This is a genomic window from Singulisphaera sp. GP187 (assembly GCF_900129635.1).
Classification (GTDB): domain Bacteria; phylum Planctomycetota; class Planctomycetia; order Isosphaerales; family Isosphaeraceae; genus Singulisphaera.
Map to the genome: position 1 here is coordinate 2,249,193 of NZ_FSRB01000002.1, position 57,671 is coordinate 2,306,863.

Below are 57,671 nucleotides of genomic sequence, written 5' to 3' on the forward strand. Positions count from 1 at the left end.
AAGGCAGCCCGGGCAATGCCCCATGTAATCGACATGTTCGCATTCCATGGCCCTGCAAGGGCGGCTTAATCCGAGCGGCAGCCTTGCGACGTAGTTCGTGCCAATGCAACCCTTTAAGTCGCCGTTTCGGGGCCGCTGATCCTCGTGACCGAATCCCCAAGGCGTTGCCTGGGCTACCTTGGGCCGCCCCGTTGGGGCTGAACCTGAACAGTCAAACCATAAACATGCTCACGATATACGTCCAGTTCGCGATAATTCGATCGCCATCCTACGGTAATCCGCTGTAGATTATCAACGAATCCTTCTCAACAAGCCCTGAAAGAGCGACCCACGGGATTGGGCCGCTCTTTCAGGGCTTCATTTTTTTCGCTTCATGAACCCTGGACCAGCCAACAATCCACCGGATTTCCCTGGTCTCCTGTGAGTCAGGTGCTCTGAAGTGGTCAAACTCCTTGGAGATCGTCCGGGTTCTTTTCCGACTCGCGAAGTGTGAGCCCCTATTGGTGACGAGCCCTTTCCGTGTACGATCACGGGGCTCCGCGTCCTGATTCGTACGCACGACCCAGACGCAGACGCGAGGATTGGTCGGGTCGTGAGCCAACTTTGGCTCGGCCCGCCACTGGCCGGGGACGTTCGACTGGTGAAGGCCGTCGAATCCGGGGTACGTGGCAAGAAGCCGCCGTGCCAACGCTCTCCGAGGGGTAAAGGTTCAAGATATGGACGATTCCGTCGGTCCCCGGCCACGCCGCGAGCACCGCTCCGCTGGTCCCTTCTTGCGCTGGCTGCTTGAGGGGCACCTCAAAAAGCTGGAGGGGCCATGGCTAAAGAAGCCGAATGAGCACGAGCATCCCTGGTGGCAGGTCATGTGCCTGACCGGGGTCGACTACTTCTCCACGCTGGGCTATCAGCCGGGGATTGCCGCACTGGCCGCAGGAGCGCTCTCGCCGATCGCCACGTTGATCCTAGTCCTGCTGACCCTGTTCGGGGCCCTGCCGATTTACGCTCGGGTTTCCCGTGAGAGCCCGCACGGCGAGGGCTCCATCGCCATGCTTGAACACCTGCTCTCGTGGTGGCAGGGCAAGCTGTTCATCTTGGCCCTGCTCGGGTTCGTGGCGACCGACTTCATTATTACGATCACCCTGTCAGCGGCTGATGCCACCGCCCACCTCGTTGAGAACCCGTTTTTGCACGACTTTCTGCACGGGCATGAAGTGGCCGTTGCGCTTGGACTGATCGCCGCGCTGGGGATCGTCTTTCTGAAGGGCTTCAAGGAAGCGATCGGGATTGCGGTGGCGCTTGTGGCCGTTTACCTGGTCTTGAATGCGGTCGTCATTGGCTACGGGCTCTACCGGGTCGTCCTTCATCCGAAAGTCATTGGCGATTGGAACCGGCGGCTCTTCGAGGCCCACGGCAACCCGATGGTCATGCTCGCGATCTCCTTGATGGTCTTTCCCAAGCTGGCGCTGGGCCTCTCCGGTTTCGAGACCGGTGTGGCGCTCATGCCGCTGGTCAAAGGGGGGCCGAAGGATACTCCTGAGAGTCCCGAAGGTCGCATTCGCAATACGCGAAAGCTTCTGGTCGTCGCGGCCCTGATCATGAGCGCCTACCTGATCAGTAGTAGCTTGGTGACGACTCTGCTGATCCCGGCCGAGGAGTTTCGCCCGGCGAGCAACGGATACCCGGCCGGCAAGGCCAACGGTCGCGCCTTATCCTATCTGGCGCATGGCTTCCTGGGCGAGATGTTTGGGAGCATCTACGATCTTTCGACGATCCTCATCCTCTGGTTCGCAGGCGCGTCGGCCATGGCCGGATTGTTGAATATCGTCCCGCGCTACCTGCCACGATTCGGCATGGCCCCGGAGTGGACCCGCGCGGCCCGTCCATTGGTCTTGATCTACACCGCGATCGCGTTCGCCGTCACCATCATCTTTCGGGCCAGCGTCGATGCGCAAGGAGGGGCATACGCCACCGGCGTCCTGGTCCTGATGACCTCGGCCTCGGTCGCCGTGACCCTCTCGGCCAAGCGTCGCGGTTCCAGGCGAGTGGCGGCAGGGTTCGGTGCCATTGCACTCGTGTTTGCCTACACGACCGTCGTCAACGTCCTTGAGCGACCGGATGGCGTAAAGATCGCTAGCTTCTTCATCACTGCGATCGTGGCGGTTTCATTCGTCTCGCGAATCTGGCGCACCCTGGAGTTGCGCGTCGAGGCGACCGAACTCGATGAGACAGCTCAAGCCTTCATCGACGACTTGGGTTCGGGCGGGATCCACATCATCGCGAACCAACCCGATGAACGCGACGTCCGGGAATACCAAGAGAAGGAGCGGGAGGCACGCGAGGATTTCCAGATCCCCCCCGACCATCCACTGTTGTTCTTCGAGGTCTACGTCCGAGACCCTTCCGACTTTTCCGAAGTGCTTCACGTGAGTGGGTCGGATGTGGGCGGTTATCGCGTGCTACGAGCGGAGGCCACGGCCGTCCCCAACGCGATCGCCGCGTTCTTGCTCCACCTGCGCGATATCACAGGACGGCGGCCGAATGCCTACTTCAACTGGGGCGAGGGAGATCCGCTTCTCTACCTGCTCAAGTATCTCCTGTCAGGTCAGGGGGATATCGCCCCAGTGACGCACGAGGTCCTGCGCCGGGCTGAGCCCGACCCGGCGCGGCGCCCCAAGATCCACGTCGGGGTCTGATCCGCCCGCAAGTTGTTGAATTCATCCCCTTCCACGGGGCCAGTTCTCAAGGAATGGGGCCCGTGGAAAGTGGAGGCTCTGATCGGGAAGGGTGGAATCCCGCGGCTCGTTGGCATTGGCGACTTCGCAGGGACCGCGCGCCACTCACTTACTGGCTCGCCGATTCCTTGGGTTCCGGGTCGTTCCGCAAATATGAAAGCAGGTCGAGTACCTGTTCTTTTCGGAGCACGTTCACGATGCCGAGAGGCATGTTCGAAAGCTCCGATCGGCGCCTTTGGAGGATGTTCGCCTTCTCGATCGCGACCAGATTCACCGCGCCGGGGGGGCGTAACACCACGAACCGATCATCCTCGCGTTCGACTCGGCCCGAGACCACCGCCCCGTCGGCCGTTTCGATCAAGATGCCCGCATATTCGTCGGGGATGACCTTCGACGGCAGCAGGATCGATTCGAGGAGGTCGTGGTTGTTCAGTCGGCGGCCAACGCCCGTCAGGTCAGGCCCGACACTCCCGCCCTCGCCCTCGAACCGATGGCACTGGATGCAGCCTGTGTCGCGGAACGCTTTCCGGCCTGCCTCCAGCGATCGCCCTGTCTTCAACTGGTCGAGCTCGGGCAGGAGGTCGGCCATCTCCCAGGCCTGGACGAACGTGTGCTCGGGCTTGAGCTGGGCGATCCAGTCCCGCAACAAAGTGACTGCCTGGTCGTCGACTCGGCTCGTCACCAGCGGTGGCATCTGGCCACGCCCGCGCACCGAGAGGCGACGCAGGAGCGCCGAGCGCTCGGGATCGCCGGGCGCAACCAGCATCGCGTTGCTGATGCCAAAGGTGTCATGCTGCGGCCGAGCGTCCAACAGCCCCATCTTGTCGCGTGGCGCTGCGAGGGTCAGGACCATCTTCGCGTTACCGCCGCCGGCCTCGATATGACAGACCGAGCAATTGACCTGCAAATATGTCCGCGCCCGCCGCTCGAGATCGTGACTGGAATCCCTCGGATCAATCAGTGTATCGAGATCTTTGGGTTCTTTGGGCAACGCCTTGGTGAAGAGACCGATATGGTCGAGCGTCCGGAGCTGGTTGTCGCGAACACCCCCGTAGTCATGATCTCGATTCAACTGCGCTCCGGTCACGCCCAGAACGAAACCGGCCGCTCGACTGTGACACGCCATGCACTCCGAGCGACTGGGAAAGCGCCATTTCTGACGGGCACCCGCCGGGCCGGCTATGGCGAATTCGCCGTCCTCGCCGTTCTTCGCCACCAGTGTTGCGTCGGTTTGCGCATCGTTCCAGCGGTACGAGTAGCCTGTCCACTCGCCTTGCTGACGGAGCATGACGCGGGTTTCCACCCGGAACCGCGACGCCTCGTTCCCAGGCTCACGTTCGAGCGTGAGCAATTGAACGAGCGCGGTGTTGTCGGGAAAGTCCCAGCCGCGGCCCGGGTCGAAACCGACTTTCAAATCACCCGGGACCGCGATGAAGTGCTCTGCACGCGCCCCGTCGGTCCAGCCTGGCGCATTCACAGAATAGGGAATGATTGCGGGATCAAGTTTATGTTCGGACGTTGAAGTCAAGAGGCCGGTCTGGCTCAGGAGGGTCGGGAACGGCGCTCGCGTTTCGGATTCTGGTACGGGGACGAGCCGATCGATTCCACCGCCGTGATCGACGATGAGTAGTTCCCCGTGGTGGTCGACTCGAAACGAGGCGATTTGGAGGGGGGTATCGGCCAGTTCGCGGTGCCAGAGCACGCGCTGGCCGTCGTGCTTCATTCCCCAGATCCGCCCGCTCGAATAGTCGCCGTAGATGTAGGCCCCGTTGAGGTCCGGGAGCTTGTCCCCATAGTAGACCACGCCGCCGGTCAGGGAGCGGAACTCCGCATGGGAATGCTCGATCGTGGGGGGGACGTGCGGTGTTGGACCTCGTTTCCGTTCGAGATAGAACGGGTGGCTCCCTTCGTACACGCTCCAGCCGTAATTCTCACCGCGGCCGATGAGATGAGCCGTTTCCCATTGGTCCTGGCCGTTGGTTCCCACCCAGATTTGCCCGGTCTTGGCGTCGCAGCCCATCCGCCAAGGGTTTCGTAGCCCGTAGGCCCAGATTTCCGGGCGGGCGCCTGGTGTTTTGACGAACGGATTGTCCGGCGGGATCGCATAGTGCTGATTGCCGTCGCGCTTGTTGACGTCGATCCGGAGTACGCTGCCGAGCAGGTCGTTGAGGGTTTGGCCGGAAACGTAAGTGTCCGAGTCGCTACTTCCGTCGCCGGTCGTGAGATAGAGCATCTGGTCGGGCCCGAACGTCATGTCGCCGCCGTCGTGTCCGGAGGATTGCCACTCGAGGATCAGCGTTTCGGACTTCGGCACGATCTTATGCAGCGGCTGGCGCTCGACTGTGTACCGGAGGATCTGATTCATCCGCTCCGGGGCCGCCCTCGGACCGTTGCGGAACAGATAAACGTAGCCGTTCGAGGCGTAGTCGGGATGAAAGCAGACGGAGTAGACCAGATACTTCGGGAGGTCGAGAACCAACTCGGAGTCCGCGGTGTCGGGGTCATCCTTGATCCGCACGATCCGTGAGCCCTGTTCGGCGGCAATCCCCTCCTGGATCACCCAGAGCTGATCGGTTCCTGGTTCCTCAGCCAGGTAGATCGGGGTTTTCCAGGTCAACTTCGTGAACGTTTTTTCGACCGTGTAGGGCAAGGGCGGTTCCGGCGAACCGATCAGGCGAGACGCGTTCCAGGGGACACGTTTCGGCAGGCCGAACGGCGCTTCGGCATCGGCCGGGGCCGAGAGGCCGAACCCGACGAGAAAGGTCAGGGCGACCAACGCGCAACCCGAGACGTTCCGGGCGTAACTGGGACGCATCTCTGTGCCTCTTCGGATTTGTGGCGGTCAATTCCATTCCGCGCGTCGGCAATCCGTCCGAGGAGGCGCTTCGGCTTCCTCATTCGCGAGCCGCTGTTCAGTCGAAATGACGTTACATGGTGCTATTGATAATCGATTCGAGTCACCCTATCCACGAGAAAGTCGGAAAATAGGTCTCCATCGCATGCCTGAAGTGATGTTAGCAGGCGCCTGGGTTGCGGTCGCTACGGAGGTCCAGCCGACTGCGATTAGGCGACTGGCTGTCCTGTCCGGCTCATCGGCCGAAGTGCAATCGTGAAGGATGCGGTCGTTCTGAACGCAGGAACCGTGTTCAGGGAGAACGTGAAGCAAACCGAGAGCATTCTTTGCGTTTGACCCGATCGATCGGTATTGTAAGGTCACCAGGGAAATTCAACAATCGTTTTACGGAAAACCGGTTGGATTTGACGGCCGCTCGATCGGGGCCGTACTCAGGCCTCGACAAGGATGTTTGTCAGTTGATTGAAATATGCAGTATTGTGGGTTTGATGTGAGCTGAGACCCCGAAACCATCGATCCATCCGAAGTGCGGAGACCTGAGCTGATGACACGGCAAACGACTCGTCGGCGTTTTGTCCCGAGATCGACGCATGTTGCGTTGAGTCTGGCTGTCACCCTGGCGTTTGCTGGATTCTTCGCGGTCGCTTCGCGCGTTGGCCACGCCGCCGAGCCTGAGGCCACGCCCGCGACTTCCTGGAAAGCAGGGGTGGCAAAGGTCGTTGTGACGCCTGAGAAGAGTGTCTGGCTTGCGGGATACGGATCGAAACGACCGCCGGACGGCAAGCTGCACGACTTATGGGTCAAGGTCCTGGCACTTGAAGATGAAAAAGGGCGTCGCGCGGTGATGATCACCAGCGATTTCCAAGGTGTTCCCAAGACGATGAGCGACCGGGTGTTTGCTCGGCTCAAACAGAAGTACGCGCTGGAACGCGACCAGGTGATGCTGACGTTTTCGCATAACCACTGCGGTCCCAGGCTGGGGGATGACCTGGTCGACTACTATCCGGTGGAAGCCGAGCAGGTCAAGCTGGTCGACGAGTATACGGCGGCGATGGTCGAGAAATTGGTTGCGGTGGTCGGCGAATCGCTGTCGAGGCTCGCTCCCGCGCGGCTCGGGATCGGCGCGGGGAAGGCGACCTTTGCCGTGAATCGGCGCAACAATCCCGAGGCGAAGGTGCCGGAATTGCTCGCGAACGGGACGCCGCTGGTCGGGCCGGTGGATCACAGTGTACCGGTCTTGACCGTGATGGGGCCGGAAGGGAACCTGGTGGCCGTGCTGTTCGGTTATGCCTGTCACCCCACGACGCTCAGCTTTACGACCTGGTGTGGCGACTACCCGGGGTTCGCCCAGCTCGAGGTGGAGCAGAATCACCCGGGAGCGACGGCTTTGTTCGTCAATACGTGTGGAGGCGATCAGAATCCGCTGCCAAGGCGAAGCGTCGAGCTCTGCGAGCGTTACGGGCACTTGCTGGCGACGGCGGTCGAAGACGCATTGAAGCAACCGTTGAAGTCGATATCTTCGGGGCTTCGAACCGCGTTCGAATACGTCGAGCTCCCCTACTTGCAGGTGGTGACTCGCAAGGAATTGATCGCCGCGCAAGCGGATCAGAGCCCGATTCGCGCGCGATGGGCCACGCGGATGCTCCGAAAGCTCGACGCGGGCGAGACCTTTGCGCACTCCTATCCGTATCCGGTGCATGCGTGGCGGCTCGGCAAGGAGTCGCTCGTGATTGGTCTGGGGGCAGAGACGGTCGTGGATTATGCGCTTCGGTTCAAACGCGAGTTCGGTCCCGGGACCTGGGTCTGCGGTTACGTGGATGACATGATCTCGTACATCCCCTCGCGACGCGTTTGGGAGGAAGGGGGCTACGAGGGTGGTTCGAACCTGTTCGAGTACGGCCGCCCTGCCCTTCGATGGGCCGGTGATATCGAAGACCGGATCGCCGGGACCGTCCACAAACTCGTCAAGCAGGTTCAAGACTGAGCGGGGGCACCTGAGCGTCGAAAGCGTGTCTTGGGTTCGGAGAGTCTCGGGCTCGTGAAATCCCGGACCCTCGAAGTTACCCGCGCAAATGTGGCTTTCCCCGATCTTTTCGGCTCTTGCTTGCATCCCGGTTTTCAGCCTTCGACAATCGGGTCGAAGTTGACGTGTCGTTGTGTTTCTGACAGGGAGAATTGCTGGTGAGAACTCGAAAATGCTTGTGGATTCTCGCCGGCCTGATCGCGGCGGTGAGCGTCTCGGAGGCCGCGGAGCCAGCCCCCGCGACCGACCTGGGCCCGGTCACGGAGACGCACGTGATGGTGCCGATGCGTGACGGGGTTCGACTGTCGACCTATCTCTACATCCCGAAGGGGGATGGTCCCTGGCCAGTCTTGTATGAACAGCGGTATGCCGACCTGAAGGGCGCACGCAAGAGCCTCGCCCGCATGGCCGCGGCGGGCTACGTCGTCGCCGGCCAGAATTTCCGGGGCGCCCAGCTCTCGGAAGGGACCTGGGTCGGCTATCGTGACCTCGGCTGGGGTGAAAAACGGGACGGCTACGACACGGTGGAATGGCTCGCCAAACAGCCGTGGTCGACAGGCAAGGTGGGGACGTTCGGTGGCTCGCAAGCCGGCTTCGCGCAAAACTTCCTGGCTGTCACCCGTCCGCCCCACCTGACCTGCCAGTACATGATCGACACCGGCCTGAGCCTGTTCCACGAAGGCTACCGGATCGGAGGCGCCACTCGGCCGGAACGGTTCAAAACCATGGACGCCGTCTGCCGCGTGCCCGAGGACAACCGCCGCCTTCTCAAAGAGTGGTTCACGCACCCTATCTGCGACGCCTACTGGGCTGACGAGGATTGCACCCGGCACTTCGATGCGATGAACGTCCCCTGTTTTACCGTCGGAAGCTGGTTTGATTTTATGTGCATCGGCTCGGTTGAGAGCTTCATCGGCCGCCAGCACCGAGGGGGACCGAATTCTCAAGGGAAGCAACAACTTCTGATCGGACCCTGGCTCCACGGCGGGGTGAAGGAGTCGAACAAAGTTGGCGAGCTGACCTATCCCGAGAACGCCCGATTCGCGATGGACGCGCACATGATCCGCTGGTTCGACCACTACCTCAAAGGGGTCGACAACGGTGTCGAGCGTGAGCCCACGGTTCGCTACTATGTGATGGGGGCGGTCGGAGAAGAAGCGGCCCCGGGCAACGAGTGGCGCACGGCGACCGACTGGCCGCTGCCCGTGGATGAGGCGTCACTCTACCTCCAAGAGGGAGGGAAACTCACCGCCAAGGCCCCCGAAACCCCAACGTCGGCGACGACCTTCCTGGCTGACCCGGTCCACCCGAACGAGATTCCGGCCCGTGGCTTCCCCGGGGCGAAAGACGCGCGTGAGTTCGAGAGCCAGGCGCAAGTGCGGACGTTTACCACGGAGGTCCTGACTGAACCCGTCGAGTGGACGGGGAAGGTGAAGGCGGAGCTCTACGTCGCTTCCACGGCCCGAGACACCGACTTCATCGTCCGGGTCTCCGATGTTTACCCTGACGGCCGCTCGATCCTGCTCATGGACTACGTGCGCCGGGCTCGTTACCGCGACGGGTATGACCGAGAGGTCCTGCTCGAGCCCGGCAAAATCGCCAAGGTCGCGTTCGACGTCGGCTGGACGAGCCAGGTCTTTAACCGCGGTCATCGGATTCGGATCACCGTGGCCAGTACCGGGGCCCCGTTCTACGAGCCGAACCCGAACACGGGCGAGCCACTGACGCTCGACCCTCCGGCGAATCAGGTCGTGGCGACGAATACGGTCTACCACGACCGCCCGCATGCGTCGCGGATCCTCGCGCCCGTGCGACCGAGCGCCTCGGTCGTCGACAAGCGGGCGCGGCTCGAACAGGAACTTCACGACGTGAAGGGTCGACTTGAAAAACGACCTGCGCTCAATCCCGCCGATCGGGACCAACGTGCCGATGCCGAGGTGTTCGCCAAGGCGATCACCTGGGCCCTCCGCTACGAATCGAAGCTGGCGCCGGCCGACTTCTCCCTGCTCGAACGGGCGATGGAGCGTTGCCGGAACCGGGTCGCCGCGCTCGAGGCTGGCAAGCAACCTTGGGGCGAGAAACAGGGGCCGGTCGTCCGGGGCTTCGTTTCCGCGGTGGATGGCTCGGTGCAACCCTACGGCGTGATCGTCCCGGCGAATTACGACCGCGCCAAACCGATCCGGCTCGACGTCGTGTTGCACGGCAGCTCGTTGCCGACCGGAATGAGTGAGTCGCGGTTCATGCAACGGTTCGACGAAGATAATCATCCCGGCAAAAAAAATCCTGATCAAAACTATATCGAACTCCATCCGTTGGGTCGGGTCGAGAATGGGTATCGTTGGGCGGGCGAGACCGACGTTTTCGAGGCGATCGAGGCCGTCTGTCGGAACTACGCGATCGACCGAGACCGAATCGTGCTCCGAGGGATGTCGATGGGCGCCTCGGGGACGTGGCACCTCGGGCTCAAGCACCCGGATCGATTCGTCGCCCTCGGCCCTTACTGCGGCTATGTCGACACGCGTCAGTTTTCCTTGACTCCCGTCCCCCGCTTCGTCAAAGTCGGCGCGTTGCCCTCCTACCAGGATAAAGGGTTGCATATGCTCGACTCGGTCGACTACGCGGCCAATGCCGGGATTGTGCCGGCCATCGCCTGCATGGGGGAGAAGGACGAGAACTTCCAGGCCCACGAAATGATGGGTCGAGCGATGGCCGATGCGGGCCTGACGATGGTCAACCTGATCTCGCCGGGAACCGGACACGTGATCGACCCCGTGACCCATCGCGAGCAGATGCGGCGGATTCAGGAGCATGCGGACAAAGGGCTGAACCACGCCCCGAGCTCGATTCGCTTCGTCACCTGGACCTTGAAGTACAGTCGCTCCCACTGGGTGCAAATCCTCGGCATGACCGAGCACTACACCCGGGCCGAGATCGTTGCCCGAGTGAGCGACGACGGCTCGATCGAAGTGGCGGAGCCGACCAACGTGAGCTGTTTCGCTCTCCATCCGCCGATCGCGAAGGCTGGCATCACGCGGATCCGGGTCGGTTCGGAATGGACTTCGATCTCGGGGAATGGTGCCGATCAGGGCGACCATGCGATCGTCCTCGCCAAACGCGAGGGCCGATGGGTCGACGACGGTGCGCTCGACGACTCCCAACGGATCAGCAAACGCCCCGGATTACAGGGGCCGATCGATGATGCGTTCACGACTCCATTCCTCTGCGTCCGTGGCACCGGGACGCCCTGGAACCCGGCCGTTCAGGCGTGGTCGGAGGAGAGCTTGAAGCAGTTCGCCGCCGAGTGGAACCAGTATTTCCGCGGCGAACTGCCGATCAAGGATGATACGGCCGTGACCCCGGACGACTTGCGCCGCGCAAACCTCATCCTCTTCGGCGACCCCGGGAGCAACCGCTGGATCAGCCAGGTGCTTCCTCAACTTCCGGTCCGTTGGACGAAGGACGAATGCACGGTCGGCAATGCAACGTACCCGGCGGCGAATTATGCACCGTTGTTGATTCATCCCAATCCGCTCGCTCCCCATCGGTACGTGGTTCTCAATAGCGGCCACACCTTTCATGCGAAGGAATTGTCGACCCTCAACTACCTGCTCTTCCCCCGCCTGGGCGATTGGGCCGTCGTCAAGCTTGCCGAGAATCGTTCGGGACCGGCAAACGATGAGGTCATTCAGGCCGGGTTGTTCGACGAGCGTTGGCAAGTGCCCGGGGCCGCGGCAATCAACGATTGATGAGATCCTTGGATTGGTGTTTGAACTTGCCAGGTGACTTGGAGGCGACCTGATGGCGATCAGGCTGATGATTGGGTGGTCTGTCCTGGGGATGGCTCAAGTTGCCTCGGCCGCAGCGCCGGTGGACTATGGTCGTGAGATCAAGCCGATTCTGGCCGCGCGGTGTACGAGCTGTCATGGGGCGATCCGGCAGAAGGCGGGCTTACGTCTGGACACGGCGGAATTCCTCCGCCGCGGGGGCGATGGCGGGCCTGCGATTGAGCCGGGCAAGAGCGCCGAGAGCCTGATCCTCGAGCGGGTGGCCGAGGCGGCCGGCGCCGAGCGAATGCCGCCCGAGAGCGAGGGTGTGCCACTAACCGCCGTAGAGGTCGAGACACTCCGGGCCTGGATCGACCAGGGGGCCAACGCACCGCCGGAGCCGACCCCTGAGGATCCCCGCCGGCACTGGGCCTATCAGCCACCGGTTCGACTCGCGGTCCCGCGCCCCAACGACCCAGCCTGGGCGAACAACTCGATCGACGCCTTTCTCGCCGCCGGCTATCAATCCCGAGGCCTGAAGCCGAGTCCGCCGGTGGCCGGCGACCTTTGGCTCCGCCGCGTTTCGCTCGACCTGATCGGTCTGCCACCGACCCGTGCGGAACGGCAACGGTTTCTTGCCGACCGATCGGCCGACGCGGCGAGTGGCGTTGTCGACCGCCTTCTCGCCGACCCGCGCCATGGCGAGCGCTGGGGACGGCATTGGATGGATGTCTGGCGCTATAGTGACTGGTACGGACTCGGCGAGGAGATTCGCTACAGTCATCCTCATATCTGGCAATGGCGTGACTGGATCGTCGAGGCGCTGAACTCCGACAAGGGTTACAACCGGATGGTCGAGGAGATGCTCGCCGGCGACGAGCTCGCCCCCGACGACCCGGAGACAATCAGAGCGACCGGATTTCTGGTGCGGAACTGGAATATTTTCAATCGGAACGCCTGGCTCGATCACACCGTCGAGCACACCGCCCGCGCCTTCCTCGGCCTGACGATCCAGTGTGCCCGTTGCCACGACCACAAATTCGATCCGGTCTCCCAGGTCGACTATTACCGCCTTCGTGCCTTCTTCGAGCCTCACCACGTCCGGGTCGACCGAGTCCCGGGTCAGCCCGATCGCACCAAGGCGGGCTTGCCGCGGGTCTTCGATGACTTTCTGGAAACGTCGACGTACTTGTTCATTCGCGGTGATGAGACCACTCCCGATAAGACCCGACCGCTCCAGCCGGCGACTCCCAACGTCCTGGGGGGTGAGATCAAGATTGTCCCCGTTTCCCTCTCCGACGTTGCCGCCAGTCCCGACAAACGCGCGTTTGTCGCTCGCGAAGCACTCGAGGCCGTTCAGCAAGCCGTCGCGCAGGCCGGTTCCGTCGTCGCTGATGCTCGGAAGCGGTTCGAGCAGGCGGACAAAGCCCTCGCCGCCGCGACCGAATCCAACAATCAGGCCGAAACTCAAGTCAATGCCACCGCCGACAAGCCTGCCGAGCTCACGGCGGCGTTAGCCGCGGCTGCTTTGGTTATCGAGACGGTTGTCCGTGCGGATCGGGCCGCTCGCGACGCCCAGGTCGACCTCGATCTTGCAACGTCGCGTCTGGCCTTGGCCGAGGCCAGGCAGACGGCCTTGAAGGCGGTCCTGAGCGCCGAGGAACTTGAAGATCAGGGGGCCAAGGCCGACGGCTCCGAGGCGTGGGCCGAGGCCGCTCGAGCGGCGGTGACGGCTCAACGTCGACTCGCCTGGATCGAATCCAAGACCAACCGCCTGATCGCTCAGAGAGACCTGAGCCGCGCGCGACGCACCCTCGATGGCTTCCTCAACACGATTGGCGTTGACCCGAAGGCTGATCCCAACCAAGCGGCGCGCTCCAAGGTCGCCGGAGAGCTCGTCGAGGCACGCGGTCGACTCTCCCGTGCGGAATCGCAATTCGCCCGCGCAGAGAAATCCATCGGTGCACCCGTCACGACGGAATACACCCCGCGTGCGCTCGAATTTCCACGCGCCAAGACCACCTTTCGCGACATCCCGAGCAACGCCCCCTACGCCAAGACGAGTACGGGCCGCCGACTCGCGCTGGCGCGTTGGCTCGTCGACCGCCGCAATCCCCTGACGGCCCGCGTCGCGGTGAATCATGTCTGGGCCCGTCACTTTGGCGAACCCTTGGTCGGTTCCTTCGACGACTTCGGTCTGAGAACGCCTCGGCCCGATCACCACGAGCTGCTCGATTGGTTGGCCGTCGAGTTCATCGAATCCGGCTGGAGTTTCAAGCATCTGCATCGGTTGATCGTGACCTCGCAAGCGTACCGCATGCGCTCGACTGACGCGGGCGCCGCGGATTCGAACGTGGCCATCGACCCTGACAATCATTACGTCTGGCGGATGAATGTTCAGCGTATGGAGGGAGAGGTGGTCCGAGACAGCGTCCTGTTCCTTGCCGGTCTCCTCGACCCCAAGCTCGGTGGGCCTGACTTGCCCGTCGCCTCGGCCGAGACCGGCACCCGTCGGACCCTCTACTACCGCTATGCGAGCGGAGAGAACATCCCGTTCCTCTCGGTCTTTGATGCCGCGAGCGTGACCGATTGTTACCGCCGCCCCACCACGATCGTGCCTCAGCAGGCACTCGCCTTGAGTAATAGTGGGATGATTCTGACGCGAGCGGGGGACATCGCCTCGGTGATCGACCATGAAGTCGGTGCGGAGCCCGCGGTCCGGGGAGCGTTCATTGACTCCGCCTACGAGCGACTCCTGGGCCGGTCGCCGACCGTCGCGGAGCGGCTTGAGTGCGCGTCGGGCCTCGAGCGGCTCGCATCGGCGTTTGCCACGGAGAAGCAAGGCGCCTCACCGGAAGGTCGGGCGCGTGTGGCCCTGGTCCATGTGCTCTTGAATCATAACGATTTTATCACGATCCAATAATTGGGACGGACGCCATGGACGAACATCACGCAATGTGTGCCTGCCCTGGACCGACGCGTCGAGGGTTCCTGGCGGATGCCGGGATGGGGTTTGTCGGTCTGGCGCTGGGGGCGATGCTCCACCGTGATGGAGTGGTCCGCGCCAATTCCATTCCAGGCTGGGGTCCCCCCGACGGCCAGCCGCATTTTCCGCCACGGGCCAAACGGGTCATCTGGCTGATGATGCGCGGAGGTGTCAGCCACCTCGAGAGTTTCGACCCCAAGCCCGAATTGACGAAGAACGCGGGGAAGACGATCAACGAGAGTGCGTACAAGAATACGGTTTTCGGTTCGCCGTTCTTGAGGAACGTCCGCGAGCAGGTTGCCAACAACATCATCGATAAAACCAAGGTGAAGATCTATCCCACTCAGATTGGGTTCAAGAAGGGGGGGCAGAGCGGGATCGAGGTCAGCGACTGGTGGCCGCACGTCCGTGGCTGTGTGGACGACATTGCCGTGATTCGGTCGATGTACACGACCGACAACAACCACGGTGCCCAGATGGAATTCTTCACCGGGCGGCACCTGCTCGACGGCTGTTATCCGACGATTGGCGCGTGGGTCAACTACGGCCTCGGCGCGTTGAGCGATGACTTACCTCAGTTCATCTCGATGGGTCCGGCCCTCGAACACCAGTGCTTGGGGGCCACCGACGCCAACTACCTCGGCCCCGAGAACTCGGGCGTCACGCTCAAAATTGACCCGGCGGACCCCCTGCCCTTCGCCCGGCCGGGAGTGCCGCTCGGGGCGAACGAGGCGGCGATGAAGGCCGACTTGCTGGGGCGACTCAACGGCCTATCCGCGCTCGAGTACCCGAACGACCCCAAGCTCCGCGCCCGGATCAAGTCGTACGAACTGGCCTTTCGGATGCAGACGGCCGTCCCGGAAGTCCTCCGCTTTCAGGAGGAAAACGAAGCGACGCGTCGACTCTATGGACTCGACCAGGACGTGACCCGTCCGTTCGGTCAGCAGATGCTGGCGGCCCGCCGCCTGGCCGAGCGAGGCGTTCGCTTCATCCAGGTCTTCCACGGCGATGGCGCCGCGGGCGCCTGGGACGCTCACTCCGGCCTGGTTGCCAACCACTCGACCCTTTGCGCCCAGGTTGACAAGCCGATCGCCGGCCTGATCACCGACCTCAAACAACGGGGCTTGCTCGAAGACACCGTGGTTGTCTGGGCGACCGAGTTCGGCCGGACCCCTTGTGCCCAAGGGGCCGATGGCCGTGACCACCACAACTACGGCTTCTCAATCTGGATGGCCGGTGGTGGGATCCGGGGGGGCATCGTCCATGGCGCAACCGATGAGCTCGGGTTTCACGCGGTCGAGCATCGCCACTACGTCACCGACGTTCATGCGACTGTCCTCCACCTCCTCGGACTCGACTCGCGCCGGCTCGAAATCCCCGGCCGCAAACGACTCGAAGTCGATCACGGCAAGCGAATTCAAGAAATTCTTGTGTAGTGGCATATTGAATCGTAGGGTGGGCACGGCCCACCTCTTCGACTCGAGGACCGTGGCGGTGGTGATCTGCTTCGTTCCCAGGTAAGACCTGGTGGGCCGTGCCCACCCGACATGACGGCAAATGTCTTATCGGATTGGCACGACGCATCAACGTTCCCTTAAGGTGGATTAAGGCGAAATTATTCTTGCCAGGGCTGCTGGCGGAACCAATCGCGGAGGAGTTCCGCGGCAGGGCGGTCATCGCCGGGGGGACGGTCGATGAGGGGCAAATCCTGGGCTCGCACCAGTTGGCGGATCAAGTGGTCGTTTTCCCCCGAGGGATCGGCGGCGATAACCGACGGGTGAATGACGATGCAGTCCCAGCCCCCAAGGCCGAAGTTCAGAGACCAGTTCATAAGCCACGCGTAATCGTGGATGAACGCTTCCTGCACGCCTGGCTTGGCGGTACGCGGGACCGCGATCACGACGAGGTCGGGAGCCGCCGGACGAATTCGCGCCTTGGCATCTTGCTCCAGCTCCGCGAGCGTTTTCCCGTCCGTGGGCCAGGGAGTGACTTCGAGCTTGGCGTCGGGAGCCTCGGCCTTCAACGCTGCGCGGAGTAGGTCGTCGAAGGGGGGCATGGCGATGATCCGGATCGGTCGGCCCTCCTTGAGTTGGGCGGTCGTCCGCGCGAGCAAGGGAGTCGGTGGGGGGACGTCGGCCAGCGAGACGTCGGTTCCGGTGATCGCCTGGGCGATCGATTCCGCGATCCGCTTGTGGCCGTCCATGTTGGGGTGGATCTCGTCACTCATCCCGAGCCGCCAGGCGCGCCCGTCACGGTTGCGCTGGGACTCTCCCCGGGCATAAATGTCGCAGACCGGGACGTTCAGTCGCCGCCCAACTTCACGCACGACATCACAGTAGGCGAGCAATTTCGTGATTGGGCGATCCCCGGTGTCGATCACGTTGTTCGGCGTGCAGAGGAGCACCTCGACGCCCGCGGATTGGCACCGAGCGACGATCTCGTCGAGGTTCTTGCGGTACTCCTCGATCGGGATCCGGGCCACGTCGTTGAGGCCGAACATGACCGTGACGAGCGTGGGCTTGTGACTCAAGACATCGCGGTCGATCCGCGCCAGGGCGTCGCGCGTGGTATGACCGCTGATCCCGGCGTTGGTCATGGTGAGGTTGGCCGTGGGACAGGATCGTCGCAGGGCAAGCCTAAGCATATCGGTATAGGCTCGGCGCCCCCCGGTATGGTAATAGACCCCGGTCACACTGTCCCCGAAGCAGACGACTCGCACCGGCTTGCCCCCCTGAAGGGCTTCGCGGGTCGACTTGAGAACAGGCGGCTTCGGTTCCTCCCAGAGCACTCGAGCGACGAACAAGGCACCTTTCGCGCCGCGTTCTCGAGCCTTTTGGTCCCACAGACCCTCGGATACGGTGACCCAGGACTCGCGATCGCTGATCGCCGCCGCCCCGAAATTGCCGAGCTCCGCGCCGCGCTCGGGTACGAGCACTCGTTCCGTTTCCCGGATGACCGAGAGCCGTTGCGGATCGACCTGGGCGAGAAAGAGCGGGGCCCGGTGCCGCATGATGTGATCGTTGTTGGCGCCGCGACGGGTATAGATGAGGAAGAGGCAGTCGCCGTGAGCGAGCCAGTGTTGCTGCGTGTTGTAGCTCCCAAGTTCCTGGTCGTCGTCAAATGTCCAGGCCTTGACGGGTCGGTAGTGGAGCCCATCGTCGCCGGCGGTGACGTATCCCTTCAGGTCGTTGCGGATCGTCAGGAAATACCGGCCCCCCGCGCGAATCAGCGACGGCTCATAGAGACCGCGGGCGACGTCCAACGCCAGGACGTCGCCGTGCTCGCGGTAGGTCAGCTTGTCTCCGTCGAACCCGCAGCGAACTACCGTTACGGCATATGGCACCTCAGCCGATCGGCCGATGTAGAACGGGAGAAGGATCGATCCGTCGGGTTCGACGACGAACTGGGCGCACGCGCTTCGGGCAAAGTTGAACGACTCGCCGTCCGGCATCTCGAGTCGTCGCCAGGCCGTCCACCGACTCGACTTCGGGTCGAACACCGCGTACGCCGTCTGGTTGGAACGAGGCTGGTCCTCGAGTTGCTTCCCTTTTTTGCTGTACCGCACCTGGGCCCCGACCGCGAGAACCTTGCCCGTTGCCGGATGCCAACCGGGGGTGACGTCCGCGACCGCCACGTCAACATCACCGGGCTCATGGATCCAGTCCAGCTCCGCAACGGCGTCGGGCTCGGTCCAGGTCTGGCCGAGGTCTTTGCTCCGCATCATACTCAGACCCGAGTAGTGGTCGGACACGTTCAAATGCTTTTGCAAGGTCATCAACACCTCGGGAACTCCCGGCTCGTTGGGCGACGGGATCGCCGTCACGCGCGGGTGATACCAGAGAAACTTGCCGTCGTTGTGCTCGAGCACGGTGTCAAGCCGGGTCGTGAACGGGACGCGAGGAGTGTTGGGCCGGACGGCTTCGAGGAGTACCGGAATCATCGCGTTCGCGAGGTCTTGGTGCCCGGCAGGATTGGGGTGGTAGCCGTCGGTCGTCCAGTCCTTCAGGGACTGGCCCTTGGCCTCTGCATCGGTCCAGCGCGCGAAGTGGTCGACGAGCGGCACCTGGCACTCCTTGGCCACCTCGCGACAGGCCACCATGAATGGGGCAAGGCGGAGGTTTCGGTTCTCGCCGAGCCCATTGAGCGGAGCGTTCTCCGCCTCACGCGGGGCCGTCATCAAGACCGGATCGATCCCATGGAGCAGCAATCGTTCGACGATGGCGCGCAAGTTCTTCCGGAAGTCGTCCAGACTGACGCGCGGGCCTTCTTTGCCGGCATCCACATAGCTGTCGTTGGTGCCGTACATCACTGTGACGACTTGCGGCCGCGAATTGGTAATCGCGTCCAACCGCTTCAAGGCCTGGTCGGTCCGCTCGCCACCGATGCCCAGGTTGAGCACCCGGACATTGAGCCCCTTCGTCTTTAGTTCGCGTTCGCTGATCGCCGCGAACGTCTCTTCCGGTCGGACCCCCGCCCGGACACCGTGGGTGATTGAGTCGCCCAACGTCACGATGGTGAGAACGGGCGACGGTGAGGAAGGGGGAGCCGGGGGAGCGTCAGCCCTGGCAGTCGTGAACAGCAAGACCCAGGAGGCCAGGTACGCGGTGGTTCGTCGCATCGGTATCATCGATAGTCCGTCCCGTGTCGGAGGGTCGACTCGTTCAGGCCCCGACTCTATCACTGAAGATTGACAACTGCGAGTTTCCAACCGCTTCGGCGCGAAGGTAAACTGGGAAACCGACCGCTGCCCCCGCTCCTCATCCCAAATGCGATCGCACGAGTGCGACTCGCCGCGATTACCGCTTTGGATGAGCAGGCCGGTTGTGGTACAATTGTTTTTCAGTGTCATCAGAACAAAGCCCCTGGCCCTGATCGGACAACGTCATGATCGAGACATCGTGGCTGCGAGGTCAATGGACGCCTCGCCATCAGACGAACCGGACCAGGGGCGAAAGTCTGGGACGGATCGTTGCGGTTTCGATCGCACTCTTGGCCGTCGCCGCCGGGTCACCCGGGTCGGTTGCCGCCGCGGCGCCGGGCCAGGATGGCAATACGTTCTTCGAGAAGAACATTCGGCCCATCTTGGTTGAACGCTGCTACGAATGTCATTCCAAGCAGTCCAAGAAGATCCGAGGGGGGCTGAGCCTCGACCTCAAGGACGGCTGGGTGAAGGGGGGCGATCTTGGGCCGTCGATCGAGCCCGGCAAGCCGGACACGAGCCTCTTGATCCAGGCGGTGCGCTACGACGATGAAGACCTCAAAATGCCCCCCAAGGGCAAGCTGTCGGAGCGTGAGGTCGCCTTGCTGACGGAGTGGGTGGCGATGGGCGCTCCCGACCCGCGCTCCGGCGATGCTCCGACACCGGCCAAGACGCAAATCGATGCGGAGTCCGGGCGTTCGTTCTGGGCGTTTCGCGCTCCGGTCGACCCGCCAGTCCCGGTCGTCCGCAACACGGCCTGGCCTCGAACCGCGCTCGACCGCTTCCTCCTGGCTGCGCTCGAGGAGAAGGGGTTGCAGCCCGCGCCCGCGGCCGATAAACGAACGTTGATTCGTCGGGCGACCTTTGATCTGATTGGCCTGCCTCCCACGCCCGCCGAGATCGAGGCGTTCCTGGCCGATGAATCTCCCGACGCCTTCGCCCAGGTGGTGGACCGCTTGCTGGCCTCGCCCCACTACGGTGAGCGATGGGGGCGGCACTGGCTGGACGTGGCCCGTTACGCGGATTCCAACGGCCTTGATGAGAATGTCGCCTACGGCAACTCGTGGCGATATCGTGACTACGTCGTTCAGGCGTTCAACCAGGACAAGCCGTTTTCCCAGTTTCTCCGCGAGCAACTCGCGGGCGATTTGCTGCCGGCCGAGGGGGACGAAGCGACGACCCACGAGCGGTCGATCGCGACCGGATTCCTCTCGCTCGGCCCCAAGGTGTTGGCCGAGGTTGACGGCGTCAAGATGGAGATGGATATCGTCGACGAACAGGTCGACACCGTCGGCCGCGCGTTCATGGGGCTCACGATCGGTTGCGCCCGCTGTCACGACCACAAGTTCGACCCGATCGCCACGACCGACTACTACGCCTTGGCCGGGATCTTCCGCAGCACCAAGACCATGGAGACCTTCGAGAAGGTCGCCCGATGGTATGAGATCCCCCTGGCTACCGCGCAGGATCGGGCTCGACTGGCGGAACACGCCAAGCGGGTCAGCGATCAGAAAGCGGTGATCGACGCGCTGACCCGTCGTGCCAACGAGCAGCTTCAAGCGGCATCGGGCGCGGGATTCGTACTGCCGAAAGCCCCCGAGCCCCTCTACCCGCAAGCGACCAAAGATGAGCTCAAGCGATTGCGCGACGCCCTGAGCCAACTGGAAAAATCTGCCCCCGTGATGCCTGCGGCGATGGGGGTGACCGAGGGAACCGTCGCGGACGTCCCGGTGCACATTCGCGGTAGCCACCTGTCGCTCGGTGAGAAAGTCGCACGTCGGGTTCCGACGGTTCTGGCCTCCTCCGACGCGCCCAAGTTCAGTGCCTCCCAGAGCGGTCGGCTCGAATTCGCTCGCTGGCTGACCGATCCCGCGCATCCGCTCACCAGCCGGGTGATGGTCAATCGGCTCTGGCGCTGGCATTTCGGCAAGGGACTCGTCGCGACTCCCGACAACTTCGGAGCCCTGGGCGGACGCCCGACCAACCCGTTGCTCCTCGACTGGCTGGCCCAGCGATTCGTCGAATCGGGCTGGTCGATCAAGGCGATGCACCGAATCATCATGCTCTCAAGCACCTACAAGATGAGTGCGGCCTTCGACCCCAAAGGGGGGGAAGTCGACCCCGAAAATCTGCTTCACTGGCGGTTTAGCCCGCGCCGGCTCGAGGCGGAAGCGATTCGCGATGCGCTCCTGACCGTGAGCGGCACCTTGGATCCGACGATGGGGGGATCGCTCCTCAACGTCGAGAATCGCGGCTATTTCTTCGATCATACGTCGAAGGATGCCACCAACTATAACGTCCCGAGGCGGTCCGTCTACCTGCCGGTCGTGCGCAATCACATGTATGATGCGTTTGACCTGTTTGACTACTCTGAAGCCGGTGTCACCAACGGTGACCGGGCGACCACGACCGTCGCTCCGCAAGCTTTGTTCATGATGAACAGCACGCTAGTCGAGCAAGCGGCGCGGAGTTTGGCTTCCGACTTGCTGGCACCGAAGTTGGCCAGTGACGGCGACCGGATCGGCCGGCTCTACGTTCGCGCCTTCGGCCGGCCGCCGGAGCCGGCGGAAGTGGCCCGTGCCGGGGCGTTCCTCGACCGCTTCGCTCAAGGGATAGCGGCTTCGGTGCCCGACGCGCCGGAGCGAGTGCTCCGCACCTGGCAAGCGCTTTGCCAGGCGCTCCTGGCGTCCAACGAATTTGTTTATATCGAGTAACGAGGGCCAGACCGTGGACCAATTCAATTGGGAATTGACCTCGCGCCGTCGGATGCTGAAGGGTTGCGCCACGGGGTTTGGGGCCCTTGCCCTGGCCGCACTCATGGCCGAGGAATCCTCGGCCGGTGCGCCGGTCAAGAAGGCTGAGGGGCCGCCCGCACCACATTTTCCGGCACGGGCCAAGCGGGTCATTTTCCTGTTCATGAAGGGGGGGCCGTCGCACCTCGATACCTTCGACCCCAAGCCGCTCCTGCAACGCGATAACGGCAAGGACCTCCCTTTCCCCAAGCCGCGCGTCCAGTTCGCGCCGACTGGCAAACTGCTCGCCTCCCCTTGGAAATTCCAGAAGTACGGTCAGAGCGGGATCGAGGTCAGTTCGCTTTTCCCGAATGTGGCTCAATGCGTTGATGATCTGTGTATTATTAACTCGGTTCACGGCACCAACGCGGCCCACGGCGGAGCGTTGTTGAAGCTCCACACCGGCAGCGATAGCTTCGTGCGTCCGAGCATGGGGTCTTGGATCACCTACGGGCTGGGCACCGAGAACCAGGACCTGCCCGGGTTCATCACGATCTGCCCGACGCTGGCGCACGGCGGCGTGCTCAACTGGGGGTCGGCCTTCCTCCCCGCCCGCTACCAAGGGACTCCGCTCGGGAACGCGAGTGTGCCGTCCGATCGAGCCCGGGTTCGCTTCATCGAGAACGAGCAAACCCCTCGCGATCTTCAGCGCATGCAGCTCGACCTCTTGGCGGACCTGAATCGCGACCACCTCGCCGGTGTCGGCCCGAACCTCGACCTGGAAGGTCGGCTCGACTCGTTTGAGCTCGCGTTCCGGATGCAGTCGGCGATGCCGGAAATCCAGTCCCTGACGGGCGAGAACCCCGCGACCCTGAAGGCTTACGGCCTCGATGACCCGGTGACCGCGAACTTCGGCCGCCAGTGCCTGCTGGCCCGCCGGTTCGCCGAGCGTGGGGTCCGCTTCGTCCAGGTCACCCACAGCGACTCCTACGTGCAGTGGGATCAGCACTCCAAGCTCAAAGAGGGGCACGAGAAAAACGCACGCGAAGTCGACCTGCCAATCGCGGCGCTGCTCAGGGATCTCAAATCTCGCGGCTTGCTCGAGGACACGCTCGTCCTCTGGGGCGGCGAATTCGGCCGCACCCCGACCGCGCAAGGGACCGACGGCCGCGACCACAACCCCGAGGGGTTCACCCTCTGGATGGCCGGGGGGGGAGTCAAAGGCGGGTTCAAGTATGGCGCCACGGATGACTACGGCTATTATGCCGTTGAAAATAAGATGCACATCCATGACGTTCATGCCACGATCTTGCACCTGCTGGGGCTCAACCACGAGCGGCTCACCTACCAGTACGCGGGCCGCGACTTCCGCTTGACCGACGTTGCCGGCGAAGTGGCCCACGATCTCTTCGCTTGAGCTTCCCGTTCCACGCTGACCACGACTGAGGGCCATGGGTTCGACTGACTCCACCCGTGGCACCTCGGTTCTGGCTGCCTTGATGCGGGAAGAGGATTCCCACGGTTCCTCGACAAGGCGATCGGCCGGGATTGTGTTTCTCCTGGGGACGGATTCGCTCCTGCTTCGATCAACGTCCTGGCAAGTAACGCTTGTTGACTTTGGCGGCCACGGTGCCGATTCCGTAGTAGCCCACCGAGATCTGACCGACGTGAGTCAACAGGTCGTACGCCCGCCAGCGATCCCAGCCGTGCTCGGTCTCCATCCAGAGGCTCAGGAGGGCGTAGGCCTGGGCGATGGAGCGTTCCATCGGGGCGCCGCTCACGATCGTCATGATCTCGGTGGGGGTTTCGATTCGGGGCCATGTCAGCCGTTTCCCTTTGTGCAGGTCGACGGTGATCGTGGTCTCCGCGGGCATCTCCAGGCCGGTGGCCGATAATTCGCCGTGGCCCATCGCGGCGTGGGCGTCGCCCAGATAGAGGAATCCACCCGGGACGAAGACGGGTAAGTAGACAGTGCTTTCCGGGCCGGTCTCGATGATATCCATATTGCCGCCGTGCGGCCCGGCCGGCGCGGTCGTCGGGCAACCCCAGTCGGGGGCGGTGCCGATACAGCCGAGCATCGGCGTATAAGGGATTGTGACTGAGTCGCTCCAGTAAATCAGGCCGTCGCGAATCGGGCAGACGTGTGTGCCGTGGGGACAGTCGGTGCCGAGCCATTCGCAGAGTTGCTTCGGGTCGGCGGTTCGGGTCGCACATTCGCCGAGGGTCGGTCGGATCGCGTGGATCGTTACCGCCAGCGCATCACCGGGCTCGGCGCCTGCAACCACGATCGGTCCCGTGAGCGGGTTGCTATACGGCATCTTGATCTTGTCACGTCGATCGGCGTTGCTGCGAATCTGTCCCGAGAGCGCATCTTCGCTCGCGACCAAGAGGGTTTCGCCCGGCTCGATCCGCAGGCGGGGCTCGTGATGTCGGCTGAATTCATAGTAGAGCGGCCCGATGGGAAGGTGCTTCATCAGTGACCTCGTGGCGTCTCTCGATCCTGGCACGAACGATGAGTTTGCACGCTCGTGCCCAGGGTACCAGTACCGTCTCGCGGTTGCCGCAACGAACTCGTGGGAACTTGGCGGCGACGGCCCCGATAACATCGCCCAGCGGCTGAGCTATCATCCTCAGGCGGGACCTTCGCGATCGGCTCGGACGATGAAGTTTTCGTGCATTCATGCCCTGATCGACCGAATCCGCGTGTCTCTCCGCTCCCGGCTTCGCTACCTTAGGGGTTGCGGCCAGACGGCCACGATTGGCAAGTTCATGCGGACGGACGAGGACTTCATGCGACATCACGACGGACGAATGGGACGGGCGTACCCGGTCATTACGGCGATCCTCGCCGCGATGGCGCTCGGGGCCGATGACCCGGCTCGGAGCGATACGGATCAACGCGAAATTATGCTTCCGGGTCTGACTCGGTCCGGGGCCGTGCTCCTGCCGAATGGGTGGTCGTTGCAACCCGCGGGCAAGCAATCGCCGCTGGGCGACCTGCCCGTACTCCTGGTTGAGAACCCCAAGGCCCCGATCCTGGCGATCCTCCATGCCGGGTTCGGCGACCATGAGGTCTGGACCCTTGATGCCAAGTCCGGTCGGACCATCGCCCGCGCTGTCATTCCGGCAAGCTTCTCGGGCCTGACCTGGTCGGCGGACGGTCACCGACTCTATGTCGGAGGCGGGTTCGATGACCTGATCTACGGCTTTGACCACAAGGACGGGTTGCTCTCGAACCAATCGATCTATCAGTATCCCGACCGCGGCAAACCTCTGAACGGCCCCGGGGCAAGCCAAGCGGGCAAGAAACGCCAGCGCGTGACCGCGGGCCTGGCCGTCTCGGCCGACGGCAAAAGCCTCTGGGCCGCCAATGCCTTCGGCCACACGCTCGCGCGGTTTGACACCGAGTCGAAAGCCCTGGTATCCGAGGTCGAGCTCGGGCTCGACTCGTACCCCTACGGACTGGCACTCGACGAAAACACGGGGCGAATCTATGTGAGCCTATGGGGCGCGGCGAAGGTTGCGGTGATCGACATCAAGGCAAATGAGCTCCTCAGTCACTACGAGACGCAGGAGCACCCCAACGAGATGATCACCGCGAAGCAGGGGCAGTACCTCTTCGTCGCCAATGCGAACCGCAACACGGTGACGGTCCTCGACACCAAGATAGGGCAAGCGGTCGAGACGATCAACACCGCGATCGCCCCCGGCGCCCCGGCCGGATCGACACCCAGCTCGCTGTCGCTGACCCCCGACGAGTCGATCCTGCTCGTCGCCAACGCGAACACCAACGACGTGGCGGCGTTCAACGTCAAGGAGCCTGGCAAGAGTACTCCGCTCGGATTCATCCCGGTGGGCTGGTATCCCACGAGCGTCCGCGCCAGTCGCGACGGGAAAACGGTCTGGGTTACCAACGGCAAGGGGGCATCCTCCAAGGCGAACCGTGATGGCCCCCGCCCCGGCTTTGCAGGAGGAGGAGAGAACCGGATCCGCCAGTACATCGGCGGACTCCTTCAGGGCACCCTGTCCACGATCCCGATGCCCTCGCCCCGGCAGATGGCCGACTATTCCCGGACCGTTTACGCGTGCAGTCCGATCAGAAAGGATGACCCGGGCGGTGTAACCGGTCCCGAACTCGCCAAGGATAACCCCATTCCGCGCAAGGTCGGCGAACCCTCCCCGATCACCCATTGTATCTACATCATTAAAGAAAATCGCACCTACGACCAGGTCTTCGGCGACATGTCCGAGGGCAACGGCGAGCCTTCGCTCTGCCTCTTCCCCGAGAAGGTAACGCCCAATCATCATGCGTTGGCGCGTGAGTTCGTCCTCCTGGATAACTTCTACGTCGAGTCCGAGGTTTCGGCCGACGGCCACGAATGGACGATGGGAGCGTATGCGACCGACTTCGTGGAACGGACCTGGCCGCTGGGCTATCGGGGCGATGGTCGCGTCCCGTTCCCGGCCGAGGGGAATTTCGCGATCGCGACTCCGGCCGGCGGTTATCTCTGGGACCGCGCGGCGGCCAAGGGCGTTACGTATCGGAGCTACGGCGAATTCATCGAGAATGGCAAGACCCCCGCGGACCCGTCGCATACGAAGGTCAAGGCGCTCCAAGGCCATTTCGACCCGAAGTATCGTGGCTACGACCTCGACTACCCCGACCAGAAGCGGGCCGACCGGTTCCTCGAAGAGCTGGCCGAATTTGAGAAAACGGGGGAGATGCCCCGCCTGATCGTCTTGCGGCTCCCGAACGATCACACCTCGGGCACCGCGCCCGGGAAGCCGACGGTTACGGCGATGGTCGCCGACAACGACCTGGCGCTGGGCCGAGTCGTCGACGGTCTGTCACGGAGCAAGTTCTGGCCGAAGCTGGCGATCTTCGTGGTCGAGGATGATGCCCAGAACGGCTCGGACCACGTGGATGCCCATCGCACCGTGGCCTTGATGATCAGCCCGTATGCCAGGCGAAAGGTGGTCGATTCGACGATGTACTCCACCTCGTCGATGCTCCGCACCATCGAGCTCATCCTGGGGCTGGACCCGATGAGCCAGTTCGACGCTTCGTCGCGGCCGATGTCGCCGGCATTCACCGGAGCGGCCGATCCGTCGCCCTACACGGTCCGTCCGGCAAACGTGGACCTCAAGGAGGTGAACCTCCGTACGGCCCCGGGCGCTGCGGCGTCACTGAAGCTGGACCTCTCGAAGGAGGATCAGGCGGATGATCTCGTGTTCAACGAGATCATCTGGAAGGCCGTCAAAGGAGCGAACTCAACCATGCCGCCGCCGGTCCGCGCGGCCTTTGTGGTGCCGCGGCTGGAGAACGATGATGATGACGATTGATTAATACGACTGGAATCGAGACTGTCGCTACGTTACCGGATGATCCGCCTGGCCCCGGGTGGCCCGGACAACTTGCTTGTCCGGGCGGCGAAGCCGCATGAGGCGTCCGGTCGGCCGTGACTTTCCCTCGGGTCGGGCCAAACCCTGAGCCTCTTGTCGCTTCGCGACCCGGACAAGCAAGTTGTCCGGGCCACCCGGATCCGTCAACCCAGTGTCCTTGCTCCAGTGTCGAAAAGGGCGTCTAATTCCGCGTCGGGATTGCGGATTGGTCGCTTTACGCGGCGATACGCGGGCTTACGCTGGTTCGGAGGCCCGTCGCCGTTTGTCACGCAGCGTGAATTGTGGTGCTCGACACGATCGAAACGGCGCTGTGGTATCCTCTCTTCATTCTGCCCGCTTGGCTGGCGATCCGCCGTGTGAGAAGACTGGGGGTAGGGTCGTCGTTGATTCTACGGGCTCGCTTCAAGAATGAGGGTGTCAACGCGATGAACTCGGTAGGAAAGATCGCCATTGTCACGGGCGCGGGGTCGGGGATCGGGCGAGCGACCGCGCTGGCGCTGCTGCGGGACGGCTATTCGGTCGTGCTGGCCGGCCGCAGGTCGGAGGCGCTCGCCGAGACCGTGGCGCAGGCGGGACCGGCTGGGCCCCGCGCGCTTTCGGTTCCCACCGATGTGAGTGATCCGCTCTCCGTACAAGCACTCTTCGATGCGACGAAAGAGGCGTTTGGACGGCTCGATCTGCTGTTCAACAACGCCGGCACGGGCGCTCCGCCGGTCCCCTTGGAAGCGCTGACGTTCGAGCAGTGGCGGCGGGTCGTTGATATCAACCTCACCGGCGCTTTTCTCTGCACCCAGGCAGCCTTCCGGCTCATGAAGACGCAAGCCCCGAGGGGCGGCCGAATCATCAACAACGGCTCGATCTCGGCGACCACCCCCCGGCCCCACTCCGGGCCCTACACGGCGACCAAGCATGCGATTACCGGCTTGACCAAGTCGACCGCCCTCGACGGCCGCGAGTACGACATCGCCTGCGGTCAGATCGACATCGGCAACGCCGAGACCGAAATGACAGCCCGGATGAAAGGTGGGGTGCTCCAGGCGAACGGCGAGAAGGCCGTCGAGCCGACGATGGATGTGGACAACGTGGCGCGAACCGTGGTCTACATGGCAAGCCTGCCCCTTCAGGCCAACGCCCTCTTCATGACCTTGATGGCCACGAAGATGCCCTTCGTCGGCCGAGGCTGAGCGCCTTGCCGCCCCGGCCCTGCGCGGTTGCAAGCGGCGATCTCAACGATCGTGCAGCGTTCTCACTCCAAATCGTCCGGAGTCTCTTTCGACGCTTCGGGCATCCGCAACTTCGATCCCGGCTCCTCCCCCTCGGGGGCCTGCGCCAGAATTCGCAAGAGCAGCTCGTGCCCCTGGTAGGCTCCCTTGATCCAGACGAACGGACCGTTGCCGTCAGGCCAGCCGATCGTCGTCCAGCCGAAGTCCTCGATCCGCTCGAACGCGGATCGCAACGCCTCCAGATCCAGTGAGAACGCGGGAGAGACTACGGCTCCATCGTCCGCGCCGCCGATCAGTTCCACCGGAGTCGGATAGATATCGACCTCCCAATATCCATCCTTTTCCCCGTAGAGGATCCCCAGCGGCCCCATCAGGTTGTCGGCCGCCAGACTGGCCCCCACGGCCTCGATCAGGGAGTCGAGCCAGTTCGAGTCGTGGGTGTCGGTCAGGTCGCGCGGACCTTGGAACAGCTGGCGCCCCGCCTCGTTCCGCCGGTCGAACTCCTCGCGATTCGTTCGGAAGAGCGCCGCGATTTCGTGCTCGCCGTGTTCGTCGAGCAGGGCGGTGAAGATCGCGGACCAGGCGCGATGATACTCTTCGAGCAGGCGCTCGTGCTCGAAAGAGGTGGCACCCGATTCCGCGTCGTCTTCCTCGTTCAAAGTGGGGGCGGATTCAAGGGCCTCCAGCCGGTCGTCGAGTTCGCGAAGCGCGGTTTCCGCGTGTTTGCTGGCGAGGGCGTCAACTTGCCAGGCAATCAAGTGAAAGCCGGCGTCCGCCGGAAGCAGTTGGGAATCCCGGATCTCCTGATAGACCGAAAGCCGGTCGGTCTCCGAGGAATCGGGGCCCAGGCTCCGCCAACGGTCGTACCAGGACGGACGATCGGGCAGAGTTTCGAGGAGATTCGCGAGAGTGGCATCGATTGAGTTGTGGTGACTGTCGCTCTGGTCGGCGTCCATGATCGAGCCTCGACAGGAGAGAATCTCGGAGAGCCCGCGACTCGACTGAGTCCGTGGGTGCCTCTGACTTGGAGTCGCTCCAACTTCACTTGGCCCTGCTTGTTGGAGGAAACACATCCGATACCCTCCAAGATAATCCCTGACGGGTCGTAAGGCCACGACGCACTGACGATCCCGGATTCGGTTGGAGTGCCGGCTGCAAGGCTCGCCCCGAAATCTCCGAAGGGCGAGAGTTGACTCCTGAACCGTAAGTCAGGATCGACGACCTGAAATCCACCAACGGCAACAGCCGTCCGCGGGTTCGCTTCCTCGGTGACGTGCCCGGTCGGGTCGCGCGCCGGGCGCCGAAACGGAGCGGCCGACCCGCCAAAAGCGAACGCCTTCGGTCCCCTGGTGGCACGATCCCACAGTTCGCCACTTCAAAATAGTCCGGCCGATTCAAGCGAAACTGACTCGAATTGTTGAATTGATTGTTCCTTGGAGCGTTCGGACCGTGATCTTTTTCCTTCGATCGCTGCATGCCCCAACCGCGAGCCAACTCACGATCAGCAACGGTTCGATCCGTGGACGAATAGGACCGCCCCCGCGGGAATGCAAGTGCGGTTTTCGCGCAAGGACCGCCAGGTTCTATCCAGTGATCCGAGGTTTTGGTATGCTTTAGTTGGTACACTGACCGTCGTGGAATCGCTCGCGCTCTGGTTTCGGTCTCGATCCCTTATTTTTTCACACGCACGTTTCATGCCCGTTTGAATTTCAGCAAAAGTTGCTCGTTCACGACCCCGAAACGAACGCCCCGAGGGTCGATATGCGTCTGATGCTTTCTTCAAATTTGGATAAAATGCCGCACGTGGATTGCTTGACTCCAAACGGGTACGTGATTGGCGCGAACGGGCGACTCCCCGAATCGAGCGCCTTGGGGAATCCCCAAACGCGAGCGACCTTCCACGGGGACGCACGCGCACCCTGGAACGAAGGGATCGACTCTGGTTCCGCTCCGTTGAGGCGGGATCCGAACGGCGCACCGGCACGCTCAGGCCGGGTGACCTTGGCTCGATGATCCGGATTGCCAGTCGGCCGCCAACCGCTCCAGGAACGCCGCCGGATTGGCGGAGACTGTGAGCAACGATCCTCGTGATCGACCTTGAGCCCGGTTGCGAAGGATCTGGCGAATTCCACTCGTGATCGTCCGGACCCGATCGGTCCGTTCTGATCGTGTCTCAAGAAGCTGCGCCCGCCGTGCGATTGCTGACTGGAACTTTAACCCTTGGGCGGACCTCGATATGAACAGCTACCCAGCGAACGAACAGCGAATTTCCGAGATCGAGCGAGGCCGAAGTTGCGGGGCCGTGGTCCCGCTGCCCCCTGGCGGGTCGCTTGCGGTGGGGGACACCGTTCTCTTTGCTCTCTCCCAGTCGCGGGCGGGCCAGCAGCCGTCGTACGTCAAGGGAGGGGATTCGGTTCTCGTCTCGCTCACCGACGTCGTCGACCTCGGGACGACGGATCCGATCACCGGGCAAGCACTTGTCCAACTGAGTTGGAAGCCGCTGGGACAGGAAGCGGCCCCCGCTCCCGCCCCCAAGCGTAACGCGAAGGCCCGGAGCCCTCACAAGGCCGTATGATCGCTGGCCCACCGGTTCTTCCCGAGCCGTTCTCTGCCGTGGATACCTATCGAAACACTCCGTGAGCGCGGACCGATTTCCGAGGCCTCGGGTTGGAGGCTGGGAACTCGGGGGCGATCGCCTTGGCCTGTGGCGCACGGGTTCCGCGTACGGAACCCGTGGCACCCAGGTTCCCCTTGGGACTCGATTCCGATCGGGCCACGGAGAAAGATGGCCCGGTCATCGTCGCCGTCCTCGCTCGGAGGAGTGGGAAAAATAGGCACCGAGTGCGACGACACGGTGCGCTGCGGTGCACCCGTTCCTCACTCGTCCCCTGAGGGGCCATACATCCCCGGGACCGGGATGTCATTCAATCGCAGATAGACACAGAGCATTGCGCGGTGATGAATCGTATGGTTGATCACCAGGCTCCGAATGACCGTGGTGCGAGGCATGGTCAGGATGGGCTGACCTTGGGAGAGCAGCGACCATTCCTTCGCGAACGCGTCGTCCGTCGTGGCCGCGAGCGCTTTGCGAGCCGCCGCGACATTCGTGTCGAAAATCCCGAGAAGTTGCTCTCGGCTGGTCGCCTTGGTGGTCTTGTAGGGCTCGCCACCCACGGGGTTGATGTCCCAGGTCTCGTGCGCCAAGGTGCCCTCGACCCAACCCGGAATCTCCGCCAGGTGTGCCCCCACCCAGCCGATCGTGTTGGATTTGGGGTGAGCCTTCCAGTCGAGCTTGTCATCCGGGATGCGCTCGAGCACCTTGCGCGTGTTCGCCATCTCCTGGTCGAATTCGGGTAGGATCGATTGGCCGAAGCTCATGGTTCCCTCCTTTGAAGTCACAGTTACGGTCGATTGCCGCCAGCCATTTTTGTCACCCTACTGGCTCGCGGTACGTTTGTCCATAGCGATACAAATGGGCGCAGATTCAATCGCCATTTTCGGAAGCTTGGAACCCCATCATCCCGCCGCACTTTGAATGCAGGCGGGGCGTCCATGGTCCCAAAGCACGAAACCGATGCGGAAACCGCTCTCCTGCACAATCGGCAAACGCGGGTTGTTGGCGACTTGTTTAGCGAAACAGCAAGGGAAGCTGAGCGACCGAGGGGATGATCATCTGTGCGCCGAGCGAGCGGAAGTCCTGCTCGATCTGGGTGAGCCTGGCCTGGAGTTCCGGGGCAGGAAGCAGAGCGACTTCCTCGGCGGAGAGGCCGAGGGCGTTACCGGTTTGCGTCACCGCCACGGTCAAGGCGCCCGCGTTCAAGCCCGCTTCGATGCCGACGGCCGTATCATCCACCACCAAGACCGAGCTCATCGAGAGCACTCCCAGGAGTTCGGCGGCTCGTTGATTCATCCAGGGATCGGGTCGGCCGGCCGGTCCGTCGTCGGAGCAGACGATGACGTCGGGCGCGTAGCCGCCGCGGGCCGCGATCGGGGCAACGACTTCCATCAAGGCACGGGTATAGCCGGTCGTCGATCCAATTTTCAAGCCACGGTCGCGGAGTGCGGCAATGGCCTGAGGAATTCCCGGAATCACGTTCGATCCCTGGGCCAACGTTGCTTTTTGGAGCGGCAGGAAGTCGTCGTACATCGCCTGCACGTCGGCGTCCGTGGGTTCGTGCCCGAAGCGTTGCCGCCATTCCGCGGCGACGCGCGGTAACGAGGCCACGGCGGCGATGTGGTCGCGTTTCGCACGCCCCATCGGGCCTCGAGCTTCCGCAACAGTGATTTCAACGCCTCGTTGCTTGAAGATTTCAAGGAAGACTTGTGTTGGAGCACGGCTACCGTAGTCGATGGTCGTGCCCGCCCAGTCGAAAATCACGGCTTCGAGAGAACGCAAATCCAGACGGTTCATGACCAACGACTCCAATCGAGTTCGGCAAGGCCGAATGCCATCGTCATCCCCGCGCCTCCGGTTCCCGTACGGACGAAGACGCCGGGCAAGGGCTCGGCGGTAAACCAGGGGGCACTCGGATGCTTTGCGTAGATCCCGTGCCAGCGCTCCGAGATGGTCCAGTCGGGAAGCCGCACGATCGCCCGCAATTCTCGGAGGATGAGCTCGTCGATCAACGTTTTGTCGAACGGCTCGATCTCGGAGTCGTATTCATGGGAATCGCCGAGAATCAGGCAGCCTTCCGCATTTTGTGACACCATCACATGAATGCCATAGCGGTCAAGTTCCGGCGTTTCCATCGCGACCCGCGCCTTCACCGCGGCGAGACTCGGGCAGACCTCAAAGTTGCGGTAGTGCCGCAACGTGAGCCCACTCGCGAGATGTGGACCCATCCGCCACCCCGCGGCTTGGAGGGGCGTCTTCATCATCTGCAGCTTGCAAAGCTTCAAGCCCGACTGGGCAAGCACCGTTGGGAACAAGGTCGTGAGGTCGGAACCTCCGCAGACAATCACTCGATCCAGATCCCACCGCCGGCCGTCCGCGCTCGTCACCCATCCCGAGTCGATCTCCGTGATCGCCGTCCGAGTCGCGAACAGGACGCCATACGTCTTCGTCAGCCATTCAGGGAGGCTTCGGATTGTGGTGACGGGGTTGACGCACAACTCGGTCGGGCTATGCAGTCCCCCCCTCAATCCCTCGGGATTCGCGGCAGGGGTTCGTTCGATCACCTGACCGGCGGAAAGCAACGTACAATCAAAACCGAGGCGAGGCGCAAGCGCATGAAATTCTTGAAGAACGCTCCATTCGTCGTCGCGATGGGCCAAGTGAATCGATCCACAAGGATTCACCCACAAGTTCGCGGCCTTGGAGAGTTCCAGCCAACGCTCTCGACTCCTGAGCGCGACGTGGTGCCATTCGCCGGCGGGTTGACCGATGGGCCAGACCATGCCAAAGTTTCGGATCGATGCGCCACTGGCCTGTCCTGAACGCTCGAAGACGGTGACGCGATGCCCGCGTTCGGCGGCCGACCAAGCGTGAGCCAATCCGACGATTCCTGCTCCAATCACGCCCACATCCATCGAGACTACGATCCTTTCTTGCTCTTGAAATTCGCAATGGATTGCGTGATGTAGAAAACGAAATGTTCAAGCGATGGAGTTTCGAGGTTCGGTATCTTCGCTTTGTCGTCCCAGCGGCGGAGCGCCAGAGCCGCGTTATAGTATAAATGTGCCTGGAACTGGTGGATCTCGTCGGGGGACATCGGGCCACCTTGGAGCCCGAGACTCAAGACCGAGGGGGGACTGAGCTCGGTCAAGTAGTTCGGGTCCGTCGCGCAAAGATACCGTTTGGCGGCCACGTGCATGAGGACGGGTTCAACCACGTCGCGTCCGAATCGCCGTTCCAACCAACGGGCGGCGAGTGCTTCGTGGCGGTCGTCGACCCCCTGCTCGGGCGCGTCGTCCGGGAGTGAGTGCAGCAGGTGGCCGACATCGTGGAGCAACGCCGCCGTGATTAACGACGCCGGAGCGTTCTCACGCTCGGCGAACATCGCCGCTTGCAAGGCATGCTCGCGTTGTGTGATCGCCTCGCCGCCATAGCGTGAATCGCCGTGCTCGCGGAACAGTCGAAGGACCTCTTCCGTCGTACATTCGGCGCTGGGCGAACCGTCCTGAGACACCTTTTGAAATCCTCATAAAATCTTAATTATCGGGCCGTCGGGTGTTCAGTATACTGGGCCGGCGATTGACGACGTAGATTGTTCCGTCAAAAACCATCGGTGCCTTCATGAACCCGACCGTGGAAATACTCCCCTCGAGGCACCAGGTCGAGCGGAAGCATGAATTCTTTTGGGCCGTCTGGGCCCTCCTGGCCGCGTTCGGCAGTTATTTCAGCATGTATGCGTTTCGGAAGCCGTTCACGGCCGCGGGTTATGCGGAGACGTCCGTCTGGGGCATCGGTTTCAAAACCGTCCTGGTGACGTCGCAAGTGGCGGGCTATATGGTATCGAAGTTCCTGGGCATCAAGATCATTGCCGAGATGCCGCCCCAGCGCCGAGCGATCAGCATCATGTGGCTGGTCTTATTTGCGGAATTCTCACTGGTGCTTTTTGGTCTCATCCCTCGACCGTGGAACGCGGTCTGTCTCTTCATGAATGGACTGCCGCTCGGCATGGTTTTCGGCCTGGTATTGGGACTCCTTGAAGGCAGGCGGCTCACCGAGGCGCTCACCGCCGGACTCTGCGCGAGTTTCATCCTGGCGGATGGCGTGACCAAGTCGGTGGGCGCCTACCTGCTCGAGCAAGGGATCCCTGAGGACTGGATGCCGAGCGTCGCGGGGGCGCTGTTTCTGCTTCCCCTCGGTCTTTGTGTTGCGATGCTCGCCCGGATCCCCCCACCAAATCCTCAAGACATCAAGGCGCGTGCCAAGCGATTCACGATGAGCCAATCCGATCGGTGGTCGTTGATGTGTCGCTATGCCTTCGGCCTGATCCCGATCATTCTGGTTTACCTCAGTGTGACGATTCTGCGGAGCATTCGGGCGGATTTTGCTCCGGAAATCTGGCGAGGGCTCGGCAAGCCCGCCCAACCGGGAACCTTTACACGCTCGGAAATCCTCGTGGCCCTCGGCGTTCTCGCCATCAACGGTGGGGCGGTCCTGATCCGAGACAATCGCCGCGCCTTCCTGACCTCTCTGGCGACGTGCGGAGTCGGGTTCGGCCTATTAGCGGTCGCGTTACTCGCTCGACAGTACGAACTCATCGGAGGTTTCGGGTTCATGGTCCTTATCGGACTGGGGTTCTATCTGCCTTACGTCGCGATCCATACGACGGTGTTCGAACGACTCCTTGCCATGACCCGTGATCGAGGTAACATTGGATTTCTGATGTACGTCGCCGACTCAATCGGCTATCTCGGCTACGTGATCGTCATGCTCTCGCGCAATGCGTACCACGGTGAGGTTGACTTCCTCGGGCTGCTGACCCGCGCCTGCTGGCTCGCAGTCGGGCTCGCGACCGTCTGCCTGGTGCTCTGCTGGCGTTATTTTGCAGCGATGGAAACGCCGGTCGAGAACGCCTGATCTCTCAGAGATGACTTATGACTCATTCGTGCGCGGCGGTTTTCGACGGTGTTCCCGACCGGCTTGAACTGCGAAGGTTGGCGATCCCTGCGTTGCAACCGTCGGAAATCCTCGTTCAAGTCCTTGGCTGTACGTTGTGTGGGAGCGATTTGCACAGTGTTGAGGGCCGCCGTCCGGTGCCCGTACCGACAGTACTTGGTCACGAGATCGTCGGTGAGATCGTTGAGTTCGCCGGGGACGTTCCGACCTGTGACCTGGCTGGTCAAGAACTCAAGGTTGGCGATCGGGTCACCTGGGCGATCGTCGCGAATTGCGGTCATTGCGATTTCTGCAACCGCGGGTTGCCGCAAAAATGCCTGAACGCGATCAAGTATGGGCATGAGCCATTCCGTCCCGGACGAGCGTTGCTGGGCGGGCTCGCCGAGCACTGTCTTCTTGTCGCCGGCACCGGGATCGTGCGCCTACCCGATCCGTTACCAATCGAGGTCGCCTGCCCCGCGAGCTGCGCGACTGCCACGATCGCCGCCGCCCTTGAGGCCGCCGGTGATTTGCAAGGGCGGCATGTCTGCGTGTTTGGCGCTGGCATGCTTGGGCTGACTGCCTGCGCCATGGCACGAGTCCAGGGGGCGGGAGAAGTGGTCTGCATCGATCCCAACGACACTCGGCGCGAACGCGCCTTGTCCTTCGGAGCCAGTCGCGTCGCCCAGCCGGGCGATCTCGCAACGCTCGCGGCCGAAGTGACGGGTCCGCATGGTTTTGACGTGGTACTCGAACTCTCCGGCCATCCCTCCGCGTTTGAGACGGCCTGGCCGCACATTCGAGTGGGCGGTACACTCGTTTTGGTCGGCTCGGTCTTCCCCGCCCCGCCCGTCTCGATCTCTCTCGAACAAATCGTGCGCCGGCACTTGACGATTCGAGGAATTCATAATTACGCACCTTGGCATTTGCTTGCCGCCGTCGATTTCCTCTCGGCTCATCACGGTCAATTCCCGTTTGCCGCCCTCGTCGCTCACTGGCTCCCGCTTTCCTCGGTCGCGGAAGCGTTCACTCAGGGCCGTGATCCCAGGGCGATCAGGGTTGGGGTTCGGCCGGACCGTTGCGACCGGTGAGGGATGTCGCTCGTTTTATTAATAGGTGTTAGGTTTAAAAAACTAAACACATCTGGCCGATTGGAAAATTCGATACTGTAGTAACGGCACTGTGTTGATGGATACGGGCCACCTGGGGCTGGGCGGAGACCCGGTAGCGTGGCGACAGTCTCGGAAATTCGGTCCATGCAACCACCTCGGCTCAAACACTCGCGCGTCGAGCTCGTGGAGGCCACGTCACAAGCCGGCCGAGAAGGCATGGACGGACCGGATGGCCGACCTTGATAAGTTTGTTTCGCACTTCGAGAATGACTCTCGACCGAAATCCTCCGTCATGTCACACCCTCGAACGTTCAATCGTCTTCCTGAATGAAGCCCTCAAGAAAGACTCGTTCGAGGCGTGAGCGACGAGAATGAATGCCATGGAAAAGCGACTATCGACCGTCGCGATGCGAATTGCGTTGTCCGCCGGGTTCCTCTCGGCGGTCGCGGACCGTTTTGGGCTCTGGGGACCGTTAGGAACACCCGGCGTGGCGTGGGGCGGATTCCCCGCGTTCCTGGGGTATACCAAGACGCTTCTTCCCTTTCTGCCTGACTCGCTCGTGTCGGTCGCCGGCTGGTCGGCGACCGCCGCCGAGATCGTGCTCGCCGTTGCCCTCCTCATTGGCTGTCGGGTCCGATGGTCCGCGCTTGCCAGTGGGGTTCTCCTCGTCACGTTCGCGGTTGCGATGACGACCGCACTCGGTCCCGAGCCGCCGCTCTCGTACTCGGTCTGGACCGCGGCCGCCGGCGCTTTCCTGTTGGCCGCTCAAGGCACAGCGCCGCCGGAGCCAATTTCTTCCGATTGATTGAAATCACTGACGAGGCGAAATGCCCCAGCGGTGATCAGGTTTCGATGAATGCCGCTTCTTTGATTGCTACGTGTTAGGACAAGCAAGCGAGGCGAGGATCTTTCGGGGCCCTGAGAAGGTCCGTCGGCCGTGCATGGCCACGAGGTTGTCCACGAGTGCCACGTCCCCTTCTTGCCATGGGATGTCGAAGGTGAGTTCATCGGCCAACTCGATAGCGACCCGCACGGCGGTTCCATCCAGCGGAGAACCATCGCCGAAGGTGATCGATTTTGCGGGATCATTCCGGCTGTCTTTCCAACCACAGTAGGCCGCGATCAATTGATTGAAGAAGGAGCTGCGGCCGGGAGCGAGGTGGTGGACTGCGGGAAGGACGGGGGTCGTCGCGCGGAGACAGCCGTCGTCGAGCCACTCCCAATGATAGCCCAAGCTTTTGAGACGCTGTTCGGCTTCGTCGCGGGTTGCCGCGCTCAGGGTGCTCTGCCAGCTTCGGCCCATGCCAGAGTTCGGGTCGTTGGCGGTCGGCATGACGTTGGAGTACGTCAGCCCTTTCTCCAGGCAATCGCGGGCGAAGTCGGGACAACGCTCGACCAGGCGGCTCCAGAGCAGGTCGGAGCGACAGATCGGAGTCGCTCCTCCGTGCTCCGCCGGCTGCTCACAGAAGAAAAAGAGCCGACTCGGATAACGCGGGGTTTGCGCCATTTCGTGGTGCAAGAAGATCTCGACGGTCGGCGGGGCTTCATTCGCCGTGAAGACGCGCGGCGTTCGATTGATGCGCACCGCGTTCGATAGGGAATCTTCGTACGGGAAATTCTCAAAACCAAAGGCCGCGACAAACCGGTCGAAATCCTCGGCCGTGACCAGGGGGAAGCCTCGGAAGAGGATGGCTCCGTGTCGATTCGCCTGGTGACAGAAATCCTCACGGTTCGACGCGATCCAGGCTTCGACGGCCGCAAAGTCAAAGTCCGGCATGCGAGATTCCCAGACCAATGGGAATGGCTCGCCGTCATGCCACTGCTGACCCGGCACGGCCAGTGGAAACACTTGCACTTGGGGATCATTCATGATCGAAACCCTGGAATGTGCTTATTCATAAATCGGGCAAAATGTGTGGAACGCCGCTTCGCAGAAGACCCCCGGGTCGTTGAATCGGCGGTTGCGATTCAGGGCGGAGATCGAGCGCATCTCGTCGTCCGTCAGCGCAAAGTCAAAGATCGATCGATTTTCGACCATTCGCTCCGGCTTTGACGTTTTGGGGACAATGGCCGTTCCACGTTGCACACCCCAGCGCAAGACCACCTGCGCGGGGGTCTTGCCGTGCCGCTGGGCCACGTCGCGCACCACCTGTTGCTCCATCACCGATTCATCAAGGGTCGCCGCCCCCAGCGGGACGTAGGAGGGCGCACCGAGCGGGGAGAAGCCGGTCACCGCGATTCCCTCCTCACGACAGAAACGCAGGAGTTTTTCCTGGGTGAGGTAGGGGTGAAGCTCGACTTGCAGGACCGCGGGCCGGATCTTGGCGTACGAAAGCAAGTCACGAAGCAAGGCGGTGTTGTAGTTGCAGATGCCGATATTTCGTACAAGTCCGGCTTGCACGAGGTCTTCCATCGCCGCCCAGACCTCATGGTGCGGAACCTTGGCGAGTTTCATACCGCGCTCCGGGTGCGCGGGGTCCGTGATCCATCCCGGCGGATAGTTCCGGTCGAACGGGACGTATTCCATCGCGATCGGAAAATGAATCATGTACAGATCAAGCACGTCAAGGCCGAGGTCACGAAGACTTCGTTCCGCCGCGAGGCGGACGTGCTCCTTGGCGTGGTACGTGTTCCAGAGCTTCGAGGTGACCCAGAGCTCCTCGCGACGACAGGACCCCTCGGCGAGGGCCTCGCGAATACCATTGCCGACCTCCGCTTCGTTCCCGTAATCGCAGGCGCTATCGAGATGGCGATAGCCATGGCGAAGCGCTTCGCGGACTGATTGGGAAGCGTCGGCACGCTCGATCTTCCAGAGGCCGAGACCGATCAGCGGCATTGCGTCGCCCGAGTTGAGCGTCGTCGTCGAAAGCATTCATGAGTCTCCAGAGAGCGAGCGAACTTGAAAGAGCAAGGAGCGCGGGTAGTGGCCGGGCCGACACGGACGAATCGACGTCTCAGTCTTGCGAAACGGCAAAAAATTCAAGGGTTTTCATGAGCCACTTATCTCCCTCTTTGATTCTCACCTGGACGAACGGGAATTTTCCCGTTGCGGCGACGTTCGGCTGAAAAACCCCTTCGATGATCAGGATGTCGGAAGCCACGAATCGCGCGTGCTCGACGGTGTTCTTGGACGTCGTTTTATTGTTCGGGTCCTTAAACAGGTCGCGATAGACGCCTTCGATTTCGGCACGTCCGTTCTTCGTCCCCTCCTCCACCTCTCCGGAATCCTTCTTCGAGTACCAGTGAATCTTGGCATCTTCCGTGTACGTCGCCGCCATGGCGGGCGCATCCTTGGTGTCGTACAGGGCTGACCCCTTATCCACGATCTCCTGCGCCAGTTTCTTGGCGTCCGATTCCTGGGTCCAGGCCGTCGTCGTCGGCAAAACCAGTGCGAGAGTGACCAGGACCGTGCGCATCATGGGTGGAGCTCCGATCGATGAGGGGTCTCAGTACGTCTCGTATGACGAGGAATTGTCCACTCCTCGAAGCGAACGAGAATGGGGTGGCTTACGCATCGTCTGATTCGACTCGAAGGCGAATTTTCAGCCCTTCGCCGTTGCGAACGAGCCGACCGACCTGTCGCCTCGACCCGCTTTGCATGGTATCGAGCGGACCACACGAATGCCAGAAAACTTAGCCCTTGGGGAAGTTCCTGCCAGGATCGAGGGGGAGGAGTCGCGAGACCACTGGTCGGTGCGCGCTCCCGCAAGTTCGCCCGATCATAAAAAAGCGTAGAGTCCCCAGGCACCCTTAATGAGTGGTAGGCTTGAGTTTCATCGGGAAGCGGATGGCAATCGCTGCCGCGCGATTGATAAAAATGGGGAAGAACCCGCAGATTCAGTACAACCCGTATCCAGAAGAGTTTGTGTTGGCCCGTTTCTTTGCTTGGCAGTTGCCGAGACCCGGTAAATCGCCAGGCTGAAGCCGGCGCTTCGGCCGTGGATTGGGCCTGACCCACCCGATTCTCGAAATCATGGCTTGGGTGGGCCGTGCCTACCGGGTCCGTTGGGATGCCACGCTGGTTCGGGTTGGGTCGGAATTTGCAAATGGCCGGAAGCGGCGCGAAGTGGGGAGCGAGATCAGCCACATGTCTTCACTCGATTTTCCCGAGTCCTCGGGATCGTTGGCCTCTGAGCCGCCCGCGCCGCTGACGCGTTGGCAGAAGTTTCGCCTCGTCGTCAGGGTGGTCGAGTTGCGGCTTCGGTTCATCGCGTTGATGGCGATCACCGGGCTCGTGTTCGCCTACTGGGACACGATCTGGAATCAGTACGACAAGTGGACGCGTCCCTCGGAAGAGCGGCGCGTGGTGACGTCGACGATGGAGTTCTTCTGTCCGATGCACCCGCACGTCGTCCGCGACGACACGGGGAGTTGTCCGATCTGTGGCATGCCGCTCTCGATGCGCAAGAAGGAGGAGAGGGCGACACTCGCCGAGGGAGTGACTGCTCGGATCGAGCTGGCCCCGTTCCGGATCAGGCAGGCGGGGATTCAGACGGTGGAGGTGGGTTATTCGCCGATGACCGAGACTCTGACAACGGTCGGCACGGTGGAATACGACGAGCGCAAGCGCGCCCAGGTTGCGTCCCAATTCAAAGGGTTGGCGCGGGTCGAAACACTCGCGGTGAACTTCACGGGAGTGGCCGTCAAGGCGGGCGACAAATTGGGCGAGCTCTCCAGTCCCGAGCTGTTCCAGGCGAGTCAGGAACTCTTGCTGGCTAAACGGTCGAGTCGCGAGACGCCCCGTACTCCGCCTGGCTCGGGTCGCGCGGTCGCGGCGGACGGAGTCGAACCGGTGCGATTGGCCGAAGCGAAGCTCAAGCTTTGGGGGTTGACCCAGGCCCAGAGCGACGAGATCATCGCCCGGGGCAAGGCGGTCGACCGATTGCCGATCATTGCCCCGATCGCTGGGGTCGTGGTCCAGAAGAACGTCGTTCAAGGGCAGTACGTCGCGGAGGGACAGGCGATGTTTGAGCTTGCCGACCTCTCGACCGTCTGGGTCAAGGCGCAAGTCTATGAGGATCAGGTCGGCCTGGTCTGCGTCGGGCAATCGGTCGAGGCGACGGTGCGCTCCGATCCGGGCCGGCGGTTCGAGGGCCAGGTGGCGTTTGTTCAGCCGCGGGTCGAACCGACGACCCGCACGATCGAGGTCCGCTATGACCTCGACAACCAGGACCGAGGCCTCCGGCCCGGCATGTTCGCCACGGTCACGCTCAAGACCTTGATGGCGGAGACGCCGTTGTTTCGCGAACGGAGTGGTCAGGTCCGCCAGGTTGCGGGCAACTCCGCGCCGCAGACGGAGTGTCCGGTAACGCATGCGAAGCTCGGTTCGATGGGCGATCCGATCGCCGTCGAGCTGGACGGGCGGCGTGTCTGGGTCTGCTGCCGCGCCTGCACTTCGAAAGTGAAGGGGGAGCCGGCCAAATACCTGGCCCGACTCGCCCCTCCGCCTGTGCAGGAAGTCCTCAGCATCCCGGACTCGGCAGTCATCGACACCGGGACCGCCCAGGTGGTTTATGTCGAGACGACTCCGGGAGTGTTCGAAGGGCGGAGGGTGGTGCTCGGACCGCGATCGGGCGACCGGATCTCGGTACTCGACGGGCTTCACCCCGGCGAGAAGGTCGCCACGGCCGGCGCGTTCTTGATCGACGCCGAGAGCCGACTCAATCCGGCGACCCGCGGACATTCCCGAAGCGAACCCGGCACCCTGTTGGTACCGGCCGCGTCGGTTCCCCTGCCCAGCCCCAATGGGGCAAAGCCTTTGCCTTCGGCACGACCGGCCGAGAGCTCGATCCTCCGTTCGGCACCCACGATGAATCTGCCCTAATCGAGCCGCTCGCGGAACGACACAATGATTCTTTTGAGGTCCATCAATGTTGAAATTCGCGCGCGTCCGGCTGAAGCGTGCCGATTGAGGGCGGTTCTGGTCGTGAGGGGCTTGCTTCACGAGCGGCGTCGCCCTGGACGACTTCTTGTAGGGCTCAACTTTGCGGGTTGGGTCGGACCGGCGTGGGCGTTCTGTTTCGCGGCCGCAAACTTGATACAATAGGCCGTCGTGTCACTACCAGGCGATCCGCGAGAAATGCGTGCGAGATGCCGATCACTTTGAAAAGGAAGCGCGCAACCTCGCGGTGAAGTCGCCGCATTCCTAATTCAAGGGCGAACCATGACGCCTTACTACGAGGGTACTTCCGAAGCCGAGCACCTAATTCGAGGCACCCCGGAATTGGTCGAGGCCTGGCTCAAGAAGGCAAAGCAGGATCGCAGTCGATTTGCGACCCGGCTCTTCCAGCCTCAGAAGAAGGAATTTCTCGACGGCTTCATCAATGGCCTTGAACGACATCTTGAACAGCTTGCAGCACGCAAGGCTTCAGGATCTGATCGGCCCGATTCGGCCGCGATCGCTTCGGCCTCGATTCCCGATGCGTCCCCGCTCTTGCCCGCGCTTGGCCCTGAACCGGTGGAAATTCGCGACCTGACGGAGCGGACTGCCCCCGTCGTGGCCGTGGATTCTCCGCCGATTCCCGACGAGCCGGCCGCGGAATCCGAGCGACTGGCCCAAGCGGTGGAAGCGTTGCCGGCGCTGGTCCATGACGAGCCGGCAAGCGTTGAACTGGAGGCGACCGTCGGTCAGGTTGAGACCGGTTCCGAGTCGACGGGGTACGTGCCGGATAACGAAACGGAAATGGCGATGGGCGTCATGAGGGTTTCGGGATGGGCCATTGAAGCGGAACGCGATCGCAGTGAATTGAGCGAGCAGGTCGACACCGCGTCGAACCAAATCAGCGACGCGCCGACGCAAACCGGCGGGACGGTGCCTTCCGTGGAGTGGAGCCGCGTTTTCGAGCAAGCTCGGGGGGTCGGTATGGTCGACTTGTCGGCTTATGACTTCATTGATGGGCTCGGCGAACTTCGCGAGTTGATCGACCGCTGGCAGTATCTTCATCAAGACCCTTCGGCGATCGACAATTCTTGATTTCTTTTCGTTCCGTTGCGAGTCCCAGCGCGAGGTCAGTCTGGACAGCTTGGCGAGACACTCGCTTGAATCGGAGGGAAATGGCTGATAACGTGGCTATTGTTTAGCAAATGTTGTCCGCTGGTTCCTCTCCAATGAGTTGCGAGGCGTCCATGCTCCGCTTGCTGGGCCCTGGTGTCCGTCTGTGTGATGGCTGGAGCCGCCGAGAGATCCTCCGGATCGGTGGTCTGGGGATTCTTGGCTCGGGTCTGAGCCTTGCGGACTTGGCCGGTGCCGAGGTTCCCTCGACGGTTCCCGGGTTGGTTGACTCCTCGTTCGGCCGGGCGAAGTCGTGCATTCTCCTCTTCCTGATGGGAGGGCCTCCCCAGCACTCGACCTGGGACCCCAAACCGGATGCACCGGCCGAGGTCCGAGGTGAATTCGGTCCGATCGCCACGAACGTTCCGGGGCTCTCCCTCAGCGAGCTGATGCCACGGATGGCCAGGGTGGCCGACAAGCTCTGCATCCTCCGCGCGGTCTCCACCCGGGACAATGCCCACTCTTCCAGCGGCTATTACATGCTCACGGGTCGGCCTCATCAGCCGATGAATTTCGAGAACGCCAACCCAGGGCCTCCGAACGACGCGCCCAGCCTCGGCGCGATGCTCGGCCGGCTCCGGTCGGATCGAGGCGACCTCCCTCCGACGATCACCCTGCCTGGCCGGATCGTCAATACCGACGGGAGCGTCTGGCCAGGGCAGGACGCGGGGTTCTTGGGGCGTGCTCAGGACCCTTGGCTCTTGAATGCGCGACTGAGCTCCGCCGGGTATCGGATCCAAGAAATCGACCTGCCCGCCGATCTCGATCTGGAGCGGCTGGGGCGTCGCAAGGAGCTCTTCGACCGGTTGCAACATCGGTTCGATGCGCTGGCGGAGGATCCGGTCGCCAAGCGGTTGGACGAACGGTCGATCCGGGCCTTCGACCTGCTCCACTCTCCGCGCGCCCGTCAGGCGTTTCGACTCGACCTCGAGCCGGAGTCGAACCACGAGCAGTATGGCAAGACGCCGTTTGGTCAAGGAGTCCTACTCGCTCGGAGACTCGTCGAGCGGGGAGTCCGGCTGGTTCAGGTCAACTGGTACCGGGGACCGGACGAACCCCCCGCGAACCCTTGTTGGGATAGCCACTCGAACGAAGCTGCCCGACTGAGAGATGTGCTGGTACCTCCCACGGATCGGGCCCTGGGCGCGCTCTTGACCGATCTGGAAGGTCGAGGTTTGCTCGACGAAACCCTGGTCGTTTGCATGGCGGAGTTCGGTCGAAGCCCAAGGCTGGACGGCAACGGTGGTCGAGGTCACTGGGGTTCGGTCTTCTCGGTGGCGCTGGCGGGGGGCGGCGTGCGCGGCGGCCAGGTGTTCGGATCGTCCGACCGCCTCGGCGCCTATCCTCGCGAGGGGAAAGTCGGTCCCGAAGATTTGGCCGCGACCATCCTCCACTGCCTGGGACACACGCCGCAAACGGAGTTCCGCGATACCCTCGGACGGCCCTACCCGCTGAGCCGAGGCGAGGTGATTCGCGACATCCTCTAGAGGAAAGAGGTCCCTCCGAGCGTGCTCGTAGCGAGCGGGTCGGTGACCCCCGATGCGATCGTATCCTGAATCGGGGAGTCGACTTCGAGCAATCCTCGGAGCGAGTTGGAAAACAGGAGGAAACCCGAAGGGCAAGGATCGAGGGTTTGCCGCCTACTTCCTCTATCGGAGCAGGTCACACTCCGAGATCCGGGGGCCGGCGCGTCGATGTTGATGCCAGGTGGAGCCGGCTCTCCGCGCAATCAAGAATTCACCAAAAGGAAATTCTTCGATGCAACGAGGTTGGCTTTCCTGGGGCCTTGGATCGAAGATCACGGTTCTCGCAATCATTGTGGTTCTCATCGCCCTCTTCGCTCCGTCATCCCCCGATTTCAGCGGGATCCGCCGGAAGACCGATCCTTATGAGAAGTTCCGGTCGGTGCCGGTTCGTCGAGTCAACTGGCTGACGACCTCGATCACGGCGGCGGGACGCGCGGCGAGCATGAATAATTCGGAGATTCGTTGCACGCTGCAACGACTGGCAAGCCCAGGCGCCGGCGGCTCCGTCTCCTCGAGTGGGTCGTCGACGATTCTGAGCGTGATCCCTGATGGGTCAGTGGTCAAGAAGGGGGATCTGCTTTGCGAGCTTGACTCCGCGGACTATCAAGAACTCGTCCGCCGGCAATTGATCGGCGTGAGAAAAGCGGAAGCTGAAACGCTTGAGGCGCAACTCAACCTCGAGATTGCCGAGATCAACCTCCAGTCGTATCTGGAGGGGAGTGTCCGGCAAGCTGAGCAGGAATTCGAGGGACAGGTCGCCTTGAATACCTCGGGCCTCGCTCGCCAGGAAGATCGCCTGGCCTGGGCCAAGCGGATGCTGACCAAAGGCTACGTCTCGTTGAGCGTGGTCTCGGGTGAGGAAGAGACGCTGCTTCGCTTGAAGTTTGCCCTCGATCAGATTCAGATGTCTTACGATAACTATCGACGGTACAGTCTCCCGCGCGACCGACGCTCGCTCCAGAGTCAAGTCGAGGGGGCGCGGGCCAATCTGAGTTTCCAGTCGACCCGATTGAAGCTCGAGCAGGATCGACTCGCCTTATTCGAGGACCAGGTGCAGCGCTGCATGATGCGCGCACCTAACGACGGCTTCGTCATTTATGCGAACGAGCCGGGCGAGCCACAACGGATCTGGGAAGGCGCTTCGATTCGCCAACGCCAGCGCATGTTTTATCTACCGGATCTCGATCGCATGGAGGTTCAGGCGATGGTTCATGAGACCGTCGTTGACCGAGTCGATGTCGGTATGCCCGCACGGGTCCGCTTCGAGGCGCTCCCGGGCCGATCCGCCGAGGGAATCGTGACCTCGGTCGCTCGCTTGCCGTTGTTCGACCAGAACTCGGGGGCGGGGGACGTCAAGTATTACATCGCTCTGGTGCGTCTCGAGACCATCCCGAGTGGCCTGCGTCCCGGGATGTCGGCCGAGATCGAGATCATCACGTCAAAAATTCCCGAGGTGTTGGTGCTTCCTCCCGTCGCGATCACGGTCGAGAAAGGCCAGGAGGTCTGTTACGTGATCGGCGATGGTGGAATCGAGCGCCGCGAGGTTAAAGTCGGTCAGAGGAATGCGGTTTACACCCAAGTCCTTGAAGGGCTCGAGGAGGGGGAAAAGATCGTGCTCGAACCTTCCGATGTCGCGGCGGCTGCCCTCTAAACACGCAGGTGAGAGTGGGTCTTGTAGGGTGGGAACGGCCGTCATACTTTTCGAGGCGGCTTGGCATGCGTGGGTGCCCGGCCAATATAGGGGGCGAAACCTGGTGGGCCGTGCCCAGCCTACAAAAGACGCCTATGTGAGAGTATGTTGTAGGGTTGGCACGGCCCACCATGCTTTTCCAGGCGGATTGGCGTGCGTGGGTGCCCGTCTCTCGCGATGGGGCGGAACCAGGTGGGCCGTGGCGGCCCTACAGATGTCTGAGCAGGCGGCTTGCGAATTTAATCGCGACGAGGGATGATCCAGCACGAGTCGTGATGGGCCATCCCGATCCGCGGATAATAGTCGCGAGCCTTTGGCGCGGCCAGCAGGATGAGTGTCGTTTTGAGACCGGCCGCTTCATGGGTCAGCCGGATTAATTCCCGGCCAATCCCTTGCCTCTGGTAGGTTTCGTCGACGGCGAGATCAGAAAGATATGTGCAGAAATGATAGTCGGTGAGAGCCCTCGACACGCCAACCAAGAGGCCATTGTGGCGTGCGGTGATGATGAGATCCGCGTGGGCAAGCATGCCTTGAATGGTTTCGAGATCGTCCACGGGCCGACGTTCCGCCAAGGTGGAACGCGTCAGGAGATCGATGAACTCGGCCGGTTCGAGCTCGGTCTCTGTTTGGTAGGTCAAATCCATCGGTCGACTCCGATCCCAGTGCCGAGCATTGAGTAACGCGTAATCTCAGGGGTCGCGGGCATCCCACCATTGGTCCCGAAGGAAGGACATCCCAGATCCGGTTGAGTTCAGGCGCGGATTTGCATTTTTTCAGGATAAGAGCGGATCCGCAGGGTCGCAAGGTTGTCCCTTCACAGGATGGTTTCGCCACGATCCCGGTCTGGTGGGATCCAGCCCTCGCGAGCACGCGGACGAGGGGACTTCGGCCAGGGAGACCAGGGCGTAAATCAGGTGAGTGCGGGAGGGGGTGCCGGGCCTACGAGGCTGAGTGGACAAGCCGGCGGCGGCTGTCCATAATTATCGGGCGGGCGAGCGATTCAGCCTCGGGGAACATTCAATGACGAAGCACACGATCAAGGATTATCTGACCGGTCGCGTGCCGGTGGGGTTGCAGGTGACTCTCGAGGGCTGGATCCGCACTCGACGCGACTCCAAGGCCGGTTTCTCGTTTCTCCAGATTCACGATGGCTCCTGTTTCGATCCCATCCAGGCGGTGGCGCCGGCGACTCTGGAGAATTATCAATCGGAAATCCTTCACCTGACGACGCACTGCGCGGTTCGCGTGGTCGGAACTCTGATCGAGTCGCAGGGAAAAGGACAGCGCTTCGAGGTCCAGGCCGATCGGGTCGAAGTGATCGGGATGGTGGAGAACCCGGACAGTTATCCGGTCTCCGCCAAGCGGCACTCGTTTGAGCACTTGCGAACCGTGGCGCATTTGCGCCCTCGAACCAACACCTTCGGGGCGGTCGCGCGGGTTCGGGACTGCCTTTCGTCGGCCGTCCATCGGTTCTTCCACGAACACGGCTTTCTCTGGGTGCATACCCCGATCATCACGACGAGCGATGCCGAAGGGGCGGGGGCGATGTTCCGAGTCTCGACCCTCGACCTGGCGAATCCGCCGCGCGATGAACAGGGCGACGTGGATTTCTCCGCCGACTTCTTCGGCAAGGCCGCCAGTTTGACCGTTTCGGGACAGTTGAATGTCGAGGCCTACTGCCTGGCCCTCAGCCGGGTCTACACGTTCGGCCCCACCTTCCGCGCAGAGAACTCGAACACGACGCGGCACCTCGCCGAATTCTGGATGATCGAACCGGAGCTCGCCTTCGCGGACCTCTCCGACGACGCGGACCTGGCTGAAGAGTTCTTGAAGTTTCTCTTCCGCACCGTGCTCGATCAGTGCCCTGACGATATGGCCTTCTTCGCCCAGCACGTTGATAAGGACTGCATCACCCGACTCGAGAAGTTCGTCGCCGCGAGCTTCGAGCGGATGGAGTACACCGACGCGATCAAGGCGCTCGAGAAGGCCCAGGCTCACGGCGAGAAGTTCGAGTTCCCCGTCAAGTGGGGGATCGACCTCCAGTCCGAGCACGAACGCTACCTCACGGAGTCGCTCGTGGGCCGGCCCGTGGTCCTGATGAACTACCCTAAGGACATTAAAGCCTTTTATATGCGGATGAACGATGACGGCCGGACGGTGGCCGCCATGGACGTCTTGGCCCCCGGGATCGGTGAAATCATCGGTGGTTCCCAGCGCGAAGAACGTCTCGACGTTCTCGACTCTCGGCTGGACGAACTTGGGCTCTCCAAGGAGCACTACGCCTGGTATCGCGACCTCCGGCGATATGGCACCGTCCCCCATGCCGGTTTTGGACTCGGCTTCGAGCGAACGATCATTTACGCCACCGGAATGGCCAATATTCGTGACGTGATCCCCTACCCCCGCACCCCGGGGAACGCCGAGTTCTGATCGAGCTGCAATAGATTGCTCCGCGCAGGCGGTGGGCTGTCCTAATAGGAATTGACCACGGGCGCGACCCCTTCGCTCATCTGCCGGGCCATCGTGTGCGCGTGGTAATGCATGGCGCACTTGATGACGTAGATCCAGAGCACTTCCGGATCGCGGCGGACTTTGAGAAGCCTCCAGACTCGTCGCAGATATTCGCGGCGAAGTGCGGGCTCGGGCACGACGATCGCGATTCGGGTCAGCAACCCGATGGCCTGCAACAAGAGGAGGCCCTTGGCCTGAACCCAGCGCAACGGATGGCGATCCCAGTACCGGTTCGCCCCTCGGCTGTAGCGGAGTCGACCCTTGAGATAAAGGTCCTCCAACCGGTTGAAGTAGGCCTCGGCTTCGTTCAACTCGCTCAAGACACGGAGATACCCGTCGCGTAACTCGATGCGATCGAGTTGCAGGGGAATGACGTTCGTGCCGAACTCAGGTTCGTCGGCCAGGTCGAGCCGGCCCTCCGCCGCGAGCCGGTCGTAGAGTGGAGTCTTCGGAATGGCGAAGAGCATCCCGGCCATGACCTGAATGATCCGGGCCTCGGCGATGAACTTCAACTGGGTGTCGAAGATGGTCGCGTCGTCGTGGTCGAAGCCCATGATCATGCCGCACCAGACCTCGATCCCGGCATCCTGGATGCGGTGAACCTTTTCGACCAGCGTCCCCCCTGCCCTCACGTTCTGAAACTTTTTCGTCTCGCGAAGCGCGGCTTCATTAGGACTCTCAATACCAATGAAAACACTCACAATGTTGGCTTCGTCCATCAGGCCGAGTAATTCCGGATCATCGGCCAGGTCAATCGAGGCCTCGGTGAAGAACGTCATCAGGTAGCCGTGCCGTTCCTGCCAGACGATCACCTCGCGAAGGACTTCCTTGATGGCTTTTTTGTTGCCGATGAGGTTGTCATCGACAATGAATGCCATGTGAATCCCTTGCTCGCGGAGGGCATTCAGTTCGGCGATGACCTGCTTGGTCGTCTTGATCCTCGGCCTGCGTCCGAAGGTGACAATGATGTCGCAGAATTCGCACTGAAACGGGCAGCCTCGCGAGAATTGAAGGCTGCCAAAGGCATAGTGGCGCATCTTCAGGAGGTCGAATCGCGGGGTGGGGACCCTCGTCATGTCGGTCTTGTCGGCCTGTTCATAACGGGCTCGGTGCTCCCCTCGTTGCCAGTCGAGCAGGAACTGGGGCCAGGTTTGTTCGGCTTCGCCCACGAACCGGACATCCGCGAGTGCCTCGAAGTCCGCTTCCTGCACCGTGGCCCAGGGGCCTCCCACGACGACGAATGTGCCCCGTCGTTTCAGTTCCGTGAGGATCTCCCGCATTCGCCGCCGCTGGACGATCATGCCGGTGACACCGACGATGTCAGCCTGGGCGCAACGCTCGAAGTCGATCGCTTCGACGTTCTCATCGATCAAGGTGATTGTGTGCTCAGTAGGGGTGAGCGCGGCCAGGAGCGGGAGACAGGCGACCGGCATGTTGGCCTTTTTGCCGATCAACGGGAGGGCATGTTCCAGACCCCAGTAGGAGACGTTGAACCGAGGGCTGATCAAGACGATGTCGGCCATGGTCCGGGTAAGCTCCGGGGCAGGCGGAGCCCGACGCAACACCCTTGGATGCCGAAATCGCTTCGACGACGAGGGCGTCGGGCGGACCGCCGAGCTTGGCCAACCTCTCAAGGAGCGAGGACCGCGAGCTTTACCGTCGATCCAATCCCGATCATAGCGGTGCCGTACCGGCGTCGCAATCCGAGGGCATTGATCGACTCGATCGGCGTCGGACCGCGTTTCTCGGCGAGCGTAAGCTCCCTGCCTTCGAATCGCCTTCCAACCGACAGGGAGCCCACAGTCGTCGGTCGCCTGAACGAAAATCGAAGTCGCGGCAACCTCATGGACCCGGTTTTGGAGGACCAAGGGCTTGGACTGAAGCCAAGATCTTGCTTAGATACCCTGTGAAAAGTCCTGCCTCGATCCCACCCTGCTGGAGTTCCACCCATGGCGCGTTGCCGCCCCGCGATGCCTCTTTTGCTCAGCTCGATGCTTTGTTTGGCTGTTCAGATCGCCAATGCCCAGGAAGAACCTGCGAAACCACTCCGAGCGGGCATTATCGGGCTTGATACCTCCCATGCCATCGCTTTCACGAAACTCCTGAACGGGTCGGATTCCCTGGGCGTTCGCGTGGTTGCGGCCTATCCCGGCGGGAGCGCGGATATTCCCTCGAGCCATGACCGTGTGGAGGGCTACACCAAGCAGCTTCGCGACGAATTCAAAGTGGAGATCGTCGACTCAATCCCCGAACTGCTGAAAAAGGTCGACGTGGTCTTCCTCGAGAGCGTGGACGGCCGCCCTCACCTCGAGCAGGTTCGCCCCGTCTTTCAGGCGCGCAAGCCCGTCTTCATCGACAAGCCGGCCGCCGGCTCGCTCACCGATGCGGTGAAGATTTTCGAGCTGGCAGGCGAGTCGGGAACCCCTTGTTTTTCCAGCTCGTCGCTTCGCTACTCACCGGAAGTCGTCGCGATCAAGAAGAATCCGAAGGTCGGCGCGATCCGCGGCTGTGACGCGTTCAGCCCGTGCGAGCTCGAGAAGCATCACCCCGACCTCTTCTGGTACGGGATCCACGGCGTTGAGACCCTCTTCACGCTGATGGGAACCGGGTGCAAGTCTGTGACCCGAGTCCAGTCCGACGACGCCGAATTCGTCACGGGCACCTGGACTGACGGGCGGATCGGCACGTTCCGGGGGCTGCGGGGTCCCGGGGGCTACGGCGCCATGGTGTTCGGCACCAAGGGGTACGCCCCGTGCGTGGGGACCGGTGCGTATGACCTGTTGCTCAAAGAGGTCTGCACGTTCTTCAAGACCGGAAAGCCACCCGTCAGCGCGGACGAAACCCTGGAAATCCTCGCCTTCATGGAAGCGGCCGACGAGAGCAAGCGCCAGGGGGGCAAGCCGGTTGCGCTGGAGACCGTCCTCGCCAAGGCTCGTGCCGAAGCCGCCCAGGGATCGAAGGCGAACAACGCCAAGTAACTCAATCTCAGCCACAATGTCGATCGGGCTTGAACGCCTCCGCGCTCAAGCCCGATCGGTTTGCTTGGTCGATCCTGTCTGCATCACTTCCACGATGAGCCGAAGCGGGCGCCGTTCGATCGCGTGTTCGCTCGGTCGAGTTCGTCCCGCGCCGGTCGGTTCGTCGCCCAACGCTCTGAGTCCAGTCGGTTGTCGCGACATGGCCGGCAGTGGGGGTGAATGGACGCGAAACGCATTGGTCGAAGGAGAAACACTTCCGTTTTCCGACGGGAACGTCGAACTCGTATGGCAACCCGGCCAGTCCTTTGTGTTAACAAATCGATTTTTTCATAAATGTGTTTTTGTGTGTCTGTCGGCCGATGGGGATGGTTTTCGACAAATGCGATTCCGCTGTCGGGTTTCGGCTCGCCATTGATGATCCGTGAGCTCATGGCCCGAGTGGTACAAAATCAGGGCCGCGGATTGACTCAACCACCGTCACTCGCGACCTCCGGGCGGAGTAAACCTGACTCGAACCCGCGGATTGCCTTGCTGTTCACGTCAGATTAAGATCCACAAGCGGATTGCTTGAAAGTTAAGTTCGGTCCGGCAGTCGTCTCCGGTTGGGTTGTCATCGGGTCATCGTCTCTCGCCCGTGTCGGCGAGAGGCAAGGTGAGCGGTGGCAACCCGAAGGGAGATGACTCGTCTGACTCACACTCGTCTCTGTTGGACTCGCCGGAATCACCGAGCGAAGGAGAGTAATGCCATGGGAGTGGATTCGGGAGCGGTCATCAAGACGCTGAACAAGACCTGCGTCAACTCCCTTCAGGCGGCCGCCGGGCTCTGCCTGTCACGCACGAACTATAGCGTCGAGATCGAGCACTGGTTACTGAAACTCACCGAGGTACACGATAGCGACTTGACCCGGATCTTCCGCCACTTCGAGGTCAACCCGGCGCATCTTCAGCGCGACCTGACCAAGGCACTCGATCGATTGAAGACCGGCAACGCACGAACGCCAACTCTGGCTCCCGCCATCGATGAGTTGATTCGCTCGGCCTGGGTGCTCGCTTCGCTCCAGTACCAGGCACGGCAAGTTCGCTCCGGCTTCCTCCTGCTCGCCTTGCTCGAGGATGAACAACTGGGCCGGCTCGCCCGTGACGCTTCGACGGAGTTCGCCAAGATCAAGGTGGAAGTCCTGGCGAGCGGCATGGCGAGCTTGATCGCCGGCTCGGCCGAGGATGAATCGCCGGCGGCCGCGCGCGAGGCCGCCGGGCAAGCCGCACCCGCTAGTGGCGTACCGACTCAGACCCCTGCGCTCGATCAGTACACGATCAACCTGACCGCACGGGCGCGGGCCGGGCAGATCGATCCGGTCCTCGGCCGCGAGGCCGAAGTCCGCCAGATGGTCGATATCCTAATTCGCAGACGCCAGAATAACCCGATCCTGACCGGCGAGGCGGGCGTTGGCAAAACGGCCGTCGTCGAGGGACTCGCGGTGCGGATCGCGGCGGGCGACGTGCCCGAACCGCTGCGTAAGGTGGTTCTCAGAACCTTGGATCTCGGCCTGCTCCAGGCAGGGGCCGGGGTCAAGGGTGAGTTCGAGAATCGGCTCAAGCAAGTGATCGCCGAGGTGAAAGGGTCACCTGTGCCGATCGTGCTCTTCATCGACGAAGCCCACACGATGATTGGCGCGGGGGGACAGGCCGGCCAGGGCGATGCGGCCAACCTGCTCAAGCCGGCCCTGGCCCGTGGCGAGCTCCGTACGATCGCGGCGACCACCTGGGCGGAGTACAAGAAATACTTCGAGAAGGATGCGGCCCTGGCCCGACGATTCCAGGTGATCCGCGTCGAGGAGCCGAGCGAGGAAAAAGCGATCGTCATGATGCGTGGCATTACCGCCATGCTTGAAGCTCACCACGGCGTTCGGATCCTCGACGAGGCCGTGGAGGGCTCGGTCCGGCTCTCGGCACGCTATATCCCCGGCCGGCAGCTTCCCGACAAGTCGGTGAGCCTGCTCGATACCGCTTGCGCCCGCGTGGCGATCAGCCAGTCCGCGATCCCGTCGGCCGTCGAGGATTGCCGGCGCCAGATCGACAACCTCAAGGTCGAAATCGAAATCCTCGAACGCGAGAGCCTGACCGGTGCCCCCCACGTTGAGCGACTCGCCGAGGCCAACGACGAACTCGTCAAGGCTGAGGCCCGCCTCGTCGAGCTCGAGCAACGGTGGGAGTCGGAGCGGAAGCTCGTCCAGGAAATCCGTGGGCTTGCCGACCAGATCGAGAAGGCGCACGCCGCCAAGAACGGCAAGGCCGGCGGACCGCCGACCGAGCCAACGGCCCCGCCGGAGTCGCTGTCGACCGATCTCGCCAGTCGGAACCTGGAATTGAAAGCCCTCCAGGGCGACTCACCGTTGATGCAGGTGAACGTCGACTCCCAGACGATCGCCGCCGTGATCGCCGGCTGGACCGGGATCCCGGTGGGCAAGATGCTGGCCAATGAGATCAGGACGGTCTTGAACCTCAAGACGAAGCTCGAAGAACGCGTGATCGGCCAGGCCCAGGCACTCGAGGCCGTCAGTCAGCGAATCCGGACCTCCCGGGCCAACCTGACCGACCCCCGGCGGCCGATCGGAGTCTTCCTGTTGGTCGGACCCAGCGGCGTGGGCAAGACCGAGACCGCGATCTCGCTGGCCGACTCGCTCTATGGCGGCGAGCGCAATCTCGTCACCATCAATATGTCGGAGTATCAGGAAGCCCACACCGTTTCAGGGCTGAAAGGCTCGCCTCCCGGCTACGTCGGCTACGGCGAAGGCGGCGTTCTTACCGAAGCGGTCCGGCGCAAGCCCTACTGCGTGGTCCTGCTCGACGAGGTTGAGAAGGCCCACCCCGACGTCATGGAGCTCTTCTTCCAGGTCTTTGACAAGGGCACGCTGGAGGACGGCGAAGGACGCGTGATCGACTTCAAGAACACGGTCATCCTCCTGACGTCGAATGTCGGTACGGATACGACCATGGCGCTCTGTGCCGACGAAGATACCACGCCCGAAGCCGCCGGCTTGGTCGAGGCGCTCCGCCCCGAGCTCCTCAAGGTCTTCCCCCCGGCGTTGCTCGGGCGCCTGGTCGTCGTCCCCTATTATCCGATCTCTGACGATGTGATGAAGCAGATCGTTCGGCTCCAGCTCGACCGAATCGTCAAGCGGGTCCGGGAGAACCACAAAGCGGCGCTGACCTACAGTGACGAAATCGTCGCCAACATTGCCAGCCGCTGCAAGGAAGTCCAGAGCGGCGCACGCAACGTCGACCAGATCCTGACTCGCAGTCTCTTGCCGGAGCTTTCCCAGGAGTTCCTGACTCGCATGGCCGCGGGCGACGTCCTCTCCACCGTTCAGGTGGACGTCGACGAACAAGGGAACTTCCGCTACCAATTCTCCTGAGCGACCAAGCAATCGCAATACGGCGGGGAGCGTGAGCTCCCCAGCCGATTTCAAGGTGGGCCGTGCCCAACCAACAAGAGAAATCATTTCAAGACTTCTTCTCTTGTAGGGTGGGCACGGCCCACCAGTTTTCGACTTCTCGCTGTCCTGCTCATTGAGCCGGGGCCGTCTTCTCGGGGGGAACCACACCGGTGTCGATCCTTCCCTTGAAGGCGTCGATGACCTGCTCGACCTGGACCTTCCAGGCAACCGGCAGCGGCGGCTTGGGATAGATCCGCCACCACTGTTCGGCGGCTCCACGGTCGAGCGTCGTCTTGATCGTCTGCCCGTCCAGGGTGACGATCACGTCGGACGGGCCGCACACGGGGTCGCTCTTCAGGTGCCAGACGTTGACGTAGGCCATGTTCTGGACCTCGTCGAACCCATCCTGAACTCGGATGTATTGCGACGGTGCGATCTGGCGGAACGGATACCTGCGTTTGAACAGAACCCGCCCCATCTCGGTGTCCTTGCGGATTTCGAGGACGAGATAACGCGGCTTGTCGAGCGAAATCTCATGGGAGTCGGTATCGACTCGGTCACCGATCTCGTCGTTGGGCCGCCCTGGTTCGAGTTTGACGTCCTTCCGAGTGACGAACGTGCTGTCGATCCCATCCAGACCATAGCGAACCCAGATCTTCGCCGGCTTGGTGAGCGTGTGATTGATCACGAACCGATAGGCGAGCGGCGTGTGAGGGTGGAGGAAGCCTTGCCCCGGATGGCGCTCGAACTGATCGCCGTAAATCTTGATCAACTTTCGGTCACTCTGCCTGAGGGTGACATCAATCCCCTCCTTGCCGGGGGTCAAACGGAAGACGATCGCCGAGGCGGTGAGATCCTTGGGAAAGATCTGCCCGCGATAGAATGCACCCGGCTCGAGCGGGATCGAGACCGTCTCGGGGGTCGAGTCGGTGCGCTCCACGACGAACTCGACCGGATCGGCCGGATTGCCTGCGCCAATCGGCACCAACGTCCCCGCGGCTCCGCTCGACGTGTCAGCGCCTTTTTGATTGACCGACACCGGTAACCGGAGGTCGTGGCCGAGGAAGGCGACTGCGTCACCGGACGGGATCTCTCCCTCCGAGCGGACCTTGATACTTACGGTCATGCCTTCTTGGTCGTCGAGCGTGGGCTGCTGGGGCGCCTGGGCGTCGACGAGCAAACTGGCTCGGAGCATGATTTTCGCCTTCTCGACGGTTTTCCGGAGCTCATCGGAATCGCCGAAATCTTCCCCTGCTTTCTCAAGAAGGGCGAGGGTTTGCCGGGGCGCGAAGTCGTCGAGCAAGCGTTGGCCATGCCAGGTCGAGAGATCCCGGCGCAGGAACCGGATCCGCAGTTCGACGACCTTGTCGCGACCGACCTCGTCGGCCAAGGCAAGGACCCGA

Annotated in this window: 34 protein-coding genes (1 of these 34 only partly in view); 20 read left to right on the forward strand and 14 right to left on the reverse strand. The window is 62.3% G+C overall.

Translation table 11 applies throughout. The features are described from left to right. Positions 1-716: 716 nt before the first annotated feature. On the forward strand, positions 717-2,693 hold the full coding sequence (locus tag BUS42_RS33195; protein ID WP_074314287.1) for an APC family permease: 1,977 nt from the start codon (positions 717-719) through the stop codon (positions 2,691-2,693). A gap of 148 nt (positions 2,694-2,841) precedes the next feature. Here the strand turns inward: BUS42_RS33195 and BUS42_RS33200 are convergent, their stop codons facing one another. After that, complete coding sequence (locus BUS42_RS33200; protein ID WP_074314289.1) at positions 2,842-5,547, reverse strand: PQQ-dependent sugar dehydrogenase; 2,706 nt, start codon at positions 5,545-5,547, stop codon at positions 2,842-2,844. Between the two features lie 637 nt (positions 5,548-6,184). Here BUS42_RS33200 and BUS42_RS33205 point away from each other — a divergent pair. From BUS42_RS33205 to BUS42_RS33220, 4 genes are all read left to right on the forward strand, one after another. Further along, positions 6,185-7,570, forward strand: a complete 1,386-nt coding sequence (locus BUS42_RS33205; protein ID WP_254053953.1) for a neutral/alkaline non-lysosomal ceramidase N-terminal domain-containing protein — start codon at positions 6,185-6,187, stop codon at positions 7,568-7,570. Positions 7,571-7,767: 197 nt separating this feature from the next. Continuing rightward, positions 7,768-11,355, forward strand: coding sequence for a CocE/NonD family hydrolase (locus BUS42_RS33210; protein WP_254053954.1), 3,588 nt, complete (start codon positions 7,768-7,770; stop codon positions 11,353-11,355). Between the two features lie 52 nt (positions 11,356-11,407). Next, positions 11,408-14,296, forward strand: a complete 2,889-nt coding sequence (locus BUS42_RS33215) for a DUF1553 domain-containing protein (RefSeq protein WP_074314295.1) — start codon at positions 11,408-11,410, stop codon at positions 14,294-14,296. 14 nt (positions 14,297-14,310) lie between these two features. Then, positions 14,311-15,795 carry a DUF1501 domain-containing protein gene (locus tag BUS42_RS33220; RefSeq protein WP_074314297.1) on the forward strand — a complete coding sequence of 495 codons (1,485 nt, stop codon included), beginning with the start codon at positions 14,311-14,313 and terminating at the stop codon, positions 15,793-15,795. A 179-nt stretch (positions 15,796-15,974) separates the two neighbouring features. On the opposite strand, the gene BUS42_RS33225 is transcribed toward BUS42_RS33220, so the two are convergent. Further along, the gene (locus BUS42_RS33225) at positions 15,975-18,977 is read right to left on the reverse strand and encodes a GDSL-type esterase/lipase family protein (RefSeq protein ID WP_254053955.1); all 3,003 of its coding nucleotides are present in this window, start codon (positions 18,975-18,977) and stop codon (positions 15,975-15,977) included. Between the two features lie 266 nt (positions 18,978-19,243). On the opposite strand from BUS42_RS33225, the gene BUS42_RS33230 reads away from it, so the two are divergent. Together BUS42_RS33230 and BUS42_RS33235 are read left to right on the forward strand one after the other, a co-directional pair. Next, the gene (locus BUS42_RS33230) at positions 19,244-21,772 is read left to right on the forward strand and encodes a PSD1 and planctomycete cytochrome C domain-containing protein (protein WP_074314301.1); all 2,529 of its coding nucleotides are present in this window, start codon (positions 19,244-19,246) and stop codon (positions 21,770-21,772) included. A gap of 52 nt (positions 21,773-21,824) precedes the next feature. Continuing rightward, positions 21,825-23,207 carry a DUF1501 domain-containing protein gene (locus BUS42_RS33235; protein ID WP_074315614.1) on the forward strand — a complete coding sequence of 461 codons (1,383 nt, stop codon included), beginning with the start codon at positions 21,825-21,827 and terminating at the stop codon, positions 23,205-23,207. Between the two features lie 169 nt (positions 23,208-23,376). Here the strand turns inward: BUS42_RS33235 and BUS42_RS33240 are convergent, their stop codons facing one another. After that, positions 23,377-24,264 (reverse strand): acetamidase/formamidase family protein, encoded by an 888-nt coding sequence (locus tag BUS42_RS33240; RefSeq protein ID WP_074314303.1) that lies wholly within the window; start codon positions 24,262-24,264, stop codon positions 23,377-23,379. Between BUS42_RS33240 and BUS42_RS33245 the strand changes: the two genes are divergently transcribed. Further along, positions 24,248-27,133 carry a bifunctional YncE family protein/alkaline phosphatase family protein gene (locus BUS42_RS33245; RefSeq protein WP_254053956.1) on the forward strand — a complete coding sequence of 962 codons (2,886 nt, stop codon included), beginning with the start codon at positions 24,248-24,250 and terminating at the stop codon, positions 27,131-27,133. The two genes, BUS42_RS33240 and BUS42_RS33245, sit on opposite strands and share 17 nt — an antisense overlap. Before the next feature lie 485 nt (positions 27,134-27,618). Further along, positions 27,619-28,377, forward strand: a complete 759-nt coding sequence (locus BUS42_RS33250) for an SDR family oxidoreductase (RefSeq protein ID WP_074315617.1) — start codon at positions 27,619-27,621, stop codon at positions 28,375-28,377. A 62-nt stretch (positions 28,378-28,439) separates the two neighbouring features. Here the strand turns inward: BUS42_RS33250 and BUS42_RS33255 are convergent, their stop codons facing one another. Beyond that, complete coding sequence (locus BUS42_RS33255; protein ID WP_074314306.1) at positions 28,440-29,372, reverse strand: hypothetical protein; 933 nt, start codon at positions 29,370-29,372, stop codon at positions 28,440-28,442. Between the two features lie 1,280 nt (positions 29,373-30,652). On the opposite strand from BUS42_RS33255, the gene BUS42_RS33260 reads away from it, so the two are divergent. Then, positions 30,653-30,991 (forward strand): hypothetical protein, encoded by a 339-nt coding sequence (locus BUS42_RS33260; protein WP_074314308.1) that lies wholly within the window; start codon positions 30,653-30,655, stop codon positions 30,989-30,991. Positions 30,992-31,293: 302 nt separating this feature from the next. Here BUS42_RS33260 and BUS42_RS33265 read toward each other — a convergent pair whose 3' ends face one another. The 4 genes from BUS42_RS33265 to BUS42_RS33280 all read right to left on the reverse strand — a co-directional run bounded on the left by BUS42_RS33265 (position 31,294) and on the right by BUS42_RS33280 (position 34,544). After that, entirely contained in the window at positions 31,294-31,794 is a 501-nt protein-coding gene (locus BUS42_RS33265) for a DinB family protein (protein ID WP_074314310.1), read from the reverse strand. A 250-nt stretch (positions 31,795-32,044) separates the two neighbouring features. Next, complete coding sequence (gene phnX, locus BUS42_RS33270; RefSeq protein WP_254053957.1) at positions 32,045-32,827, reverse strand: phosphonoacetaldehyde hydrolase; 783 nt, start codon at positions 32,825-32,827, stop codon at positions 32,045-32,047. Continuing rightward, positions 32,824-33,945, reverse strand: a complete 1,122-nt coding sequence (locus tag BUS42_RS33275; RefSeq protein ID WP_074314312.1) for a TIGR03364 family FAD-dependent oxidoreductase — start codon at positions 33,943-33,945, stop codon at positions 32,824-32,826. Before BUS42_RS33275 ends, phnX begins: the two co-directional genes overlap by 4 nt. Before the next feature lie 5 nt (positions 33,946-33,950). Then, entirely contained in the window at positions 33,951-34,544 is a 594-nt protein-coding gene (locus BUS42_RS33280; RefSeq protein WP_074314314.1) for a phosphonate degradation HD-domain oxygenase, read from the reverse strand. A gap of 119 nt (positions 34,545-34,663) precedes the next feature. Between BUS42_RS33280 and BUS42_RS33285 the strand changes: the two genes are divergently transcribed. From BUS42_RS33285 to BUS42_RS33295, 3 genes are all read left to right on the forward strand, one after another. Beyond that, positions 34,664-35,944, forward strand: a complete 1,281-nt coding sequence (locus BUS42_RS33285; protein ID WP_216821107.1) for a DUF5690 family protein — start codon at positions 34,664-34,666, stop codon at positions 35,942-35,944. A 17-nt stretch (positions 35,945-35,961) separates the two neighbouring features. Further along, a complete protein-coding gene (locus tag BUS42_RS33290) occupies positions 35,962-37,053 on the forward strand; it encodes a zinc-binding dehydrogenase (RefSeq protein WP_074314317.1) in 1,092 nt (363 codons plus the stop codon). A gap of 401 nt (positions 37,054-37,454) precedes the next feature. Further along, on the forward strand, positions 37,455-37,880 hold the full coding sequence (locus BUS42_RS33295; protein ID WP_216821108.1) for a MauE/DoxX family redox-associated membrane protein: 426 nt from the start codon (positions 37,455-37,457) through the stop codon (positions 37,878-37,880). A gap of 69 nt (positions 37,881-37,949) precedes the next feature. Here BUS42_RS33295 and BUS42_RS33300 read toward each other — a convergent pair whose 3' ends face one another. From BUS42_RS33300 to BUS42_RS33310, 3 genes are all read right to left on the reverse strand, one after another. Further along, on the reverse strand, positions 37,950-38,945 hold the full coding sequence (locus tag BUS42_RS33300) for a TauD/TfdA family dioxygenase (RefSeq protein WP_074314323.1): 996 nt from the start codon (positions 38,943-38,945) through the stop codon (positions 37,950-37,952). A 21-nt stretch (positions 38,946-38,966) separates the two neighbouring features. Then, positions 38,967-39,947 carry an aldo/keto reductase gene (locus BUS42_RS33305; protein WP_074314326.1) on the reverse strand — a complete coding sequence of 327 codons (981 nt, stop codon included), beginning with the start codon at positions 39,945-39,947 and terminating at the stop codon, positions 38,967-38,969. Positions 39,948-40,029: 82 nt separating this feature from the next. Beyond that, positions 40,030-40,494: a nuclear transport factor 2 family protein gene (locus BUS42_RS33310; RefSeq protein WP_074314329.1), complete on the reverse strand. Its 465-nt coding sequence runs from the start codon at positions 40,492-40,494 to the stop codon at positions 40,030-40,032. A gap of 554 nt (positions 40,495-41,048) precedes the next feature. Here BUS42_RS33310 and BUS42_RS33315 point away from each other — a divergent pair. The 4 genes from BUS42_RS33315 to BUS42_RS33330 all read left to right on the forward strand — a co-directional run bounded on the left by BUS42_RS33315 (position 41,049) and on the right by BUS42_RS33330 (position 47,303). Next, complete coding sequence (locus tag BUS42_RS33315; RefSeq protein WP_254053959.1) at positions 41,049-42,899, forward strand: efflux RND transporter periplasmic adaptor subunit; 1,851 nt, start codon at positions 41,049-41,051, stop codon at positions 42,897-42,899. A gap of 339 nt (positions 42,900-43,238) precedes the next feature. Next, positions 43,239-44,048 carry a hypothetical protein gene (locus BUS42_RS33320; protein ID WP_074314331.1) on the forward strand — a complete coding sequence of 270 codons (810 nt, stop codon included), beginning with the start codon at positions 43,239-43,241 and terminating at the stop codon, positions 44,046-44,048. Positions 44,049-44,200: 152 nt separating this feature from the next. Beyond that, entirely contained in the window at positions 44,201-45,613 is a 1,413-nt protein-coding gene (locus tag BUS42_RS33325) for a DUF1501 domain-containing protein (RefSeq protein ID WP_074314333.1), read from the forward strand. 271 nt (positions 45,614-45,884) lie between these two features. Continuing rightward, positions 45,885-47,303, forward strand: coding sequence for an efflux RND transporter periplasmic adaptor subunit (locus BUS42_RS33330; protein ID WP_074314335.1), 1,419 nt, complete (start codon positions 45,885-45,887; stop codon positions 47,301-47,303). A gap of 278 nt (positions 47,304-47,581) precedes the next feature. On the opposite strand, the gene BUS42_RS33335 is transcribed toward BUS42_RS33330, so the two are convergent. After that, a complete protein-coding gene (locus BUS42_RS33335; RefSeq protein WP_074314337.1) occupies positions 47,582-47,986 on the reverse strand; it encodes a GNAT family N-acetyltransferase in 405 nt (134 codons plus the stop codon). Between the two features lie 376 nt (positions 47,987-48,362). Here BUS42_RS33335 and asnS point away from each other — a divergent pair, with 376 nt between their 5' ends. Then, positions 48,363-49,772, forward strand: a complete 1,410-nt coding sequence (gene asnS, locus BUS42_RS33340) for an asparagine--tRNA ligase (protein WP_074315625.1) — start codon at positions 48,363-48,365, stop codon at positions 49,770-49,772. Positions 49,773-49,813: 41 nt separating this feature from the next. Here the strand turns inward: asnS and BUS42_RS33345 are convergent, their stop codons facing one another. Continuing rightward, the gene (locus BUS42_RS33345) at positions 49,814-51,376 is read right to left on the reverse strand and encodes a B12-binding domain-containing radical SAM protein (RefSeq protein ID WP_074314339.1); all 1,563 of its coding nucleotides are present in this window, start codon (positions 51,374-51,376) and stop codon (positions 49,814-49,816) included. 426 nt (positions 51,377-51,802) lie between these two features. Here BUS42_RS33345 and BUS42_RS33350 point away from each other — a divergent pair, with 426 nt between their 5' ends. After that, on the forward strand, positions 51,803-52,831 hold the full coding sequence (locus BUS42_RS33350) for a Gfo/Idh/MocA family protein (protein ID WP_083670939.1): 1,029 nt from the start codon (positions 51,803-51,805) through the stop codon (positions 52,829-52,831). 746 nt (positions 52,832-53,577) lie between these two features. Next, a complete protein-coding gene (tssH, locus tag BUS42_RS33355; RefSeq protein ID WP_074314341.1) occupies positions 53,578-56,247 on the forward strand; it encodes a type VI secretion system ATPase TssH in 2,670 nt (889 codons plus the stop codon). A 151-nt stretch (positions 56,248-56,398) separates the two neighbouring features. On the opposite strand, the gene BUS42_RS33360 is transcribed toward tssH, so the two are convergent. Next, positions 56,399-57,671 carry the 3' portion of a hypothetical protein gene (locus tag BUS42_RS33360; protein ID WP_074314343.1) on the reverse strand. 2,684 nt of this gene lie beyond the right edge of the window, so the window shows 1,273 of its 3,957 coding nt (coding positions 2,685-3,957); its start codon lies beyond the right edge, outside the window — the gene reads right to left on this strand; the stop codon is at positions 56,399-56,401.

Coding starts and splice junctions, on each gene's coding strand:
- BUS42_RS33195 (WP_074314287.1), top strand. CDS start 717: ATGGACGATTCCGTCGGTCCCCGGCCACGCCGCGAGCACCGCTCCGCT.
- BUS42_RS33200 (WP_074314289.1), bottom strand. CDS start 5,547: ATGCGTCCCAGTTACGCCCGGAACGTCTCGGGTTGCGCGTTGGTCGCC.
- BUS42_RS33215 (WP_074314295.1), top strand. CDS start 11,408: ATGGCGATCAGGCTGATGATTGGGTGGTCTGTCCTGGGGATGGCTCAA.
- BUS42_RS33220 (WP_074314297.1), top strand. CDS start 14,311: ATGGACGAACATCACGCAATGTGTGCCTGCCCTGGACCGACGCGTCGA.
- BUS42_RS33225 (WP_254053955.1), bottom strand. CDS start 18,977: ATGCGACGAACCACCGCGTACCTGGCCTCCTGGGTCTTGCTGTTCACG.
- BUS42_RS33230 (WP_074314301.1), top strand. CDS start 19,244: ATGATCGAGACATCGTGGCTGCGAGGTCAATGGACGCCTCGCCATCAG.
- BUS42_RS33235 (WP_074315614.1), top strand. CDS start 21,825: ATGCTGAAGGGTTGCGCCACGGGGTTTGGGGCCCTTGCCCTGGCCGCA.
- BUS42_RS33245 (WP_254053956.1), top strand. CDS start 24,248: ATGGGAAGGTGCTTCATCAGTGACCTCGTGGCGTCTCTCGATCCTGGC.
- BUS42_RS33240 (WP_074314303.1), bottom strand. CDS start 24,264: ATGAAGCACCTTCCCATCGGGCCGCTCTACTATGAATTCAGCCGACAT.
- BUS42_RS33250 (WP_074315617.1), top strand. CDS start 27,619: ATGAACTCGGTAGGAAAGATCGCCATTGTCACGGGCGCGGGGTCGGGG.
- BUS42_RS33255 (WP_074314306.1), bottom strand. CDS start 29,372: ATGGACGCCGACCAGAGCGACAGTCACCACAACTCAATCGATGCCACT.
- BUS42_RS33260 (WP_074314308.1), top strand. CDS start 30,653: ATGAACAGCTACCCAGCGAACGAACAGCGAATTTCCGAGATCGAGCGA.
- BUS42_RS33265 (WP_074314310.1), bottom strand. CDS start 31,794: ATGAGCTTCGGCCAATCGATCCTACCCGAATTCGACCAGGAGATGGCG.
- phnX (WP_254053957.1), bottom strand. CDS start 32,827: ATGAACCGTCTGGATTTGCGTTCTCTCGAAGCCGTGATTTTCGACTGG.
- BUS42_RS33275 (WP_074314312.1), bottom strand. CDS start 33,945: ATGGATGTGGGCGTGATTGGAGCAGGAATCGTCGGATTGGCTCACGCT.
- BUS42_RS33290 (WP_074314317.1), top strand. CDS start 35,962: ATGACTCATTCGTGCGCGGCGGTTTTCGACGGTGTTCCCGACCGGCTT.
- BUS42_RS33295 (WP_216821108.1), top strand. CDS start 37,455: ATGGAAAAGCGACTATCGACCGTCGCGATGCGAATTGCGTTGTCCGCC.
- BUS42_RS33300 (WP_074314323.1), bottom strand. CDS start 38,945: ATGAATGATCCCCAAGTGCAAGTGTTTCCACTGGCCGTGCCGGGTCAG.
- BUS42_RS33305 (WP_074314326.1), bottom strand. CDS start 39,947: ATGCTTTCGACGACGACGCTCAACTCGGGCGACGCAATGCCGCTGATC.
- BUS42_RS33310 (WP_074314329.1), bottom strand. CDS start 40,494: ATGATGCGCACGGTCCTGGTCACTCTCGCACTGGTTTTGCCGACGACG.
- BUS42_RS33315 (WP_254053959.1), top strand. CDS start 41,049: ATGGCTTGGGTGGGCCGTGCCTACCGGGTCCGTTGGGATGCCACGCTG.
- BUS42_RS33320 (WP_074314331.1), top strand. CDS start 43,239: ATGACGCCTTACTACGAGGGTACTTCCGAAGCCGAGCACCTAATTCGA.
- BUS42_RS33325 (WP_074314333.1), top strand. CDS start 44,201: ATGCTCCGCTTGCTGGGCCCTGGTGTCCGTCTGTGTGATGGCTGGAGC.
- BUS42_RS33330 (WP_074314335.1), top strand. CDS start 45,885: ATGCAACGAGGTTGGCTTTCCTGGGGCCTTGGATCGAAGATCACGGTT.
- BUS42_RS33335 (WP_074314337.1), bottom strand. CDS start 47,986: ATGGATTTGACCTACCAAACAGAGACCGAGCTCGAACCGGCCGAGTTC.
- asnS (WP_074315625.1), top strand. CDS start 48,363: ATGACGAAGCACACGATCAAGGATTATCTGACCGGTCGCGTGCCGGTG.
- BUS42_RS33345 (WP_074314339.1), bottom strand. CDS start 51,376: ATGGCCGACATCGTCTTGATCAGCCCTCGGTTCAACGTCTCCTACTGG.
- BUS42_RS33350 (WP_083670939.1), top strand. CDS start 51,803: ATGGCGCGTTGCCGCCCCGCGATGCCTCTTTTGCTCAGCTCGATGCTT.
- tssH (WP_074314341.1), top strand. CDS start 53,578: ATGGGAGTGGATTCGGGAGCGGTCATCAAGACGCTGAACAAGACCTGC.